This window comes from Pseudomonas sp. BF-R-19 (assembly GCF_019956445.1).
GTDB lineage: Bacteria > Pseudomonadota > Gammaproteobacteria > Pseudomonadales > Pseudomonadaceae > Aquipseudomonas > Aquipseudomonas fluorescens_BH.
Window position 1 is genome coordinate 1 of record NZ_JAHBDN010000065.1, and the last position, 46452, is coordinate 46452.

A 46452-nucleotide genomic window follows, 5' to 3' on the forward strand; every position below is an offset into this window, starting at 1 on the left:
GGCTTGCTCGCGAAAGCGGTGTGTCATTCAACGTTGATGTTGACTGATACGACGCTTTCGCGAGCAAGCCCGCTCCCACAGTGTTTTTCCCACAACTGTTTACAGCGAGTGATAAGTCGGCAGCGCAAACCGTTGCTGGCTCTGCAGCATGGAAATCTGCGGCAGTTCACTGGCTTGTTCGGCGAGGTCGCGGCGAATCGCGCTGATCACCCACGTCAGTTGGTCGCCATTGTGCAATTGCTGGTAGGAAATCGAGCGCTTGAACACTTTGCCTTCACCGCCGTTCAGGGTCAGCAGGATCCCACCGTCAGGACGGGCCTGGGTGGTGACTTCGAAGTTGGAGAACAGGGACGAAAATTTTTCCTGAATCAGGTTCATGTCTTTCAGCTCCGTTGGCTCTTGAATGGCAAGCATACGGAGAGGGTTGCAGTGATTGTGCCAGCCTCGGTTACTTATAAATAACCTTATAAAACAACAAGTTGGTATCTGTGATGATTTTTGCTTTCGTGCATTCTGCATGAATGGTCATCGTGCATCCTGCATTTTGCGAGGTCGCTCGGCGATTCGATGGAACCATTGCGTGTGCGGGGGTTCACGATTGGCCTTGTATCAATCGCAGATCAAGATCCCAGATCAAGATCGCGGATCAAGATCGCAGATACAAAACATTTCAAAAACCGCGTGTACAGCTCAAGAACCGTTGACGTATTTTCGGGCTCAGTCATCGCAGCCCGACAATAAAAAGATCGAACGGGAGCATCATGAGCCGTACGTCGAACGACACGATTACCTGGAGCATGATGCTCCGCAAGCTGCCTTCCATCGCCAAGGCCATCCCCCGGGTGGTGAAAGGCATGAAGGCCGCCAACGTCAAGGACCCGACCCAAGCGTGTGGTTTGGGCTGGAGTTTCGAGCAAGCCACGTTGCGCAACCCGGATGGCCCGGCGCTGTTGCAAGGCGACGTAACGCTCAGTTACTCCGAGGTCAACCAATGGGCCAATCGCATCGCCCATCACCTGATCGGCCAAGGCATCGGCAAGGGTGATGTGGTGGCGGTCTTCATCGAGAACCGCCCGGAACTGCTGGTGACGATTCTGGCGGTGGCCAAGGTCGGCGCGATCAGTGCGCTGCTCAATACCTCGCAGACCCGCGATACCCTGGTGCACAGTGTGAATCTGGTGGCGCCGGTGGCGATCATTGTCGGTGAGGAGTTGGTCCCGGCATACCTGGCGGTGCGTGATCGGGTGTCGATCAAGGCTGACCGAACCTGGTTCGTCGCCGATCAGGACACCTCTCGCCAACCGGGTATCGCGCCTGAAGGTTTCATCAACCTGATGACCGCCAGTCTCGACGACGCCAGCGACAACCCGGTCAGCAGCCGGCAGGTTTTCTTCGACGATCCCTGTTTTTATATCTACACCTCGGGCACCACGGGGCTGCCCAAGGCTGGCGTGTTCAAGCACGGACGCTGGATGCGCAGCTCGGCGAGCTTCGGCATGATCGCCCTGGACATGCGCCCCGACGATGTCGTCTATTGCACCCTGCCGCTGTACCACGCCACGGGCCTTTGCGTGTGCTGGGGGTCGGCCGTCAGTGGTGCCAGCGGGTTCGCCATCCGCCGCAAATTCAGCGCCAGTCAGTTCTGGAACGACGCGCGCAAGTACCGGGCGACCACCATCGGTTATGTCGGCGAACTGTGCCGCTACCTGGTCGATCAACCGCCCAGCGCCGACGACAGCCGGCACGATGTGAAGAAAATGATCGGCAACGGCTTGCGTCCCGGCGCCTGGAACGAGTTCAAGACCCGCTTTGTGGTGAATCACATCTGCGAGCTGTACGCCGCCAGCGACGGCAATATCGGTTTCACCAACATTCTCAATTTCGACAACACCATCGGTTTTTCCCTGATGTCCTGGGAGCTGGTCGCGTACGACCATGACAGCGGCGCGCCGATTCGTCAGGCCAATGGCCTGATGCGCAAGGTAGCCAAGGGCGAGCAGGGCTTGTTGCTGGCAAAAATCGACGACAAGGCACCACTGGACGGCTACACCGATCCGCAGAAAACCGCCAAGGTCGTGCTTGAGGATGTGTTCGAAAAGGGTGACCGCTACTTCAACACCGGCGACCTGTTGCGCAACATCGGCTTTGGGCATGCACAGTTTGTCGACCGCCTGGGCGATACCTACCGCTGGAAGGGCGAAAACGTCTCGACCACCGAGGTCGAAAACATCCTCCTGCAACACCCGCTTATTTCCGAAGCCGTGGCCTATGGCGTGGAAATCCGCAACACCAATGGCCGGGCCGGGATGGCGGCGATTACCCCGGCCGAATCCCTGGCGACCCTGGACTTCAGTGAGCTGCTGGCCTTCGCCCGCGAGCAAATGCCGGCCTATGCGGTGCCGCTGTTCCTGCGGGTGAAAGTGAAAATGGAAACCACCGGGACGTTCAAATATCAGAAGACCCGACTCAAGGACGAGGCCTTCGACCCGGGTAAAACCGGAGATGATCCGATCTATGCCTGGCTGCCGGGGACGCAGACTTACGTGCAGGTCACGGAACAGTTGTTGTCCGACATTCACGGCGGCAAGTATCGCTATTGAATCTGGCTATGGCGGCCCATGAGAAAAAACAAGTGACAGTGCCTGGGGCGCTCGGGAAACTGTCGGCTTTTACGAATGACAGAAAAGAGAGTGCCGAATGTCAGACAAAAGCCGCCAGATGACCCCCGAAGAAGCCGCCGAATTCACCGAACAGGTATTCAACAAGGCACGGGAGGGCGATGCGGCGATGATGGCCGCGCTGCTGACCAAGGGTTTGCCGCCGAACCTGCGTAACCACAAGGGCGATACCTTGCTGATGCTGGCCGCGTATCACGGTCATGTGGACACGGTAAAAGTCCTGCTGGAGCACAAGGCCGACCCGGAGATCCGCAACGACAACGGCCAGAGCCCGATTGCCGGCGCCGCCTTCAAGGGCGATCTTACGGTGATTAAGGCCTTGGTCGACGGCGGCGCCCAGGTTGAAGGCTCGTCCTTCGATGGCCGCACGGCGCTGATGATGGCAGCGATGTTCAACCGCGTCGAAGTGGTCGATTACCTGATCAGCAAGGGCGCCGACCCGAAAGCCAAGGACGCCAATGGCATCACTGCCCTGGAGGCGGCGAAGACCATGGGGGCTTCCGATACGGTTGCTCAGCTGGAAAAACTGCTGGGCTGACGTTGAACCCTGTGGCGAGGGGGCTTTTGTGGCGAGGGATTGCATCGCCACAGGTCCGCATTTCACTCATTAATGCGCTATCCTTCGCGGCCTCAAAATTCACCTCGCTACAGGATCCTCCCCATGAAAGCCGCACTCGTCGAACTCATCAGCAAAATCAGCTCCGGGTGCATGGGCGAAGACGAAATCCTCAAGGTCGCGGGCGAAGCGGCCCAGGCCTACGCCGATCCCGAGGCTTTCCTGACCGCCAATCCGGACATCAACTACGACGAAACCTTCCCGATCCCGCTGGGTGAGTGGGTGGTGGTCGGCAGCCTGCCGGAAACGGTGCTGTTCCAGGCTGACACCTACATGGACCTGTTCGCGCAGATCGTCGCCTCGTTCGGCCCGGGGGTGGAGTTCAATCTCAAGCCCAAGCAACTGGCCAAGACCGAAGCCCTGACCGCGCTCAACCGCATCCAGGTGCAGATGAGCAGCATGAACAAGGAAAACGGTGGCTACACGCTGATGAATTTCAGCCAGTTGCTCGATGACGAGCTGCAGGTGGTCCTGGTCTACGGCAATGACGTGCCACGGGTGCTGGAATTGTGCGCAGAAGTCGGCATCGCAGCCGCGCCATCCCTGGAAGCCCTGAAAGTGGCGATCCACGTCTGATAGCAAAATACTGTCAATAAAAGGGAACCCTTGCGACGACCGTCTATCCTGAGGGGGCATATCACTCTTTGGGAGCGTCACCATGGGTTCCACGTTCAACAGCCTGGTTGCCTTGATCATTTTTGTCCTGGACATCTGGGCCATCATCAACGTGTTCAAAAGTAGCGCCGAGACCGGGATGAAAATCCTCTGGGTATTGTTGATCGCGCTGTTGCCGGTGCTGGGACTGATCATCTGGGCCATCGCCGGGCCGCGGGGCAACGTCAAGTTCTGACGGTTTTCCCCCAGACAACACCGACCCTGTGGGAGCGGCGGTGCGGCGATCCGACTTGCTCGCGAAGAACGATTACGCGGTTCGCCGACAGACCGAGTTGCCTGCTTCGCGAGCAAGCCCGCTCCCACAGGATTGGGGCCAGTCGAACAAGTGAGGTTCGACCTGTCATGTTCCGCGACGTAGAATGCGCGCCTTTCCCGGTCAATCGAGACGCTCGATTGGCCATCATGGGCGGGTAACCGTCCGTTGCCACCCGCATTCATCGGAGCACTTCCCATGAGCAATACCCCGACCAGCGACTACCTGGAAACCCTCTACGAAGGCTACGGCCAGCGTTTTCGCATGGAAAAACTGCTGCACGAAGTGCGCACCGAACACCAGCACCTGGTGATCTTCGAGAACCCGCGCATGGGCCGGGTAATGGCGCTGGACGGCGTGATCCAGACCACCGAAGCCGACGAATTCATCTACCACGAAATGCTCACCCACGTGCCGATCCTGGCGCACGGTGCTGCCAAACGCGTGCTGATCATCGGCGGCGGTGATGGCGGCATGTTGCGTGAAGTGGCCAAGCACCGCAGTGTCGAGCACATCACCATGGTCGAGATCGACGGCACCGTGGTCGACATGTGCAAGGAATTCCTGCCGAACCACTCCAAGGGCGCGTTCGATGATCCACGCCTGAGCCTGGTGATCGACGACGGCATGCGTTTCGTCGCCACCACCACTGAAAAATTCGACGTGATCATTTCCGATTCCACCGACCCGATCGGGCCGGGCGAAGTGCTGTTCTCGGAAAACTTCTACCAGGCCTGCCACCGCTGCCTGAACGAAGGCGGCATCCTGGTGACCCAGAACGGCACGCCGTTCATGCAGATCGAAGAAGTGAAGACCACCGCCGGTCGCCTGCGCAGCCTGTTCCCGGACTGGCACTTCTACCAGGCCGCCGTGCCGACCTACATCGGCGGTTCGATGACCTTCGCCTGGGGCGCCACCAATACCGCTTATCGCAAGTTGTCCCGCGAAACCCTGCAACAGCGCTTCACGGGCAGCGGCATCGTCACCCGCTACTACAATCCTGAAATCCACATCGGCGCCTTCGCCTTGCCTCAGTACGTATTGCAGGCGGTGAACAAGCCAAGCAACGACTAATGGGTTGAAACACAAAAACTGTGGGAGCGAGCTTGCTCGCGAAAGCGGTGTATCAGTCAGCAATTCTGTCAACTGACACACCCTCTTCGCGAGCAAGTCGGATCGCCGCACCGCCGCCCCCACATTGAATTGCAGCGGAACAAGGCGGAACAATTAGCCAGCTAACAAGGTCGAGATAGAGGTAAGCCCATCCCCGGGTTTTATCGAGGAGGCACCAATGCAAAAGTGGAAAGTCACTTTCGTGGATGATCATGGCGAAACCATCGACGAAGTCTTTGAGTGCACCGAGCGCCCGGACTACGAGCGTGCCGCCAAGCTCATCAAGGCCCGGCTTCTTCCTGTTGCCGCCGAACTGGATCTGAACGATCTGGAAGGGCGGACCGCCGATGCGTGCGTCAAAGAGCTCAAGTCCCAGAACAGCATTCAAATCCTCGGCATTACTCCAGTCTGAGCAACACCTCTCGCATTCACATCCAGGCCTTGGCAGAGGCTCTATCTTGAGGCTACTCTGCAAGCGAGATCAGCGAACGGATCGCTAAGGTCTGGTCTTGTCAGCTCCATGCTTGTTTCCCGCCGGCACATCGGTTGCCGTCGCTCGCGCTGTTCGGTTGCGGGTGAGGGAGTACGGAAAGTCTATCCATCGTTTTGAGGAGGACGTTTCATGAGCACAGCCTATCAAGAAGACATCAGCAGCAGCGTTCTGCGCCGCATGAAAGAAGGCGGTTTTGACTTTTCACGGTTTCATCCCATCGAGTTCTACGCCATTTTCCCGGACGAGGAGCGGGCACGCAGGGCGGCAGGTCATTTCCACCGTGGTGAATCCCTGAATGCGCAAGTCAGTGTGCGCGACGATGGCGCCTGGGCGCTGGAGTTGTGCAAGGTCATGTATGCCACCTACGACGACATCGGCGATTTCGAACAAGGTTTCGAAGCAGTGGTCGAGCCGTTGGGCGGCATCATCGAAGGCTGGGGTGTGAAACAGGAGGTACGAGGGCGACTCGCATAACCTTATGAACAGTGACAACCAGCAATGACGGCTGACCTTCGGGTTGGCCGTTTTCATTTTCGGTCATTGAACTTCGGTAAAAAAAAGCCGCCTGGGCAGACGGCTAAAAGGGAAGTTCGGTGAGCTTTTCAGCGAATGCATGGATTATCCGCAGCCATTGCCAGGCAGTGAAATCAACTCTGACTATGCTGGTGATAGGCGATCACAGCGCCTTGCAATGAAGCGGGGGCAATCAGGTTGGGGCATTTGTCGCACAGGATTGGTGCGGTGTGTGCGTCTTGATTATCCAACCGATTGAAATCTAAGCGTTTATGCCGATGGCACGGGCCTTGCGAAGGTCTGGACGTCCGAGTGACAAGGAGTACGGCATGATCCGCACCTATTTTGATGAGATGTACGATGCCGGCGGCCAGGTCCGCCCGCATTATCGGGAGTTTGCCCGTTGGCTGGCCGAGACGCCTGACGAGCTTCTGGCACAACGGCGACGCGAGGCCGATCTGTTGTTTCATCGCGCCGGGATTACTTTCACGCTCTACGGTGATGAGCAAGGGACAGAGCGCCTGATTCCCTTCGACACCATCCCCCGCAGTATCCCCGCCAGCGAATGGCGGATAGTCGAGCGCGGCTGCATCCAGCGGGTCAAGGCGTTGAACATGTTCCTCGCCGACCTTTACCACGAGCAGCGCATCATCAGGGCCGGCATCATTCCGGCCGAGCAGGTGCTGGCCAACGAGCAGTACCAGTTGGCGATGCAGGGCCTGGATCTGCACCGCGATATCTATTCGCACATCTCCGGCGTCGACCTGGTGCGCGACGGCGACGGCACCTACTACGTGCTCGAAGACAACCTGCGTACACCGAGCGGCGTCAGCTACATGCTCGAAGACCGCAAGATGATGATGCGCCTGTTCCCCGAGTTGTTCGCGGCACAACGCATTGCCCCCATCGACCACTACCCGAACCTGCTGCTCGACACCCTGAAAAGCTCAAGCCCGATCGATAACCCGAGCGTGGTGGTGCTGACGCCGGGGCGCTTCAACAGCGCGTTCTTTGAACACGCGTTCCTGGCGCGGGAAATGGGCGTGGAGCTGGTGGAGGGCGCGGACCTGTTCGTGCGTGACGACAAGGTCTACATGCGCACCACCGACGGGCCGAAAGCGGTCGACGTGATTTATCGTCGCCTAGACGACGCCTTCCTCGATCCCCTGGCCTTCAACCCGGAATCGATGCTCGGTGTGCCGGGGCTGCTGTCGTCCTACCGTTCCGGCAACGTGGTGCTGGCCAATGCCATCGGCACGGGGGTGGCGGACGACAAATCGGTGTATCCGTTCGTTACCGACATGATCCGTTTCTATCTCGATGAAGAGCCGATCCTGAAGAACGTGCCGACCTGGCAATGCCGTAACCCGTCTGAGCTTTCCCACGTGCTGGCCAATCTTCCAGAACTGGTGGTCAAGGAAACCCAAGGCTCCGGCGGGTACGGAATGCTGGTGGGGCCGGCAGCGACGGCGGCGGAAATCGAAGCGTTCCGCGCGCGGATCATCGCCAAGCCCCATGCGTATATCGCGCAACCGACGTTGTCGCTGTCGACCTGTCCGACCTTTGTCGAAAACGGCATTGCGCCACGCCACATCGACTTGCGGCCGTTTGTTCTGTCGGGTCGTGAAACCCGGGTCGTGCCCGGCGGCTTGACCCGCGTCGCCCTGCGCGAAGGCTCCCTGGTGGTCAATTCCTCCCAGGGCGGCGGAACCAAGGACACCTGGGTGGTCGAGGATTAAAGGAAGCCTGTCATGTTAAGTAGAACTGCCTCGGATTTGTATTGGATGTCGCGTTACCTGGAGCGGGCGGAAAACCTCGCACGGATGCTCGACATCAGCTATTCGCTGTCGCTGATGCCGCAAGACGGTCGCGGCGACGGTTTGCACGAACTGGCCATGCCGCTGTTGATCACCGGCACCCTGGACGATTACCTGGAGCGCCATGGCGAACTGCATGCCGAACGGCTGCTGCATTTCTTCGCCCTGGATGCGGCCAACCCGGCGAGCATCTACAGCTGCCTCGGTGCCGCACGGGCCAGCGCCCATGCGGTGCGTGGGCGCATCACCGCCGACATGTGGGAAAACATCAACGCCACCTGGCTGGAAATTCGCGGCATCGCCGAACAGGGCCTCAGTCGCTACGGCATGAGCCGTTTCTGCGAGTGGATCAAGGAACGTTCCCATCTGTTCCGGGGCGCGTCCTACGGCACCATCATGCGTAACGATGCGTTTCGCTTCATTCGTCTGGGGACCTTTATCGAACGGGCGGACAACACCTTGCGCCTGCTCGATGCCCGCTACGAAATGGCCGGCGATCAGGCCGAAGCGGTCAGCGATGGCACCGCTCACGCGTATTACCAATGGAGCGCATTGTTGCGGGCGTTGTCGTCGTTCGAGGCCTACACGGAAATCTACCGCGACGCCCCCGGCGCCCGGCATGTCGCCGAATTGCTGTTGCTGCGGGCCGATGTACCGCGATCCCTGCGCGCCTGCACCGAAGAAATCGACCTGATCCTCGCGCAATTGCCGGGGGCCAATGGTCGTCCCGCACAACGCCTGGCGGCAGAAATGGACGCACGCCTGCGCTACACCGGCATCCATGAAATTCTCGAAGAAGGCCTGCACGCCTGGCTCACCGAGTTCATCCCGCTGGTGCGCCAGTTGGGTAACGCGATTCACAGTTCTTATCTGGAGGCCGCATGAGACTTTCCATTAGCCACGAGACCACCTATCACTACGAAGACAAGGTGCGGGCGAGCATCCAGTATCTGCGCCTGACTCCCCACGACAGCGAGCGCCAGCACGTGCTCAGTTGGCAGCTCGACTTGCCGCGTCCGGTGCGGGCGCAGCTCGATCCGTTCGGCAACATCCTGCATGTGCTGACCATGGACGAGCCCCACGAGGCGATCATCATCGGCGCCCGCGGCCAGGTCGATATCGACGAATGGCGTGAGGCCGAACACGAGAGCCAGTCGGCATTGCCGTTTCTGCGCTTCACCCGTTTGACCGAAGCCGACGCCGCCCTGCGGGCGTTCGCCGAGAAGGAATGCAAGCAACGCCGCGATCGCACGGCGCTGATCGATCTGATGCATGGCCTCAACCAGCATATGACCTACACGCCGGGATCCACGGAAGTGGACACCAGCGCGGCCCAGGCCTTTGCCGGACGCTCTGGCGTGTGTCAGGACCACACCCACGCGTTTCTCGCCTGCACCCGCAGCCTGGGCATTCCAGCGCGTTATGTGTCGGGCTACCTGTACAGCGAGAACAGCGAACATCTGGCCAGTCACGCCTGGGCGGAAGCCTGGCTGGACGATGCCTGGTACAGCTTCGACGTGACCAATGAACTGGCCCGGCCGGAACGCCATCTGAAACTGGCGGTGGGCCTGGATTACCTGGATGCCTGTCCGGTGCGCGGGATGCGCCGGGGTGGCGGGTGTGAGCAGATGCACGCCAAGGTGCTGGTTTCACCGACGCCGGCGCCGGTGATTTCGGTGCAACAGCAGTAAAATCGGGGATACCGCTTCGCGAGCAAGCCCGCTCCCACATTTGATCTGCGGCATGCGCACAATTCGCGGTGCACAGCAATTCCAATGTGGGAGCGGGCTTGCTCGCGAAGAGGCCGGTCCATGCAGCGCAAGACTTAGGGCTTCACCTTGCGCCCAACCATATGCTGCAAATACCCCACCAGCATCTGCAGGTCCCCATCCGGCAACACCTCGGCCGAGAACCCTGGCATCTTCGCCTGCGGCCACTGACGCAAACTCTGTGGATCGCGAATGTAACGCTTGAGGAAGTCCGCGCCGAAGTACTCGGTCGGGTTGTACGGAATATTCAGGTCCGGCCCGAACTGCGCGTCCCCGGCGCCATTGAGTCGGTGGCAGGCCAGGCAATTCTTCTGGAACAACGCCAAACCCTTGTTCACCGGATCATCAGCCTTCAACGCCGGATCGGGCAGCAGGGCAGGGAAGCGATCGGCTACGGGCGCCAGGCGTTTGATGCTCGCCACCTGGAACGGCCATTGTTCGGGGCTGATATTGCCGGCCTGCGGATTGCTCCAGACCAGATAGAACGGCCCGGCGCCTGGCTTGCCTTCCGATAGCGGTGGCCAGGGTTTGGCCGGATCTTCAATCGCCAGCCACGCCTGTGCCCCTTGGGTATTGAGCAACGGCGCCGCGGTCATTTCGGCGGCAAAACCATCCAGGGCCACGGCTTGCAGGTGGTCCTCAGGCTTGATGCCGGTCAGCAGCGCGGACAGCGGCACGGCGCGGTAACTCATGTCCCGCTTGTAGGAAACGTCGTTGCTGATGTCGATGGTTTGAACCTGAGGATGCTTGAGCAATTGCTCGGTCTGCCAGGTGCGATTGTTCGCGCCCAGCTCCAGGTTCAGCTGTGCGGCATACAGGGGCGAGCCGAACAGCATGGCCCCGAGCAGAATGAGCATTTTCAAGTGATCGCCGTCCATGTCGTGCAAGTGCCGCAAAGATTGGCACAGCCACGCTGGCCCGGGTAGCGGGCCAGTCACATTTTGAGAGTGGCAATTCAAAAACTGTGACGCCGTATCTTTTAGACGCGACTAGCCGATGACCTTGGTCAGGTTCGGCAATATCAACAACAGCGTGGTGGCGAAAAGGATGAGCCCGGCTTGACGTACTTTCGATTGTTTGAACATGGCTTGACCGCCTTTTTTGTTATTTCCTGATGCCTGCCCGCATAGCTCCATGATGGCAGCGCGTTGCACTTCCTGTAGTGACGAGTGCCTCGGCAAAACCCGACGACAACTTCGTACAAGTTCACCTTAGAGCCCGCGTTAAGCTTGGCTTAGATCCATTTCGTATGGAGATCTTACGATTTGCTTTAAAAAAGGCATGAGGCCTATTGCCAGCTTCTTTGGCGCCCGTTGGCTAGACAGCTTGGTGTCCTGAACGGTAGCTGACTACCGTCCGTCTGAGCGTGAGCGTCAACGTCTGTGAGCGCTGCGGTCATTGAATCAAACGCGGCTCGGGCCAAGAGTGGGCACTCGGTATTTACCCACCTGCACTGCGGTTCGAGGATGTCATGACCCAAGCATTGATTTTCGACGCGTTACGCACGCCCCGTGGCAAAGGCAAGGCCGATGGCGCCTTGCACAGCGTCAAACCGGTGAACCTGGTTGCCGGTTTGCTCACCGCGCTGCAACAGCGCACGGCGCTGGACACCAGCCAGGTCGATGATGTGGTGCTCGGCTGCGTGACACCGATTGGCGATCAAGGTTCCGACATCGCCAAGACCGCCGCTCAGGTGGCCGATTGGGATGTCAGCGTGGCGGGAGTACAGATCAACCGGTTCTGTGCTTCGGGGCTGGAGGCCGTGAACCTCGGCGCGATGAAAGTGCGTTCCGGTTTCGAAGACCTGGTGGTAGTCGGTGGTGTCGAGTCGATGTCCCGGGTGCCGATGGGCAGCGATGGCGGGGCCTGGGCGCTGGACCCGGCGACCAACCTGCACAGTCAATTCACGCCACAGGGTGTGGGTGCCGACCTGATCGCCACCCTTGAAGGCTTCAGCCGTCAGGACGTCGATGCCTATGCGCTGCACTCCCAGCAAAAGGCTGCGAGGGCGCGAGCCGACGGTTCGTTCAACAAGTCGCTGGTGCCGGTGCAGGACCAGAACGGCATCATCCTGCTCAATCACGATGAGTTCATCCGTGCCGATTCGACCCTGGAAGGCCTGGGCAAGCTCAAGCCGAGTTTTGAGATGATGGGGCAGATGGGCTTCGATGCCACCGCGCTGCGGGTCTACAGCCATGTCGAGCGGATCAACCATGTGCACACCCCCGGCAACAGTTCCGGGATAGTCGATGGCGCGGCGCTGATGCTCATCGGCTCCGAAGCCAAGGGCCGGGCACTGGGCTTGCAACCACGGGCGCGGATTGTCGCCACGGCAGTCACCAGCACCGATCCGACCATCATGCTCACCGGCCCCGCGCCGGCGACCCGCAAGGCGCTGGCCAAGGCCGGGCTGCGGGTCGAAGACATCGATCTGTTCGAGGTCAACGAGGCGTTCGCGTCGGTGGTGTTGAAATTCATCAAGGACATGGCCGTCGATCCGGACAAGGTCAATGTCAACGGCGGCTCAATCGCCATGGGCCACCCGCTGGGCGCCACCGGTTGCGCCATTCTCGGCACGCTGCTCGATGAACTGGAGGCCCGACGCCTGCGTTATGGCCTCGCGACCCTGTGTGTCGGCGGCGGCATGGGCATTGCCACCATCATCGAACGCCTCTGAGCCCGGACTTCAAGGAACCCCGTTATGAACGAAGCCATTCGTTACGAAAAAGGCCAGGACCAGATCGTCGTCCTGACCATCGACATGCCCGGCCAGAGCGCCAACACCATGAACGCGGTGTACCGCGAAGCCATGGCTGACTGCGTTGCGCGCCTGGTGGCCGACAAGGACAGCATCGCCGGTGTGATCATCACCTCGGCCAAGAAGACTTTCTTCGCGGGCGGCGACCTCAATGAACTGATCAAGGTCGACAAACCCCAGGCCAAGGCCTTCTACGACATGGTGCTGAGCCTCAAGGGCCAGTTGCGCACCCTGGAAACCCTCGGTAAGCCAGTGGTCGCGGCGATCAATGGCGCTGCATTGGGCGGCGGCTGGGAAATCTGCCTGGCCTGCCATCACCGTGTGGCGCTGGACAACCCGTCGGTGCAACTCGGCCTGCCGGAAGTCACCCTCGGCCTGCTGCCGGGCGGCGGAGGCGTGGTGCGCATGGTGCGCATGCTCGGCCTGGAAAAAGCCCTGCCTTATTTGCTTGAAGGCAAGAAGGTGCGGCCACAACAGGCGTTGCAGGCAGGATTGATCGACGCGCTGGCGAGCGATCACGAAGACCTGTTGGCCAAGGCGCGGGCGTGGATTCTGGCCAATCCGGCGGCGGTGCAGCGCTGGGACGTGAAGGGCTACCAGATACCGGGCGGCACACCGTCTAACCCGAAAGTTGCGCAGATGCTGGCGATTGCACCGTCGATCCTGCGCAGCAAAACCCAGGGCACGATGCCCGCGCCGGAGAAAATCCTCTGCGCGGCGGTCGAAGGCGCCCAAGTGGATTTCGATACGGCGCACCTGATCGAAACCCGCTACTTCACTGAACTGACCACCGGCCAGGTCTCGAAAAACCTGATCGGCACGTTCTGGTTCCAGCTCAACGAAATCAATGCCGGCGGCTCGCGGCCTCAAGGTTTTTCGCCTTATGTCACCCGCAAGGTCGGCGTGCTCGGCGCCGGGATGATGGGCGCCGGTATCGCGTTTGTCAGCGCGTCGGCGGGTATCGAGGTGGTGCTCAAGGACATCAGCCTTGCGGCAGCGGAGAAGGGCAAGGCGCATTCGGCAGCGCTGCTGGACAAGAAAGTCGCTCGCGGACAAATGAGCATCGAGCAACGCGACACCGTTCTGTCACGCATTCAAACCAGCGAAAGCGATGCCGACCTGGCCGGTTGCGACCTGATCATCGAGGCCGTGTTCGAGGATCGGGATTTGAAGGCCAAAGTCTCATTGGCGGCGCAGAAGGTTGTCGGCACGGACGCGGTGATCGCCTCCAACACCTCGACCTTGCCAATCAGCGGCCTGGCGTGCGCCGTGCCCGATCAGAGCAAGTTCATCGGCCTGCATTTTTTCAGCCCCGTGGAAAAAATGCCGCTGGTGGAAATCATCAAGGGCGCCAACACAAGCGACGAAACCCTGGCCCGCGGCTTCGATTACGTCCTGCAAATCAGGAAAACCCCGATTGTGGTCAACGACAGCCGCGGTTTCTTCACGTCGCGGGTGTTCGGCACCTTCACCAACGAAGGCATCGCCATGCTGGGCGAAGGCGTGAGCGCGGCGATGATCGAGACTGAAGCGCGCAAGGCCGGCATGCCGGTAGGACCGCTGGCGATCTCTGACGAAGTGTCCCTCAGCCTGATGAACCATATCCGTCTGCAAACCGCCAAGGACCTGCAAGCAGAAGGCAAACCGCTGACAGAACACCCGGCATTTACCGTGATTGACTTGCTGCTCAATGAGTTCAAGCGTCCGGGCAAGGCTGCCGGTGGAGGTTTCTACGAGTATCCGGCGGGGGGCCAGAAACACCTGTGGCCTGAGTTGAAAACCCGCTTCGAGAAAGCCGACGGGCAGATCTCGCCGAAGGACGTGCGTGATCGCCTGCTGTTCGTGCAAGCCATCGAAACCGTGCGCTGTGTGGAGGAGGGCGTGTTGACCTCGACGGCGGATGCCAACGTTGGCTCGATCTTCGGCATCGGTTTCGCCGCCTGGACCGGCGGTGCACTGCAGTTCATCAACCAGTACGGCGTGCAGGACTTTGTGGCCCGCGCCCAGTATCTGGCCAAGCAGTATGGCGAGCGGTTCGCGCCACCCGCCTTGCTGCTGGAAAAAGCAGCCAAAGGGGAGGCGTTCTAAGGGAGAGATGATGCATTTCGGGGCTTGCCTTGTCACAGCGTTTCAAGGCAGGCTCTGGGGTGTGCATTATTCCCATCACGTGTCAGGTATTTTTTATGTCGTTACGCATCTGCATTCTGGAAACCGACCACCTGCGTCCGGAATTGGTTGACCAATATCAGGGCTACGGGCAGATGTTCAAACACCTGTTTTCGCAGCAACCGATTGCCGCCGAGTTCACCGTCTACAACGTGGTGCAGGGTGAATACCCAAGCGACAACCTGACGTTCGACGCCTACCTGGTGACGGGCAGCAAGGCCGATTCCTTCGGCACCGACCCGTGGATCGAAACCCTCAAGACCTATCTGCTGACCCGCTACGAGCGCGGCGACAAGTTGCTGGGCGTTTGCTTCGGCCATCAGTTGCTGGCACTGCTGCTCGGTGGCAAGAGCGAGCGTGCGACCCAGGGCTGGGGCGTCGGCACCCACAACTACAAATTGGCCGCCAAGGCGCCCTGGATGAACCCGGTGCGCGAAGAACTGACGTTGCTGATCAGTCACCAGGATCAGGTCACGTCGCTGCCGGAGAACGCCACGGTCATCGCTTCCAGCGATTTCTGCCCCTATGCCGCCTACCACATCAACGATCAGGTGCTGTGCTTCCAGGGGCATCCGGAATTCATCCACGACTACTCCCGTGCTCTGCTTGAGATTCGCCAGCAGGCACTGGGTGAGCAGGTCTACTCCAAAGGTATCGCGAGCCTGGAACAGGAACACCACGGCACTACGGTGGCCGAGTGGATGATGCGGTTTGTGGCGCACAAGCCAGCAGCCAAAGCGGTTTAAAAGCTAGAAGCTTCGCGAGCAAGTCGGATCGCCGCACCGCCGCTCCCACATTGAAATGCAATCAACATGTGGGAGCGGGCTTGCTCGCGAATGGGGCAACCGGTTTTCACTGTGGGTACACGTCCTACAGCCAACCGGACTTCTTGAAACTCGCCCACAACCCCACACATCCCACCGTAATAAACCCCAGCACTCCGAAATACCCGTAGTGCCAGCTCAACTCCGGCATGTTCTGGAAGTTCATCCCGTAAATTCCCGCCACTGCCGTCGGGAAGGCCAGGATCGCCGCCCAGGCCGCAAACTTGCGTTGCACCACGCTCTGGCGTGAGGCCTCCAACAGTACCCCGACCTCAATCGTCTGGCTGGCAATATCCGCCAGCGTCGTCAGGTCTTCCATCTGCCGCGTTACATGAATCTGCACATCGCGAAAGTACGGGCGCATGTTCTTGTCGATGAACGGGAAGCTCAGCCTCTGCAATTCCTCTCCTATCTCGATCATTGGGGCCACGTAACGACGCAAGCGCAAAACATCACGACGCAGGCCATGCAGTTTCTGGATGTCGTAGTCATTCAACGAGCCACATAACACATTGCCCTCCAGCTCATCGATTTCCGCGTGAATGGCTTCGCCCATCGGCTGGTAGTTTTCGATCACGAAATCGAGGATGGCATAGAGTACGAAATCTTCCCCGTGCTCAAGCAATAGCGGACGCGCCTCACAGCGTTGTCGGACAAGGGCGTAGGACGCGGAATGACCGTTGCGCGCAGTAATGATGTAGCCATTGCCGGCAAAGATATGCGTCTCGATGAACTTGAGTTTGCCTTCATCCCGGATGGGCGAATACGTCACGATGAACAGCGCATCGCCGAAGGTTTCCAGCTTTGGTCGGCTGTGCTTTTCCAGGGCGTCTTCAATCGCCAGTTCGTGCAGGTTGAACTGGCGTTGCAGGTTGTAGAGTTCCTCGGCGTTCGGCTCCTCAAGGCCGATCCAGACAAAGTGCCCGGGCTTGGCAGCCCAGGCAGCGCCTTCGTCGAGGGTGATATTGGTGACTCTCTTACCAGCGCTATAAACCGCAGCAGCAACAACTCTACCCATGATGGTGGTTCACTTCTTTTGGCAGCTTTCAATTGGCAACAAATGCAATGGCAGTGTGGATCAGCTTAGCCTCGCAGTGTTTGAGAGTCAGTTAAATCTGCCGAGTTCTGGGCAAAGACGCGCAGGCAAAAGAAAACCCGCACCAGGCGGGTTTAGTTTTTCAGGCGGCTTGCAGTTGCCGGTCCATTGATTCGATGCATTCACGCATCTGCTCGCGGCACTGGGCGATCAACATGGGCAAGTCGTCCAGGCTCAATCCGGCGGTGGGAATCGCCGGCAACGAACGAATCAGAATTTTCCCACTGCGCCAGCGGTTCAATCGCATGTGTTTGACGTAACTGCTGACACACACCGGCACGATAGGCACCCCGGCGGCAATGGCCATCTGAAAGGCGCCTTTCTTGAAGGGCAGCAAGTCCTCGCCCAGGTTGCGTGTACCTTCCGGAAAAACCCAGATCGAGGTGTCTTTGTTTTGCAGGGTGTGGGTGGTGGTCAACATCGACTTTCGCGCCTTTTGCGCATTGCCACGGTCGATCAGCACATTGCCGGCCAGCCAGAACAACTGCCCGAACAGCGGTACCCACTTCAGGCTCTTTTTGCCGATGCACACGGTACGACGGGGCACCACGTTGCCAAACACAAACAGGTCATAGTTGGACTGGTGATTGGCGATGATCACGCAGCTGTCGGGTTTATCCATCAACGGCCCGACTTCGGCCTTCACTCGCAAACGCAAAATGCACATGGCCGGCCATGCGTACAGGCGTGCGCACAGGCGGCTGTTGTCCGGATTGAATGGCCGGCACAGGCCGAGAATCACCCCCAGCACACCCGCCACGATAAAGTGCAGGCCCATCAATGACATACGGAACACAAACAGCATTTACAGGCCCCACCGGGACAAAAGGTGGCGCAGTGTACGGATGTACACTGTTTTCGGCAATTGCTGCCAGGGAGGTGGGAGATGGCTGATGTTTGAGCTGATGTTTCCGACTAATGGGTCAGATGCGGTCTAGAGCGATTACAGACGTTTAACACAGACATGTATGAAAAAGCCCGACACGACGGTCGGGCTTTTCGTTGCAGCAGATCCGGGCTTAGCCCAAATGTTCCTGATCCTGGATGATCGCGTTGTCCAGGGCCTCCAGCAGCGCTTTGCGTACTTTCAGTTTGGTGTTCTTGTGCGCGGTCATGTTGATCTTCTTCAACTGACGAGCCGCCGCCAGTGCCGCGCCTTGCAGTTCTTCAGGCGAGACCACGACATCAAGGAAACCGGCCGCCACGGCGCCTTGTGGATTGAACATCTCGCCGTTGACCACCGAACGCTGCAACGCCACTTTGTTCAAGCGGTCACGGGCAATCTCGATACCCGCGTGGTGCATGGTCATGCCGATCTGCACTTCGTTCAGGCCAATGCTGAACGCACCGTCTACGCCGATGCGATAGTCGGCCGACAACAGCAGGAACGCGCCCTTGGCCACCGCGTGTCCCGGGCACGCGACGATCACCGGGAAGGGGTGCGACAGCAGGCGGCGGGCCAGGGTCGAACCGGAGGTCACCAGTGCCACGGCTTCTCTAGGGCCGGCCGTCATCACCTTCAGGTCATAACCACCAGAGAGAATGCCCGGCTGGCCGGTAATGATCACCACCGCACGATCAGTCACGGCCTGATCCAGCGCAGCGTTGAACGCGGCAATTACATCCGGGGAGATGGCATTGACCTTGCCATTGCTCAAGGTCAGGGTCGCGATACCGTCTTCGAGATGGTAGGAAATCAACTCACTCATGACGCTATTCCTTTCAATAAAGTTGGGCAGACGTTACCCACCGCCGCAGGCCAGGTAAAGCGCCGTGACTGACCCGCCAGTCACCCTTTACCCGCCCGCCACGTGTAGCCCGCCGTGCCTGCCGCGCATTCCCCTCTATATAGAGGCGGGCACGAAGCCGGAGATTGGCCGGTTTGCCATGGCCCGGAGCGACCGCAAACGCTGAACCGCGTTAACCGCATGAAAATTCTGAAAAAAATGTTTGCCATCGGAAATGCTTTCGACTACATTAGCGCGCCTCGACAGACAGAACTTGTTTGAAGAGATACGGTGAAGTGTCCGAGTGGCTTAAGGAGCACGCCTGGAAAGTGTGTATACAGGAAACTGTATCGAGAGTTCGAATCTCTCCTTCACCGCCACATTTAAACGTTAGAGCCCCGATTATTCGGGGCTTTTTCGTTTCTGCGGTTCTGAAAAAATTCAGCCCATACTTTGGCCTATACCCTGGACGGCTCAGTGCTTTGCGGCCAAAGGCTGATTTTCAACAGTTTCTAAGCGGTGTCCATCATTCGACGCACTGTAATTCAGTGATGATCCCCGCATCGCGAAAGCCCAAGGCATAGCCCTCTGCACGACTGGTTGATTCCAACACCAGGTGCATGAGGCTGCCTTCGATGATCTTGAGAGTGGAGTATCAGGCGGATCACCGGTAGCGATCCGCGAGAATGCTTACTCTGGCATTGTCCAGGATTGTAGCTTGTAGCCCTCCTGGCTCAACTCGGCGCGCACCTCTTCCAGCAGGCTTTCCAGCTGCGCCGGGTCGGAATAGGCACTGGTTGGAACCTGTTTGCGACAAATATGAGTGTTGGCCCGGTCCATGACGGTCAGGCTCAGTTCGCCATTACCGTCTTGCGGAGCCCAGGCGACGCATTGAAAAGGTTCGAATGCGTGGCCGGCAATCAAAAGTGCTTCGTTGATGCGCAACGGAGTGCTCATGGGTCGTCTCTCCTTGTACCCAAACAAATGATGTGCCGTCGGTTGGGCTTGCCGGTCGGCTAATTATTAGTAGGGGGACGGGTCACAAGTAGTAATAAGTATGTTTAAACAGTATTTCATTCACAGAAATTAACCCGCGATTGTGAAAGTTGAATGGACGGTAGTAATTCATTAGGGAAACTCTGGAAATGACTCCAGATTCGGTGAAATTGTTGGCGCTGATTGAAAACTCACACACTCTGCCGATTGAAATTTGAGCCAAGGCTGATTGCTGATTTCGCAGCAGCAAATTCGAATAAACTTAGTAGCGTGCCGATCACATGGGCCGCGAAAGACCTGCTGCATGCAGTCATGCAGCAAGGCATTTCCACAACAACTGTCAAAATGGCTCGTCTTCCTCCGTACCAACCTCGTCCTTGCGCTTACGTTTGCGTGATTTGATTTTCGTCTGTGCAATCAAGCTGCTGGGTTGCAGGCGGTACGACTCGTTGCCCGTATCCGATCAATCCTGCTTCGGCACAACCCACAATATCTCGACGCTGCCGTCATCCAGGACGATGAGCGTCACGTACTGGAAATTGTTGCGCTCTGGCCCATAGCAGTTTTTCATTGCTTTACATAACTGCCTGGCGCCGGCTCCAGAGGCGGGAATTTGTCATTCCCTATGTGCGCAACCGCTGGTTGGCGCTCGCCGGAGTGTCCCGCCAGCCAGTTGAACCAATCATTCCACCAGCTACCGGGTTGCTGCTCAGCATTCTTGAACCAGGTCTCCGGGTTTTTCGTGACCCGATTATTGGTCCAGTAATGGCGCTTCTGCTTGGCCGGTGGATTGATGACGCCTGCGATATGCCCTGAAGCTCCTAATACAAAACGCTTGGCCCCGGAGAGCAGGTTGGTGCTGGCGTAGGCGCTTTTCCAGGGCACGATGTGATCGTCATGGGTGGCGAGGATGTAAGCGGGAGCGTCAATTGCACGCAAATCAAGCTTGACCCCACAGCACTCCAGCTCGCCAGATTTCAAATCGTTCTGCAGATAGGTGTGGCGCAGATACCAGCAGTACATCGGCCCCGGAAGGTTGGTGCTGTCGTTGTTCCAGAACAGCAGATCAAGCGGGATCGGCTTCTGCCCCTTGAGGTATTTGTCGACGTTGTAGTTCCACCACAGTTCGTTGGGGCGCAGTAGGGAAAAGGTATTGCCCATGTCCTCACCACGAAACAGACCGATGGGACCCTTCATGCCGCCGATGGTGCGTTCTCGATAGGCCACCAGTTCTTCGTCGACGAATATGTCGATGGGGCCGGTATCCAGGTAGTCAAGGAACGTGGTGAACAGGCTCACGCTGGCGATCTCCCTGTCGCCGCGTGCAGCAAGTACTGCCAGCGCCGTGCTCAGCAGGGTGCCGCCGATGCAGAAGCCCACGCAATTGAGTCGCTGCTCGCCACTGATATTGCGGGTCACCTGCAGGGCGTCGATTACCCCGTGCTCAATCAGGTCATCCCAGGTGGTGCCAGCGTGTTCCTCGTCAAAGTTGCGCCAGGACATCAGGAATACGGGATGTCCCTGTTCCAGCAGGTGGCGGACCATCGAGTTGTCCGGGCGCAGATCAAGGATGTAGTACTTGTTGATCGACGGAGGTACGACGAATACCGGGTGTCGGTACTGGGTTTCGCTTTGCGGGTAGTACTGAATTAGCTGGAATAGGTGATTCTCAAAGACGATTTCGCCGGGGGTGTTGGCCAGATCGACGCCAACCTTGAAGGCGTCGCTATCACACTGGCGCATTTTGCCTTCGTTCATGTCGCTGACCAGATGCTGCATACCTGTGAGCAGGCTGGCACCTTGAGTCTCAACCACACGCTGGAGCGCGTCAGGGTTACTGACCAGGAAATTGCTTGGCGCACTGGCGGCAATGGCTTGCTCCACCAGATAGCGCAGGCGTTGGCGCGGTTTTTTTTCGTCGATCAGCAGCTTGTCGAGCAGTTTCAGGAGAAAGCTTGCGTTGAGCAGGTAAAACGCAGCGAGGGAGCCGAACAGTGGCTCGCTCCAGTTGCCGCTGGAGAAGCGTCGATCATCGAAGCTGAAGGGTTGGCCGGTCAGCAGTTTTTGGCCGAGTTGGCCCCATTGAACCTGGTAGTCCGCTTGAAGGCTGTCCAGGGTTTCGCGAGGCAGCTCGAACCAGGCGCCGTGCTCATGCCCGGAAAACCACGGATTAGTGCTGACCCATAGACGTAATTGTTGCACTGCAAAGGAAGCGATGAACGGAACCTGGCCTGACCAATAGGTTTTGAATGTATGCGCGTTGTTGTCCATAAAGTTCCTTGCCCATACAGATGAGCCGGGCAGAAAAAAACCGCGCTTTGCCGGACTCCGGCGTAGCGACGGCAGGCATGCGGTAGCGTTGTCTGACGCCAGTCTGATGCGCGGAACAAGGATCCCAAGTCCGCGCATGGGCTACTCAGATGCTGTGGGTTAGCGCTCGATAGCCAGGCCGACGCCTTGTCCGCCACCGATGCACAAAGTGGCCAGTCCCTTCTTGCCGTCGCGACGGATCAGCTCGTGCACCAGCGACACCAAAATCCGTGCCCCTGACGCGCCGATCGGATGGCCAAGGGCGATCGCGCCGCCGTTGACGTTGACTTTGCTGGTGTCCCAACCCAACTCTTTGCCAACCGCCAGTGCCTGGGCGGCGAAGGCTTCGTTGGCTTCGATCAGGTCCAGGTCCTCGACGCTCCAGCCGGCCTTTTGCAGGGTCAGGCGTGTAGCCGGGACAGGGCCGATGCCCATGATCGACGGGTCTACACCGGCGCTGGCATAGGCTTTGATCCGTGCCAGTACCGGAAGGCCGAGCGCTTGTGCTTTAGCGGCGCTGGCCAGCAACAGTACGGCAGCACCATCGTTGAGGGTCGAAGCGTTACCGGCGGTCACGCTGCCGTCTTTCTGGAATGCCGGTTTGAGTTTCGCCAAGGCTTGGGTAGTACTGTCGACACGCGGCTGTTCGTCGGTGTCGAAGACCAGTGGGTCGCCCTTGCGCTGAGGAATCAGGATCGGGGTGATTTCGCTCTGGAAGCGCCCGCCCTCAATGGCTGCTGCGGCTTTCTGTTGCGAGGCGGCAGCGAAGGTATCCTGTGCTTCACGAGAGATCTCGTACTTCTGCGCCAGATTCTCAGCGGTGATACCCATGTGGTAGTCGTTGAAGGCGTCCCACAGGCCATCCTGGATCATGCTGTCTTGCAGTTGCGCATGGCCCATACGCAAGCCGGTGCGTGCCTTGGGCAGAACGTAGGGGGCCAGACTCATATTTTCCTGACCGCCAGCGATTACCAGTTCCGCGTCGCCGCAACGGATTGCCTGGACGGCAAGATGGACCGCCTTGAGACCGGAGCCGCAGACCTTGTTCAAGGTCAGGGCAGGGGTGGTGTGTGGCAAGCCAGCCTTGATCGCTGTCTGGCGTGCCGGGTTCTGCCCAGCGCCGGCAGTGAGTACCTGGCCGAGGATCACTTCATCAATTTGAGCAGCATCGATACCCGTCTGCTCCAGCAAGCGGCGAATCACTGCGGCACCCAGTTCGGTCGCGGGAATTGCAGACAAAGCACCCTGGAAACTGCCAATGGCGGTACGAGTAGCGGCAACGATTACGACTTCGTTCATGCGTGACCTCATGGAAAAGACAAAATTCGTCGAGCAAACCAGGGCATTCATGCCCTGGTCAGGGTTACTGCATGTTCATGCCGCCGTTTACCGAGAAATCGGCACCGGTGCTGTAGGCGGACTCATCGGATGCCAGCCAGGCCACGATTGAGGCGATCTCTTCGGGTTGGCCAAGGCGACCAACCGGAGTTGCTGCGATCATGCCTTCGAGAATGTCCGGGCGAATTGCCGCGGTCATGGAGGTCTGGATGTAGCCTGGGGATACGGTATTGACGGTCACGCCCTTGCCGGAGACTTCCCGGGCCAGTGCCATGGTGAAACCATGGATGCCAGCCTTGGCGGCGGAGTAGTTGGTCTGGCCGAACTGGCCACGCTGACCGTTGATCGAGGAGATATTGATGATCCGCCCCCAGCCTTTGGACAACATGCCTTCAATGACCTGCTTGGTGGTGTTGAACAAGCCCGTCAGGTTGGTCCCGATCACGCTGTTCCAGTCTTCCGGGGTGAGCTTGCGAAAAGACGCGTCGCGGGTGATGCCGGCGTTGTTGACCAGCACATCGATCGGGCCGAATTGTTCACGAGCCATCTCGAAAGCCTTGCGGGTTGACTCCCAATCGGTGACGTCGCCATAGATGAATTCGAACTCGTAACCCGCCTCCAGTTGGCTGGCGCGCCAGTCGTTCTTGCGGCTGGAATCGGAGCTGCAGCCTACGATTACCTTGAATCCTTCCTTGTATAGACGTTGGCTGATTGCCGTACCGATACCGCCCATACCACCCGTTACCAAAGCAATGCGACTACGCGATTCCATACATCTACTCCATTTTTTTGCGCTGCAGGAGAGAAGATTGTTCGATATCGACGGGCCGTGCGGAAGTGTTTGAAGGTGACGTTCTCCTGTCCATCGGTGCCACGCGGGTGTTTTGGCCTGCTGGCAAAAAAATGAGAAGTACCCATACTTGGATCAACTCTTAAAACTCAATGGATAGTTAATATTCCTGAAACACTGTTGAAATATGTTCAGTGCATGTCAGTATCGGCTCCGGACAGGACGTTCGGTTCCATTGGTCAATGAGGACGCCATGTATAGAATGAGTTCGGGTTATGCCAGCATGCTGGCGAATACGTTTTTGGCCCAAGGACTGGATCTTGCCGGTCTGTGCCAGGAGGCGGGACTGGATGTCGGGTTCGTGGGTAGACCAGGAGCATTCTGCGAGCGAAGCATTATCTATCGTCTTTGGGACTTGGCTGCTCAGGCTTCGGATGATCTGAATATCGGTTTGAAAGCCTACGGGGAATTCCATCCCAGTAGTTTTCAGATCGTGGGCTACACGATGATGTCCAGTTCGAATCTGAAAAGAGCGCTTGAACGACTGGTTCGTTTCAGCCCGTTGATTGGTACCGGATTCAGCCTTTTCCTTGTCAAGGAGCAGCAGCATTACCGATTGGCCAGTCTCGATCATCAGCAACCTGGCTCGGTCAAACCCCGGCAATACACGGATGCAGCCTTGGCTTCGCTGCTGGGTTTCTGCCATTGGCTGGCAGGTGGCAAGTCACCGCAACCGTTGAGTGTGGAGTTCACTTATCCCGAACCTGAAGACACGTCGGAGCATCAGCGGCTTTTTGGCTGTCCGCTGAGTTTCGGGGCGGCTTATGACAGCATCTTGTTCGATGGCCAGGAGCTTCTGAGTCCGTTGAGCATGGCCAACGAGGCGTTGGCCACACTCCATGACAGTTTTGCCGAGGCTCAATTGGACCTGTTGTCCGGTTACTCTATGGTTGGCAGGATTCGCGCGCTGATTACCGAGCGCTTGAGCCAGGGGCAAGGCCAAGGGCAATGTGATATGGAATCGATTGCGGCGGCACTGAATATCAGCAAGCGAACGCTTCAACGAGGCCTTGAGAAGGATGGCACGCAATTCAAGGACGTCCTGAACGATGTGCGCCGGCAGATGGCTGACTTCTATTTGCGCCATTCTCATTTCAACTTGAAGCATGTGACTTGCCTGCTCGGCTTCCATGATCACAGCAGCTTCCATAAGGCATGCATCCGTTGGTTCGGTATGACCCCCGGTCAGTATCGAACCGACGAGTTGTCGCCTGTGGTCGAAAAAGTCGCGCGGGTCCGATCCATGAACCTCATCGGTCTGTCCAGAGATCATAAGGTCGCAGGCTTCGCCGAACGGATTCACCGCTAATCCCTTGTGAAGTGTCATTGTGGCTTGGGGCCTGTTGTCCCTTTGCTCGCTTTGCGCTTCGGGGCTTTAACTACGTTGGCAGGAGCGGGCGGCGGTGTGATCTGCGGCGACGGAGATGGCTGCGAAGGGGTCTCCTGCGGGATGAGAACTGTTTCACCGGGTGGTTGGGTCAGGCTGAAGCCCGGCAGGGGGACTTCGAGCAACGCGTGCAGTTCACGCCAGAATTCGCCTTCAGCTCCAACGGTCGCTAGCAGTTCAGGCATCAATTGCCCAACGGCTGTCAGGACCTGTTGGCGTTCCTTTGCCTCAGGTAGCAACAAGGGCAAGCTGCGCAAGCTTTCTTGCGGGTGGGCGAAAACCAGCAGGTTCTGCAATCGGATGGCTTCGCGCAGGGCCGTGGGCTCATTGCTGTAGTCCTGGACCAGCAGGTGCACCTGCTGGATCAGCCTCTCGATGCTTTCCTTGCCCGCCTTGTCGCTGTCGCGGCCCAGCAAAAACAGAATCCGCACCAATGCTTCCAGGGGGCCGCCATGAGGCAGCGCATCCTGCAGGCGTTCGATCAGGGCCTGGTCCAGCTGGTCGGCATGTGCCTGGAGATTTCGCACAGGCTTGTTGCTGGTGAGGGCACTCAGTGCGCCGTAAATACCGTAAAAACACAGCTCCTGAGTGGCGTCACGCACATCGCGATAAGCATTCAGGGCGTCTTGCATCTGGTTGGAAAACAACGCTTGCCAGGCCAGCAACGGGTTGTCTTTGCGTGCAGGATGACGATCACTGCTCACTTGGGAGGCGGTCCCGGCTAACCACCACAGCGCCGGATTCAGGCTGCTCCATAGCACTTGTTGCTGATGGAAGGGGTGCGTCCTGCGCAACAGTTCGGCAATTGGCTCGTTGACGATCTGACGCAGCCACGGACGTATGAACCCGTCGTAAAACGCGCTGTTGATTTCAGAAGCGCGCTCCACCAGAGAGAATTCGCGATCGTCATCACGGGCCGGCTCGACGTCATCATGGATATCGGCGATTCGCCTTGATTCGAAACGCACTCGGTATTGCATGTCATCGCTGCCTGAGGAGGTTGGCAGATCGTCAATCAGCATTTCATACAGTCCCGCTGGCAGCGCCTTGATGGTTTCGACCGCGCCGAGCATCCCACGGTGTTCGCGCCGCGCCACTTTGCCGGAAACAAAAATCCCCAAATGGCCGATGCTGGCGTGCCGCAGGTAGACGATGGTGCGTCCTGCGTCATGCAAAGCGAGATCGCTGGGATAAACATCGGCGATCCAGTTCAATGCCTGCTGGGGAGGGGTGATGTTGTCTCCGTAGGAACAGAACACCACCACCGGTACTTCGATCCGTTTCAGGTCAATGCCACTGTTCTTGCGGCCGAGACCGCCGGACAATTGGTTGCCGATGAAAAGGTCATCGACAATCCTCTCAATCTCTTCGCCATTGAGCAGGGTCGGGCTGCCCCACCAGCGTTCGAAGTCGAGGAAGCGCGTAGCCTCGCTGTCGACCTGGCTGAACAACTGGTAGTACTTGGCCCAATAGGTGTTGGCCGGGTCCAGGTTTTCGAAATTGCTGACCAGCCAGGTACCGTCAAAGCGGCCATTGCCCAAGTCGCTGCCCAGGCGAGCCATCCAGCCGCCACCCAGCAGGCCTCCGGTATAGCGCATCGGATTGCGTCCATTGACACCGGCCCAGTACGACAAGGGGGCACCATTGATAATTATCAATCCCGGCAGTTCCGGTCGTGTTGCAGCCAGTCCCATCAACGCCCAGCCCGCCTGGCAGTTACCGATGATGATCGGCTCGCTGTTGGTCGGGTGAAGGGCGCTGATGACTTCGATGAACCGGGCCTGGGCTTCGACGATATCGGCCAGGGTTTGCCCCGGCTGTGGCGAGTGACTGAAAGAGATGAAATAGGTGGGGTGGCCGGCTCTGAGGCTTTCACCTAATACCGAATCCTGTTTGAAGCCGCCGATTCCCGAGCCGTGGCCGCCGCGTGGGTCAATGATGATCACCGGCTGGCCATTGCTGTCGATTCTTTGCTCTGGTCCGGGGAGGATTCGCAACAGTGAATAGTTGACCGGGCGTGGGAGATCGGAGCCAGCGACCAGGGTTTCATGATCGAACTTGAGCAGCAGAGGATACCCGGCGCGTTCATGGGCCAGCGTATTGTCGCCGCGCTGGCGCAGGGTGTCCCAGAACAGCAGGCTGCGTTGGCCGAGGTCGGTGAAGTATTCCTGCCAGTCAGTAGGCGTGGGTTGTCTGAGTTGACCCCGCTTCAGGGGCGCGAAGGTTTTTTCCTGGCGCTGGCGCAAAGCATCAAGGACGTTCAGGGTGTTGAGGTGCTGCAGATGACTCAGGTGTTCGAACAGGCCGCGTTGAGAGGAGGGTTTTTCATATTGCGATGCAATAATATCTTCCTGGCCCATGGTGATCTCCTGGCGTTATGCATGAGAAGCAGCTGCTTGCGCCTCTTTAGTAAAGAGGGCTTGGCTGGCTGTTCGATGTTAGGAGTCTATAGCGAATGGAGGCAGGAGAAGAAATATTTTTGTGCGCCGCACAAAAAGTCATTGCCAAACGAATTTGTGCGCTGCAATATTAAGGCTAGCGCGATGACCAGCAGGATCGCTATCGCGTCCTCAGGCCCATGTCGGCTTTTCAGAATCAGGAGATTCAAGCATGTCTTTTTTCAACTCGGAAAAATTGCAAGACGCTCAGAAAGCCAACCTCGACCTCCTGCAGCAAATCAGTGGCAAAGTCTTCGCCAGCGTTGAACAGCTCACCCAATTGCAGTTCAAGACTCTGCAGGCCTCCACCGAGGAGCAGTTCGACGGCATTCGCAAGCTGCTGGCAGTCCGTGATCTACAAGGGCTCGCTGAGCTCCAGACTTCTTTCACCCAGCCAAATGTGCAAGCCGAACGCCTGGCTGAGTTCAATCGCCAAGTGCAAGCGTTGATTGTCGGCACTCACTCGGAAATCGCCAAACTGACCTCGCGTCAGGTCGAAGTGGGCACCCAGCAGGTGCAAGAGTTCGTTGAAGTGATCAGCAAGAATGCACCGGCTGGCTCCGAGCCTGTTGTGGCCGCGTTCAAGTCGTCGCTGGCGAATGCCGGTACCGTTTTTGAAAGCGCACAGAACGCCGTAAAACAGGCTGCTGACGTTGCCCAGAGCGGTTTTGACGCAGCGACCGCCGCAGCCGGCAAAACCGCTCCTGGTGCCAAGGCTACAAGCGGTAACAAGTAAGTCACATTAGAGCGGTTACACTGATGGCGATGGGTTTACTCCCCATCGCCATTTTTTTTCGGCCCGCCACCGGCACCTGGCTTGCCTGGTGGCATGCCGCCGAACAGGCCGAAGAGGTTCTGAGTGTTCAGGTAGAGGTTTTTTGACTGGTCGACATACTGGCGCATCAAATCCTGCATGACCGGTGCTTGCTGGTGCATGAACTTGCTCCAGGCTTCAGAGGACTGAGCGCCGGTCTGGGACTGGATGTCGATGACCGTCTGGATGCTTTTATCCAGGTAGCTGCCGAGGACGCTCTGGTAGGGACCGTAGAACTGGATAATCCCCATGAGCATCTCGCTGGAGAATATCGGCTCACCGCCACTTTCGGCTTCCAGAATGACCTGCAGCAAAATACTTCGGGTCAGATCCTCGCCAGTCTTGGCGTCGACCACCTCGAACGGAATTTTATCGACGACCAATTGGCGTATATCCGCAAGGGTCAAATGACTGCTGGTGTGCGTGTCATACAGACGGCGATTCGGGTACTTCTTGATCAGACGGGTGGTGTTCCGACTGTTATCTGTCATGCGGGGCTACTCACAGCAAATCTGATTTGCAGGCATCTTATCTTACTCTGACCACTGCCACTCCAATGCGTCGCCTCACGCGGCACGCGCTGGGTGGTCAGCGTAAGAGCTTTCTCCATCTTTTGAGTGCTGAGCTTGCGAGGCTGGCCACTTCGAGGCAGGGTCGCTCAATCCCTCAAGACCCGCCTCCGGATAGCGCTTTCGCCATTTGAACGCCACAGGTTCTGAGATCTGGGCTGATTGCTGATGTCTCTGGGCGTTAATCCAACACCCTGTGCACCTGTTCCTACGTTGGCGAAGCAAAACTGAGCAAACAGGGCACGCTTCTGTGATCGCCACATAGGTTAGCGTGGGGGGAGGGACCAGCTAAAAACGCAGCAAGCGTAACGCTTTACGCAACTCTCGGAAATTGCCTACAACCCTGGCGAGAGTCACCTCGATATCCTGCTTGCCGTGCAAAACAAACCCTTCCACACGAAAACGCCGCTTTCCTGTTCTGGATAAGCGGCGTTTTTTTAAGCGCGCGTTAGAGGTTTCTCCCAGGCATCAGCGATGTCATTCGCGGTTGCTAAACCCTGAACGGTATCATGATATAATACCATGAATAATAAACAGCTCAGCACCCTCAAAGCCGTCTTTTCAAGACCCGCCCCAGCAACCATGGAGTGGTCCCGAATCGAATCCTTGTTCGGTGCTACAGGGGCCAGAACTATCGAAGGCAATGGATCGCGAGTACGTTTTGAACTGAATGGCGTGGTGGCCACTTTTCACCGTCCCCACCCCGACAAAGAAGCCAAGCCCTATCAGGTGCGTGACGCCCGGGCTTTCCTTGAACAAGCAGGAGTTACCCCGTGAACGTAATGAACTACAACGGCTACTCAGCCCGGATCGAGTACAGCGACGAAGACGGCCTGTTCGTCGGCCACATTGCGGGCATCAAGGATGTTGTCGGGTTTCACGGCGAGTCAGTCAAAGAACTTCGCAGCGCATTCGAAGAGGCCGTCACCGATTATCTGGAGACTTGCGCCAAACTCGGCCGCACCCCACAGAAACCCTATTCAGGCCATCTCAGTCTGCGCCTGGCCCCAGCCCTTCACGCGACGGTTGCTGTGAAAGCTCAGTTAGCCCACAAAAGTATCAATCAGTGGGTTGCGGATGTTCTTGATCGCGAGGCGCATGCTTAAGCAGTGAATAAGCCGATCCGGCTGTAGACTGCTCAAACTCTTCGAACGGAATCGACATCATGCTCCATCCTCGCGCCAGTTTTCGCGGCGCAGCCAAGCTCATCGCGGCTGTGTCGATAGTTGCCATGTCATCACCGGCCCTCGCATCTGCCCCTGCAACTTTTCCCGACGCTGAAGCCAGTAACCCCGCCAAACTCGGCTGGATGGTCGGTTCGCCACCCCCCGCTGATCGCACCGTGCGATTTGAAGACGGCAGCTATTTCCAGTTCCCGGCAATGCGCTGGAGTGTTGCGAATTTCCGGCAATTGATGCCGACGATCAACGTTTCACGCGGCCTGGGTGCTCCGGTTCCTCTGGAGATAGCACTACGCAAGGATATCGACGGGATCAGTTTCGTCCCCCTTGGCGCCAGGGCGCCGATGACCTGGGAGCAATCCCTCGCGGCCACTTACACCGATGGCATTGTGGTGATGCACCGCGGGAAAGTTGTCTACGAACGTTACTTCGGCGTGTTGAAGCCGGACGGCCAGCACGCTGCGATGTCCGTGACCAAGTCTGTGATCGGCACGCTGGGCGCCATGTTGGTGGCGCAGGGGCGCATCGATGCTGGCAAGCGGGTTACCGAATATGTGCCGGAGCTGACGGATTCTGCGTTTGGCAGCGCCACGGTACGGCAGGTGCTCGACATGACCACGGGGCTTAAATACAGCGAGGATTACGCGGACCCGGATGCCGAGGTCTGGGCCCATGCCAGGGCAGGCAACCCGCTGCCCAAGCCCAAGGGTTATGAGGGCCCTCGAAGTTACTACGAATTTTTGCAGACGGTGCAACCGCAAGGTGAGCACGGCAAGGCGTTCGCCTACAAAACCGTCAACACCGACGTGTTGGGCTGGGTCATTGCCCGCGCCACCGGTCGCAATGTTGCACAACTACTGTCGGAGAACATCTGGAGCCGGTTGGGTGCCGAACAGGACGGCTATTTCACCGTGGACTCCATCGGCACGCCGTTCGCCGGTGGTGGCCTGAATACGGGGTTGCGGGATCTGGCGCGTTTTGGCGAGATGCTGCGTAACGGCGGTCGGTTCAACGGTCAGCAGATCGTGCCAGAGGCAGTGATCGACGATATCCGTGGCGGCGGTGATAGGCAGGCCTTCGCCAAGGCGGGGTACACATTGCTCAAAGACTGGAGTTACCGGTCGATGTGGTGGGTGACGGACAAGGAGGGCGGGGCATTCATGGCGCGTGGGGTCCATGGGCAGCGCATCTATGTCGACCCGAAGGCCGAGATGGTCATCGTCCGCTACGCATCCCATCCGGTGGCCAGCAACTCGGCCAATGATCCCGTCACTTTGCCGGCGTTCGATGCGTTGGCTGAATATCTGAACAGGAAGGAACACCCATGATCATCACCACGACCCACTCTATCGAAGGCCGGCAAATTACCGCCTATCTGGACATCATCAGCGCCGAGTCGGTGCAAGGGATCAACGTTGTTCGAGACGTATTTGCCGGCATGCGCGACTTTTTCGGTGGGCGCTCCCAGACACTGGAACGAGCGTTGAAAGAAGCACGCATTCAGGCCACCGATGAGATCAAGGAGCGGGCGCAGGCGCTTCAGGCGGACGCGGTGGTCGGGCTTGATTATGAGATCAGCATGCCGGCCGGCAGGGGCGGGATGGTCGTGGTGTTTGTGACCGGGACTGCGGTGAAGTTGAGGTGAAAGCTGAGAAGCCATTCGTCGGTCACGGAGAAAGCCGAACGGCAGGTCTGTTAGTGACCGGCTAGTCTCAAAAACCTTGGCGATCGATATTACTTCAGGCAAAGGGCTTGCCGATGTCGATCGCGCTTTTTGAAAGGGGTGAAGAGATGGCTGATCCGTATATCGAGGACGATGGCGCAGAATTTCCGATCAACAATTCCGTGCGGTGTGGTCAGACCCAGTATGTGGCCAGTTTCGGCGAGGACCAGACTGAGGTCGACAAGATCAAGACCAGGGCGTGCCGGGTATTGAAGGGCAAATTTTTACCCAAGGTGACAGCGCCGGTCAGGAAGTAACCGAACGTCAGGCAGACCCCGTTATAGAGCGGGGTTTTTCATGCCTGAAAAGTTTTATGACAATTTTTTTGAAAAGGGTGATTTTTCACAAACTTTTCACAGCTCCCTCCTTAATCTCGACTCATCCGTTAGAAAGCAACACCTGGCCCGTTTCCCCAGCGGGCTTTTTTTTGTCCTCGATAAAACCTTTTCGGTAAACGCTGTCCAACCGTCGCCAATCGCGAAGTTGGACCGGCGTGCTGGACTTTATCCGCGCAAAAGCATTCAATCTCGCCCCCTTTTTGTGTACCCCTATTTTTTGAGGTTTTTGTCATGCGTTTAACACTGCCTGCTCTGGTTCTGGGGCTTCTGGTTGCTCAAGGTGCAATGGCTGGTGACGGCACTGCCGCGCTGGGCGGTGGCTTGGGCGGCGCGTTGGGTAACGTGGTCGGCCAGAAAATGGGTGGCAGCACTGGCGCAGCGATTGGTGCGGGCGTGGCTGGCGCGGCGGGCAGTGCGGTTGCCGCCAAAAAAGGTCATCGCACCAGCGCTGCTATCGGTGGCGGTGTTGGCGCGGCCGGTGGTTCGGTGATCGGCAATAGCCTTGGCGGCAAGTCCGGTGCCACCATCGGTGCAGGCCTGGGCGGTGCGTTGGGCGGCGGCGTAGGCAGCAACCTGGCCAATGGTCACAAGCGTCACTGATCCTGATTCGGATTTGAAAAAAGCCCGGCTTGATGCCGGGCTTTTTCATTTATGAACGTTTCACGCCGCAGCAACTCAAATCTTCCATACCCTGGAAGAATGTGAGGCGTGCCATGAACCCGAAAGCCAACGGCAAAAAAAAAGGAAGCCTGAATGCTCGACTATTGATGGTGCCTGCGATTGTTTTTGGATTGCTGGTCTCTCAGGTGGCGCTGGCGGGAGGTAATGGAGATGCCGCGGTAGGCGGTGGTCTTGGTGGGGTGCTGGGCAACGTTGTCGGTGGCCAGGTGGGAGGCAGTACGGGCGCAGCGATTGGTGCAGGTGTCGGCGGAGCGGCCGGTAGTGCCATTGCCGCGCCCAAGCGCAGTCGCACCGAGGCGGCGGTAGGCGGTGGTTTGGGCGCGGCGGGTGGATCGGTGGTCGGCAACAGTCTTGGCGGTTCGACCGGATCGGCCATCGGTGCAGGCCTGGGTGGTGCAGCCGGCGGTGCGGTCGGCAATGATCTGGGGAGTGACAGCGGTCATTCCCATTCCGGTAACGGTCATAAACACTCGAACAAGCACCACAAAAAGCATCACTAGTTGAGCGAGGCATCCCATGACTGCAAAAAGTGAAGGCAAGGAAGAAAAGGGCCTGAGCGGACTGCCATCTATCAACGATCCCGGCAATGAAGATCCGGGATCGCTGATGGATGATGCGACGGTGCCGCTTAACGATGCTGATGATTTGGGCGATGTGGGGAATATCGAGTTTGACGATGAGGAAGAGGACGAAGATTGATCGAGCCGTGCTGGCGGATTGACCGATTGTCCAATCCTCGCCAGGTCGTGGCCTGCAATTCAGGTCACACGAGAGGTGCGATATGAACACTGATCGGAACGTCCCCGACGTTGATGAAACACCAGAGTATCCGCTGCCGTCGCCTACCGACTCCTTGAGCCGCGACCAACGACCGCCGGACGATGATGATGCAGGTGTGGAGCTGGTTCCGGGCGACGAGGATATTGAGGCCGATCCAGAAGAACGGGACGATGGCGCGGGTGAGTCAGCCATTACGAAGCGACAGTGAGCAAGCCCGGGTCCCGATGACTTCTTCAAGGAGTCGATCCGAGGGATTCAAAACCGGTTCAAAATTTCCCGGGGCTCCCGTGAGTTTCCGCGATACACGTATTTATTTGAAGGTTTTGGGGAGGGCACATCAGGCTCCCCCTCATCAACCGTTGCCCCTCCCTCTCCATACGGCGCCGAGCATCCCGGCTGGTTCGCGTGCGGGCAATTCCCGCTCGACCCCAACGGATCCACCCACCTCGTCGGGTTTCGGGTGTACCGATACGGGTTCAACCCTCCGGCCAACTTGACCGGATCCGGCGTCAGATAACGACCGATGCCCGGATGGTAGTAGCGATGCCGGTTGTAGTGCAGGCCGCTCTCCGCGTCGAAGTATTGCCCCTGAAACCGTAGCGGCTGTTCGAGTCGTTCGCCGTCGCCGTGGCTCACTTCGCGGAGTTTGCCGTGGGCGGTGTACTTGGCCGACCAGACGATAGCGCCGCCGTAGCTGGTCAGGTCCTGCGGGGTGCCGAGGTGGTCGAGTTGGAAGTAGAACGGGCAGGCGTCTGCCCGGCCTTTGCCGTCGAGCAGCGCCAGCGGGCGGAAGCAGCCGGGTTCGTAAACGTAACTGCGGTAGTGCCGGGGAGCGCTTTCGGCGATGAGCTGGTCGCCTTGCCAGAAGAATTGCGTGGTCTGGCCGTCGACGGTTTTGCCGATGCGTCGGCCGAAGGCGTCGTAGCGGTAGCTGACACTTTTACCGTCCGGGTTGCGGACGCCGATCAGGCGGTGCTGGCTGTCGTAGGAGTATTCGGTGACCTGGGTCGGCGTACCTCGGCGTTCGCGGACCAGGTTGCCGAAGGCGTCGTAGTCATAGTGGCTTTCGTAGCGGCAGCGCAGTCGGTTGCCCTGGAGCACGCACGGGCCCGGGCGGTCGTGAATCAGCAGGTTGCCGGCCGGGTCGTGGGTGAAGTTCTCCGCGAACTGGTCGCGGGGGTGGCGTACGCCGGTCAGGCGGTCGAGCGCATCGTATTGATAGTGACGTTGGCCGTGACGGCTGTCGGCAATCTGCAGGAGATTGCCCTTGGCGCTGTAGGCATACTTGCGGCGGTACAGCGGTCGTTGCTTTTGGCTGACGGTATGGGCTTGCAAACGGCCCTGCTCGTCGTAGGCATAATCGCTGAGCAGCAGGCCCTGTTGGCGTTGCTGTTCGCGCCCGCCGACAAAACGATGGCTGGTCAGACGCGTACCGTTGAGATCGATGGCAGTCAGGGCGCCGCCCCGGGCACGGTGGTAATCGAGCACACAGCCGTCCGGCAGGCGCAGGCGCTTGAGCCGACCGCAGGTGTCGTAGCCATAACGCAGGGTGCTCCAGCCCTGATGCTCGGTGATCAGCCGGTCCAGGCGGTCGTATTCGAACTCCAGCGGATGGTCCTGGCCGTCGTCGACGCTGACCAGCCGCCCGAGGCTGTCGTAGCGGTACTCGACCTTGATCCCGTCGGGCAGGGTCTTGAGCAATAAACGTCCGGCGCTGTCGCGTTGGTACTGCGTGACGAGTTGCGCACCGTCGTCGCCGAACTCGGTTTTCTCCAGCAACTGGCCATTGCGGTCATAGGCATACGCGGTACGACGGCCATCGAAGCCGGTTTCCTGTCGGATCAATCCGCCCTGCGTGTAGTCCAGCCGATAGGTGTCGCCGACCTCGTTTTCGATCTCGGTGAGCAACAATTGCGCATGGTCGTAGCGGTACTTCAGCGCGCTGCCTTCGGGGTTGATCCGGCGGCTGACCAAGTGCAGGTCGTCGGCGTATTCGTAACGGGTCACCCGTCCCAGTTCGTCGGTTTCGGCGGTGACCTGGCCGTAGGCGTTGTAGCGATAGGCGCGGCGGGCGCCGGTGGGCAGCGTGATCCGGGTCAGTCGGCCCACCGCGTCCCACTCATAGCCGGTGACGGCACCGTGTTCGTCTTGCCGGGTAATCCGCCGGCCCAAGGCATCGTAGGAAAAAGTGCGCTGAGCACCGTCCGGCAGGATCTCCTCCAGCAATAGCCCCAAGGCATTCCAGACAAACCGGTGACCGCTCTGGTCGGGGAAGCGGATCGTCAGCAAGCGCCCCTGCGGGTCGTAGATATAGCGGGTGATTTGCCCGTCTGGACCGGTGATGGCAGTGATGCCTCCTTGGGCATTGCGCTGGCAGGTCCACGTCGCCTGACCCTGGGTGCGGGTGTGCAGCAAACCGTGGCGATACTCGTAGGACGTGGGCGGCGCATCCGTTGCAAGCAGCGCGATCGGCCGACCGACTTCGTCATAATGGTATTCGGTGACGGCGCCGAGGGCGTCCTGCTCGGCGATCAGATGGCCCTTATCGTCATAGGCCTTGTGCTGCTCACCGCCGTCCAGTCCAACCTGGCGCACCAGTCGCGCGCGGTCGTCATGAACGTAAACCTCTTCGCTACCGTCGGCGTTGTTCACCGTCACGCAGCCTTGATCGTCCCAGACGTAATGCGCCTCCATCTGCGCAATCGAAGCCCAGTGACGAATGCAGCGGGCGGCTTTGCCGGAGCGTTCCCACGCCCAGAAAAAACTCGCGCCGCCGGCCAGTTGCCGTTGCAGGAGGACGTGTTGCTCGTCGTAGTCGTAGCGCTCGCTTTCACCCGCCGCGTTGGTTGCCTCGATCAAACGCTGGCGGGCGTCGAAGCGGTAGCTGGCCAGTGTCTGCTCGGTGCGCCAGGTGGACGCCTCGGGGTCACTGCGCTGAAACACCTGATAGTCGATGGCCACCAGGTGCTTGAGGTCGTAACGCAGCAACAAGGCGCGGTCGGCGCCATTGTCCAGGCGCTGGATCCGGTCAAAGCGGTCCCGCTGCACCGTCAGGCGGTTGCCGTAGGCGTCGCTGATCGCGCTGAGCCGGCCGTCATGAAAGTGGTAGAACCGCGCGCGGTCGCCGGCCAGGGCGAGGATCAGTTCGTCCGGCTCCTCGCCGAGGTAAATCGCCGCCCGCGACAGGTTGTTGTGGATCATCGGGCGCTCCGCCGTCGGCCGTGGAAACGGCGTGCGGCGGTTTTCGGGGTCGATCCACAGCACCCGCTCGCCGTGGAGTTCCAGGTGCTGGGACAGCGAATGGCTCCAGCCAAAACCGAGGCCGCTGTCGAACTCGACGGCACTGGTGCGATAGACGCGGCTGAAGTCGAACGGCAAGATCCCGTCGAGGCTGCCGTCGGTGAGGGTCAGCAGTTCTTCGCCGGTTACCATCGACACCGAGCAGTTGTGGGTGGCAGTGCGCTCGACGGTGTCGGCGCTGTCGCCGTTGGGGTTTTTCGCCTGTCTGAAGGCGTCGTCGTGGTGTTCATGCTTGCCGGAGCGAAGTGTCAGAGGGCCGCTCGCGGAGCATGCCAATACCTTTTGGGGATCGAACATCTGCAGTCTTTCGCTTGGCGGAATGTGGAGCGCGAAACTCTGCTGGGGATCGGCAAGGAAAGAAGTCGGGAAAGGTGGCGCTTACTGTAGGGCGATTCGCTAAATCACGGAGGGCCATTCGGCGTCGATCGGGATTTCCTCGTTGCTCTAAGCCAGCGGCGCTCGCTATGCTGCTGAACCCTTTAATCCATTCGGGCATCGGTCGTACCTGCGCTGCCCGGGATGCCTTGGAAAACGGATCAGATGCGATGAATGCACCACTGAAAGCATTCGGCCCGATCAAGGCCGTGATTTTCGATATGGACGGCTTGTTGCTGGATACAGAGGGCATCTACACCGAAGTCACGTCCATCATTGCCGCGCGTTACGGCCGGACGTTCGACTGGAGCATCAAACAGAACATCATTGGCCGGGGCGCGGGCGATCTGGCGAGCTATGTGGTTCAAGCGCTGGACTTGCCGATCACGGCGCAAGAGTTTCTGGTGATCCGCGAGCCGCTGATGCGCGAACGTTTTCCTACAGCGCAGGCAATGCCCGGCGCACAAGAGCTGGTACGGCATCTGAAGGCCAACAACATTCCCATTGCCGTGGGCACCAGTTCTTCGAGCCAGTCGTTCGGCCAGAAAACCACCTTGCACCGCGACTGGTTCGCCTTGTTCGACTTCATCGTCACCGCCGATGACCCCGAGGTGGGCGCGGCCAAACCGGCACCGGATATTTTCCTGACGGCGGCGCGACGTCTGGGTGTTGCACCGGAAGATTGCCTGGTGTTCGAGGATTCGCCCTTCGGTGTGACCGCGGCGAAAGCGGCGGGGATGACGGCGATTGCGATCCCGGATGCGGCAATGGCCGACGCCAGGTACGCACACGCCGATGGCATTCTTCGTACGTTGAAGGCGTTCGAGCCGAGTGCGTTTGGTTTGCCGACGCTTGAGTGGGCCTAGTTAAAAAGACGGGGTGACTCTGGCAAATGTGGGAGCGAGCCTGCTCGCGAAAGCGGTGTTTCAGACAACATCAACGTGTCTGATACTCCCTCTTCGCGAGCAGGCTCGCTCCCACAGTTATTGCAGTTGGCAGATACGCATCAGGCGCCGAAACCACCGTCGATGGTCAGGCTGGCCCCGGTGATATAGCCCGCTTCAGGGCTGACGAGGTAGGCGACGAAGCTGGCGATCTCTTCGGCCTTGCCGTAACGGCCCACGGCCATCAACGGGATCAGGCTTTCCGCAAAGTCACCCTCGGCCGGGTTCATGTCGGTGTCGACCGGGCCTGGTTGCACGTTATTGATGGTGATGCCTTGCGGGCCGAGATCACGGGCCAGGCCTTTGGTCAGGCCGACCAGCGCCGACTTGCTCATGGCGTAGGGGCCGCCACCGGCGAAGGGCATGCGATCGGCGTTGGTGCTGCCGATGTTGATGATGCGACCGCCTTCGGTCATGTGCCGGGCGGCGGCCTGGGTGGCGATGAACACGCTGCGTACGTTGATGGCCAGGGTCTGGTCGAAGTCTTCGAGTTTGAACTCGGCCAGCGGTGCGACGGCCAGTACGCCAGCGTTGTTGACCAGGATATCCAGGCGACCGAAGGCTTCTACCGTGGCGGACACGGCACCGCGGATGGCGTCGGCGTCGGCGCTGTCGGCCTTGATGGCCAAGGCCTTGCCGCCCTTGGCGGTGATGCTGTCTTGCAGTTCTTCTGCTTTCGCCGTGGAGCTGACGTAAGTGAAGGCAACGGTCGCGCCTTCAGCAGCCAGGCGCTTGACGATGGCGGCGCCGATACCGCGGGAACCACCTTGAATCAATGCCACTTTGCCGCTGAGGTTCTGAGTAGTCATGTCGATCTCCAAGTCCCGAGGCGAGATGTCCCGGTTGATGGAGCCTAGTATCGATTCAGGATTACCTGCTGTGTAGACCATAATTGCGATAGTCTGTGTAAACCAAAAGTTTATAGTGGCGCCTATGGAAACCTTCAGCAGTATCGAATGTTTTGTGCGCAGCGCCGAGGTCGGCAGCTTTGCCGAAGCCGCGCGGCGCCTGAGCCTGACACCGGCGGCGGTGGGCAAGAGCGTTGCCAAGCTCGAGGCGCGCCTGGGTGTCAGATTGTTCCAGCGCAGCACTCGCAGCCTGACGCTGACGGAGGCCGGTCAGTTGTTTCTCGGCGAAGTCAGCGCCAGCCTGCACACGATCCAGAATGCCGTGGCCAATCTTGCCAGCGCCGGAGGGCAGCCTGCGGGCACCCTGAAAGTCAGCATGGGGACGGTATTCGGCTGCCTGTACATTGTGCCGATGCTCGGCGAGTTTCTGCGGCGATTCCCGGCGATCAACCCGGACTGGCACTTCGACAACCGCCAGGTCGATCTGATCGGGCAGGGCTTCGACGCGGCAATCGGCGGTGGCTTCGAATTACCCCAGGGCGTGGTTGCACGCCGGCTGAGTCCGGCGCATCGGGTGTTGGTGGCTACGCAGGACTACCTGGAGACACATGCGGCGATCAGCGAGCCGGATGACCTCAAGCACCATGACGGGATTCTGATCCGTTCGCCGCAGACCGGTCGGGTACGCTCCTGGCAGTTGACTCATCGCAATCAGCAACACAGCCCGTTGACGCTCAAGGCGCGGATGACCATGAGCGACTCCGAGGCCGCCTGCGCCACGGCCGCGCAGGGTCTGGGCATTGCGCTGGTGAGCATGCCGTTTGCCGCGGGCTATCTGGAGTCGGGCAGGCTGCAACGGGTGTTGCCGGACTGGTACATCGACGACGGCTACACCTCCATCTATTACGCCGAACACAAACTGCTGCCGGGCAAGACCCGGGCGTTTGTCGAGTTCGTCATTGAGCAGTTTGCCGAGCGGGGGTTGGGGCAGAGGTTCAGTGCGGTTTGAGTCTTGCTCAGGACCGAGGTGCTGCATTCGCGAGCAAGTCGGATCGCCGCACCGCCGCTCCCACACTGGATCTCCGTTGAATACAGATATTGTGTTCACAACAGATCCATTGTGGGAGCGGGCTTGCTCGCGAAGGGGGCAACTCGGTCAACAGTTGCGAACTTAACGGGCAAACCGCGCCGGCCAGCCAATGATGTTTTTCGGCCGCGGCATCGCATACGTCCGTACCTTTGATGTCGACAGTCTCAACCGCACCAGCGACTCGGCAATGGTCACCGCCGCCGTCACGCCATCCACCACCGGTACCCCGGTACGCCGGCGAATCTGCTCGTCCAGCCCGGCCATGCCGCCGCAGCCCAGGCAAATCACTTCGGCCTTGTCCTGGGTCACCGCCAGTTCGGCCTGATGCACGATGGCCTCCAGTGCGCGCTGCGGTTCGTGCTCCAGTTCCAGCACTGCCAAACCACTGGCCCGGACCGAGGCGCAACGGTCCCAGAGGCCGGAGAGCTTGAGGCGATCTTCGATCAGCGGCACGGTGCGGTCGAGGGTGGTGACCACGGAATAGGCGTGACCGAGAAACATCGCCGTGCTGGCGGCGGCATCGGTGATGTCCACCACCGGGACATTGAGCAGTTCCTGCAAGCCTTCACGGCCGTGCTCGCCGTAGCCGGCCTGGATCACGGCGTCGAATGGCTGGTCGTAGGACATCACCCGGTCCATGACCGCGATGGCCGCCAGGTAACTTTCGAAGTTGCCTTCGATGGAGTCGGCGCCGAAGTGCGGGGTGAGGCCGACGATTTCCGTGTCGGGCGATGCGACGGCCTGCGCCGAGCGGGCGATGGCCTGGGTGATGGATTCGGTGGTGTTGACGTTGACCACGAGAATGCGCATGGAGAGTCCTTATTGCGGATGGTTCTGCGGCCCGACATTGCCGGGCCGCCATGGAGTTAATGGCTGACGTTGTCGACCGCGATGGCTTCGCCGCTGACATCGGCGTAGTGCGGTTGGCGCTTGGCGATGATCAGGTAGAGCATCCCGGCGATGCCGGCACCAATCAGCCAGGAGAACGGCGACACGCTGTGGAACCCCGGCACCAGGGCCAGGACGATGGCGATCAGGGCGGCGGGAATGAACGCCGCCACGGCGCGCAAATTGACCCCGCGGCTGTAGTAATAAGGGCCGTTCGGGTCTTCGCTGTACAACTGCGGCACATTGACCTGGCCTTTTCGAACCAGCCAGTAGTCGACCATGATCACCCCGTACAACGGGCCGAGCAGGGCACCGAGGCCGGACAGGAAATACACGATCACCAGCGGACTGTTGTAGAGGTTCCACGGCAGGATCAGCACGGCGATGGTCGCGCTGATCAGGCCGGCGCGGCGGAAGGTCAGGTACTTGGGCGCCAGGTTGCTGAGCACGAACGCCGGGGCGACGAAGTTGGCCATGATGTTCACCGCCACGGTGACGATCAGGAACGCCAGGCAGCCGAGCACCAGGAAGAAGGTGTTGGGGATCGAGGCGATGATTTCGGTCGGGCTTTCGATGATCCGTCCATTGATCTGAAATTGCGCGCCGCACAGCAGGACCGTGATGCTGGCGAACACCAGGATATTCACCGGCAAGCCCCAGAAATTTCCGACCTTGATGGTTTTACGGCACGGTGAAGAGCGGGCGAAGTCGCAGAAGTTGAGGATCAAGGTGCCGTAGATCGCCAGCCACAGTGCGCCACCGGCAAAGATGTTGCGCCACATCTCACCGCCAGTCAGCGGCTCACGGATCGACCAGGCGATGGTCGCATCGGCCTGGGTGTACATCCACGCGGCAAGGGCGGCGACGGTCAACAGAATCACCGGGCCGGCAAACGCCTCGTAGCGCCGCACCATCTCCATGCCATAGGCAAGGATCGCCAGTTGCACGAACCAGATCGCGACGAAACACACCCAACCCAGGGTCGACAGGCCGAGGATCGAGTCGTGGTCGTAGTCGGCGAACCCGGGATGGACCGCCGTCAACAGCACGCGAAAGACCACGGACGCAAGGTATGTCTGAATACCGAACCAGGCGATGGCGATCACGGCGCGGATCAACGCAGGAATCTGCGCACCGTGAATGCCGAAGCTGATCCGGCTGATGACCGGGAAGGGCACCCCGGTTTTCTGGCCCATGTAGCCAGACAGGTTCATGAAGAAGTAAACCAGCGCCGCACCGATCCCCAGGGACAGCAGGATCTGCCAGCCACCCAGGCCCAGGGCATACAGGCCGATGGCAAACGAGTAGTTGGCAATGTTGTGAACGTCGTTGGTCCACAGGGCAAAGATACTGTAGCGGCCCCAGCGCCTGCCTTCGGACTTGGTCGGTGCCAGGTCCTTGTTGTGCAGTCGGGGGCTGAGCACCACGGGGGCTTGATGCGCCTGATTGTCGGCGGTGTGGGTGGAATGGGAGGAGGGTAGATCCAGCGCGATGTTGTTATTGGAGAGACTAGTACGCATTCCGGCAGGCTCCTGATGCTCGACGCCGCGATGACTGTGCATGAGCCTTGGCTCGACAAATCTTCGTCGCGGGTGGCGAATATCATTGGTTACGGGGCATCTGCAGCCTGTACGGGATAGGGCGCTTCAGGCTTGCGGATCTAAAGTGTGTGTATGTTTTGATTTGATTGTATACAAAACATGTATGCACTTAAGCGAGATCCATGCCAGTCGCGATTCTATAAAAACCAGTGCTCATTTCGTTTTGTTATCGATAACGGATAACTGACTGAAAAATAGAAAATTTAAATTGACCGATTGAACAGGTATTTATTTTTTGAGTGGGGATGCAGGCGAGGTGGTGAGAAAGGAGATGTAACTTTTTGGGGCGCTGAAACTAAAAGTGCACACACAAATGGCACCGATGGTGACAATCGTGTGTACACATTTTTTGAGGGCTGACACATGACCAATGTGGGAGCGGGCTTGCTCGCGAAGGCGGTGTATCAGTCAGTAAATGCATCGACTGACACGACGCCTTCGCGAGCAAGCCCGCTCCCACAGGGGGGATTTCACAAGGCTGGGATCAGGCCTTCGACTTGCTGATGATATTCCCCGCATGCAGCCCGCATTCCTTCTGCGTCGCTTCTTCCCACCACCAACGGCCTTCACGCTCATGCTGGTTCGGCAGAACCGGGCGGGTGCAGGGTTCGCAGCCGATGCTGATGAAGCCGCGTTCGTGCAGGCTGTTGTACGGCAGTTCCAGCATGCGGATGTAGCCCCAGATCTCTTCGCTGGTCATTTGTGCCAGCGGGTTGAACTTGTACAAGGTGCGTTCCGGGGTGGAGAACGCGGTGTCGATTTCCATCACCGCGACGGCGCTGCGGGTGCCGGGGCTCTGGTCCCGGCGCTGGCCGGTGGCCCAGGCCGTCACGCCGGACAGCTTGCGGCGCAGCGGTTCGATCTTGCGGATGCCGCAGCATTCGCCATGGCCGTCCTTGTAGAAGCTGAACAGGCCTTTTTCCTTAACGAACGGTTCGAGTTTGGTGTGGTCCGGTGACACCAGTTCGATGTCGATCTTGTAGTGCTCGCGCACCTGATCGATGAAGCGATACGTCTCGGGGTGCAGGCGGCCGGTGTCGAGGCTGAACACCTTGACGTTCTTGTTCAGCTTCCAGGCCATGTCCACCAGCACCACGTCCTCGGCGCCGCTGAAAGATATCCACAGGTCATCGCCGAACTCGGCAAAAGCGAGTTTCAGAATGTCCTGGGCGGATTTGTTGGCATAGGTCGTGGCGAGTTCCACGACGTCGAACGTTGGGCTCATCAGGGCGGCTTCCTACAGGTCGGTGGCGCTGGGCGCTCTATATGGGGTCGATGGTAACAAAAAGCTGCACGGGCCGGGGCATCCTCTGCGTTGCGCAGGCAGGCCCGAGTCGCTAGAGTTCGGCAGTCTTTTTGCTCGCTCGACTCAATAATCAATACAAATGGGAGTGTCTTGTGGAAATTGCCTGTCTGGATCTTGAAGGTGTGCTGGTTCCGGAAATCTGGATCGCCTTCGCCGAAAAAACCGGGATCGAATCCCTCAGGGCCACCACCCGGGACATTCCCGACTACGACGTGCTGATGAAGCAGCGCCTGCGAATTCTCGACGAGCACGGCCTGAAGCTCTCCGACATTCAGGAAGTGATCGCCACGCTCAAGCCGCTGGACGGCGCCATCGAGTTCGTCGACTGGCTGCGCGAGCGCTTCCAGGTGGTGATCCTGTCGGACACCTTCTATGAGTTCTCCCAGCCGCTGATGCGCCAGCTGGGCTTCCCGACCTTGCTCTGCCATCGTCTGATTACTGACGACAGCGGGCGAGTCACTGACTATCAACTGCGTCAGAAAGATCCCAAGCGTCAGTCGGTCCTGGCCTTCAAGAGCCTCTACTACCGGGTGATCGCGGCGGGGGATTCCTATAACGACACCACGATGCTGGGCGAGGCCGATGCCGGGATTCTGTTCCATGCGCCGGATAACGTGATTGCGCAGTTCCCGCAGTTCCCGGCGGTGCATACGTTTGAAGAGCTGAAGCAGGAGTTCATCAAGGCTTCGAATCGCACTTTGAGCCTGTAAGTACATTTCCTGTAGGAGCAGCCGGTCGACGCTCGATTGCTCGCGATGGTCGTCAACGATAACGCGGCAAGCCTGACACCCCGCTGCGTTTTCAGGTTCATCGCGAGCAAGCTCGCTCCTACAGGGATAGGTGTGGTTTCAGAGGTTTTGCAGGGTATCGAGCAACACCTTCACCTTGGTAATCGATTCCTGATACTCAGCCTGCCACTCCGAGTCCGCAACAATCCCGCCACCGCCCCAGCAACACACCTGCCCGTCCTTGACCAGCAAACTACGGATGGCGATGGAGCTGTCCATCTCGCCGCGCACGTCCAGGTAGACCAACGAACCGCAATACAGTCCGCGCCGGGTCGGTTCCAGCTCATCGATGATCTGCATGGCGCGAATCTTTGGCGCGCCGGTAATCGAGCCGCCGGGGAAGCTACCGGCGATCAGGTCCAGGGCATCGCGGTCATCCGCCAGTTCACCGGTGACGCTGCTCACCAGGTGGTGCACGTTCGGATAGCTTTCCAGGCTGAACAATTCCGGCACCCGTACCGAACCGGTGCGGCAGGTACGACCGAGGTCATTGCGCAGCAGGTCGACGATCATCAGGTTTTCCGCACGGTCCTTGGGGCTGGCCAGCAGTTCGGCGGCGTTCGCGGCGTCTTGCTCAGGCGTCAGGCCCCGCGGGCGGGTGCCCTTGATCGGGCGGGTTTCCACATGGCCCTGGCTGACTTTGACGAAGCGTTCCGGCGACAGGCTGAGTACGGCATCGCCGTCAGGCAAACTCTGGAAGCCGGAAAAAGGCGTCGGGCATGCTGCGCGCAGTGCGCAGTAAGCGGCCCACGGATCGCCCTGGCAGGGTGCGCGAAACCGTTGGGCGAAATTGACCTGGTAACAGTCGCCGGCCTGAATGTACTGCTGGATGCGCTCGATGGCCTGTTGATACTCGTCTGCGCTCAACTCGGCAGTCATCGGGGTGAGCAGTTTGAAGGGCGCGACCACTTCTGGCGCTGACTGGCTGAACAGCTCGATCAGGCGCTGACGCTCGCTGTCGGGCAGAGTCGGGTGGAACACCAATTGACTGGTCTGCGAAAAGTGATCGCTGATCAATGCCCAGCCGTACAAGCCGAAACGCGCGTCCGGCAGATACAGGTCGTCACGGGCCTGGCTCGGCAGGCGCTCCAGATGTCGGCCGAAGTCGTAACTCAGGTAGCCGATCAATCCACCGGCAAACGGCAACTCATAAGGTGCCGGCAGAATGGCTTCACCCAGGCGTGTCAGGTTATCGCGCAGGCGTTGCAGGAAAGCGTCGCCACTTTCGTCGGGCGATACCGTCAGTTGCTCCAATGGCCAGGCGCTGAGCAGGTCATAGCGACCGCGGTCGGCGCTGGGGCGCCCACTGTCGAGCAGGACGGCGCCGGGGGCATGGCGAATCGCCGCGAAGTATTCGGCGGGGTTGGCGCGATAGGGCAACGGGTGTACGGAACAGGTCAACATGGGCG

At 59.1% G+C, this 46452-nt stretch carries 44 protein-coding genes, 1 tRNA gene and 2 pseudogenes; 28 read left to right on the forward strand and 19 right to left on the reverse strand.

Annotated features, from left to right (window positions below; translation table 11 throughout):
* Positions 1-99: 99 nt before the first annotated feature.
* Positions 100-378 (reverse strand): DUF3509 domain-containing protein, encoded by a 279-nt coding sequence (locus KGB28_RS18855; RefSeq protein WP_150724607.1) that lies wholly within the window; start codon positions 376-378, stop codon positions 100-102.
* A 383-nt stretch (positions 379-761) separates the two neighbouring features.
* Between KGB28_RS18855 and KGB28_RS18860 the strand changes: the two genes are divergently transcribed.
* The 10 genes from KGB28_RS18860 (at position 762) to KGB28_RS18905 (ending at position 9849) form a co-directional block, all read left to right on the forward strand.
* Positions 762-2600, forward strand: a complete 1839-nt coding sequence (locus KGB28_RS18860; protein ID WP_223447020.1) for a long-chain-acyl-CoA synthetase — start codon at positions 762-764, stop codon at positions 2598-2600.
* Between the two features lie 97 nt (positions 2601-2697).
* Complete coding sequence (locus KGB28_RS18865) at positions 2698-3216, forward strand: ankyrin repeat domain-containing protein (RefSeq protein ID WP_223447021.1); 519 nt, start codon at positions 2698-2700, stop codon at positions 3214-3216.
* A gap of 123 nt (positions 3217-3339) precedes the next feature.
* On the forward strand, positions 3340-3870 hold the full coding sequence (locus tag KGB28_RS18870) for a hypothetical protein (RefSeq protein WP_223447029.1): 531 nt from the start codon (positions 3340-3342) through the stop codon (positions 3868-3870).
* Between the two features lie 82 nt (positions 3871-3952).
* Complete coding sequence (locus tag KGB28_RS18875) at positions 3953-4144, forward strand: PLD nuclease N-terminal domain-containing protein (protein WP_085716868.1); 192 nt, start codon at positions 3953-3955, stop codon at positions 4142-4144.
* Positions 4145-4420: 276 nt separating this feature from the next.
* A complete protein-coding gene (speE, locus tag KGB28_RS18880; RefSeq protein ID WP_223447030.1) occupies positions 4421-5296 on the forward strand; it encodes a polyamine aminopropyltransferase in 876 nt (291 codons plus the stop codon).
* A 217-nt stretch (positions 5297-5513) separates the two neighbouring features.
* Positions 5514-5747: a hypothetical protein gene (locus KGB28_RS18885; protein WP_223447031.1), complete on the forward strand. Its 234-nt coding sequence runs from the start codon at positions 5514-5516 to the stop codon at positions 5745-5747.
* Between the two features lie 210 nt (positions 5748-5957).
* Positions 5958-6302, forward strand: a complete 345-nt coding sequence (locus KGB28_RS18890; RefSeq protein ID WP_108218961.1) for a ribonuclease E inhibitor RraB — start codon at positions 5958-5960, stop codon at positions 6300-6302.
* 368 nt (positions 6303-6670) lie between these two features.
* Complete coding sequence (locus KGB28_RS18895; RefSeq protein ID WP_056721849.1) at positions 6671-8080, forward strand: circularly permuted type 2 ATP-grasp protein; 1410 nt, start codon at positions 6671-6673, stop codon at positions 8078-8080.
* A 12-nt stretch (positions 8081-8092) separates the two neighbouring features.
* Positions 8093-9043 (forward strand): alpha-E domain-containing protein, encoded by a 951-nt coding sequence (locus KGB28_RS18900; protein ID WP_150724614.1) that lies wholly within the window; start codon positions 8093-8095, stop codon positions 9041-9043.
* The gene (locus tag KGB28_RS18905) at positions 9040-9849 is read left to right on the forward strand and encodes a transglutaminase domain-containing protein (protein ID WP_150758897.1); all 810 of its coding nucleotides are present in this window, start codon (positions 9040-9042) and stop codon (positions 9847-9849) included. Before KGB28_RS18900 ends, KGB28_RS18905 begins: the two co-directional genes overlap by 4 nt.
* 134 nt (positions 9850-9983) lie before the next feature.
* On the opposite strand, the gene KGB28_RS18910 is transcribed toward KGB28_RS18905, so the two are convergent.
* Positions 9984-10805 (reverse strand): c-type cytochrome, encoded by an 822-nt coding sequence (locus tag KGB28_RS18910; RefSeq protein ID WP_223447032.1) that lies wholly within the window; start codon positions 10803-10805, stop codon positions 9984-9986.
* A gap of 593 nt (positions 10806-11398) precedes the next feature.
* Between KGB28_RS18910 and KGB28_RS18915 the strand changes: the two genes are divergently transcribed.
* The 3 genes from KGB28_RS18915 (at position 11399) to KGB28_RS18925 (ending at position 15597) form a co-directional block, all read left to right on the forward strand.
* On the forward strand, positions 11399-12604 hold the full coding sequence (locus KGB28_RS18915; RefSeq protein ID WP_223447033.1) for an acetyl-CoA C-acetyltransferase: 1206 nt from the start codon (positions 11399-11401) through the stop codon (positions 12602-12604).
* Positions 12605-12628: 24 nt separating this feature from the next.
* Entirely contained in the window at positions 12629-14773 is a 2145-nt protein-coding gene (locus KGB28_RS18920; protein WP_223447034.1) for a 3-hydroxyacyl-CoA dehydrogenase NAD-binding domain-containing protein, read from the forward strand.
* Positions 14774-14868: 95 nt separating this feature from the next.
* Positions 14869-15597 (forward strand): amidotransferase, encoded by a 729-nt coding sequence (locus tag KGB28_RS18925; RefSeq protein ID WP_223447035.1) that lies wholly within the window; start codon positions 14869-14871, stop codon positions 15595-15597.
* Positions 15598-15721: 124 nt separating this feature from the next.
* On the opposite strand, the gene KGB28_RS18930 is transcribed toward KGB28_RS18925, so the two are convergent.
* From KGB28_RS18930 to KGB28_RS18940, 3 genes are all read right to left on the reverse strand, one after another.
* Positions 15722-16693 carry a magnesium and cobalt transport protein CorA gene (locus tag KGB28_RS18930; RefSeq protein WP_223447036.1) on the reverse strand — a complete coding sequence of 324 codons (972 nt, stop codon included), beginning with the start codon at positions 16691-16693 and terminating at the stop codon, positions 15722-15724.
* Between the two features lie 160 nt (positions 16694-16853).
* Positions 16854-17576 (reverse strand): lysophospholipid acyltransferase family protein, encoded by a 723-nt coding sequence (locus tag KGB28_RS18935; protein ID WP_223447037.1) that lies wholly within the window; start codon positions 17574-17576, stop codon positions 16854-16856.
* 214 nt (positions 17577-17790) lie between these two features.
* A complete protein-coding gene (locus KGB28_RS18940) occupies positions 17791-18480 on the reverse strand; it encodes a crotonase/enoyl-CoA hydratase family protein (RefSeq protein ID WP_223447038.1) in 690 nt (229 codons plus the stop codon).
* Positions 18481-18788: 308 nt separating this feature from the next.
* Here KGB28_RS18940 and KGB28_RS18945 point away from each other — a divergent pair.
* A tRNA-Ser gene (locus KGB28_RS18945) sits at positions 18789-18878 on the forward strand.
* 310 nt (positions 18879-19188) lie between these two features.
* On the opposite strand, the gene KGB28_RS18950 is transcribed toward KGB28_RS18945, so the two are convergent.
* The 5 genes and pseudogenes from KGB28_RS18950 to phbB form a co-directional block, all read right to left on the reverse strand.
* Entirely contained in the window at positions 19189-19455 is a 267-nt protein-coding gene (locus tag KGB28_RS18950; RefSeq protein WP_223447039.1) for a hypothetical protein, read from the reverse strand.
* A 379-nt stretch (positions 19456-19834) separates the two neighbouring features.
* A pseudogene (locus tag KGB28_RS18955) lies at positions 19835-19954 on the reverse strand (AAA family ATPase); the annotation flags it as partial.
* Positions 19955-20061: 107 nt separating this feature from the next.
* Entirely contained in the window at positions 20062-21765 is a 1704-nt protein-coding gene (phaC, locus tag KGB28_RS18960; protein ID WP_223447040.1) for a class I poly(R)-hydroxyalkanoic acid synthase, read from the reverse strand.
* A 159-nt stretch (positions 21766-21924) separates the two neighbouring features.
* Positions 21925-23103, reverse strand: a complete 1179-nt coding sequence (locus KGB28_RS18965) for an acetyl-CoA C-acetyltransferase (protein ID WP_223447041.1) — start codon at positions 23101-23103, stop codon at positions 21925-21927.
* A gap of 64 nt (positions 23104-23167) precedes the next feature.
* Positions 23168-23914 carry an acetoacetyl-CoA reductase gene (phbB, locus tag KGB28_RS18970; protein WP_007988010.1) on the reverse strand — a complete coding sequence of 249 codons (747 nt, stop codon included), beginning with the start codon at positions 23912-23914 and terminating at the stop codon, positions 23168-23170.
* A gap of 271 nt (positions 23915-24185) precedes the next feature.
* Here phbB and KGB28_RS18975 point away from each other — a divergent pair, with 271 nt between their 5' ends.
* The gene (locus tag KGB28_RS18975) at positions 24186-25301 is read left to right on the forward strand and encodes an AraC family transcriptional regulator (protein ID WP_223447042.1); all 1116 of its coding nucleotides are present in this window, start codon (positions 24186-24188) and stop codon (positions 25299-25301) included.
* 14 nt (positions 25302-25315) lie between these two features.
* Here the strand turns inward: KGB28_RS18975 and KGB28_RS18980 are convergent, their stop codons facing one another.
* Positions 25316-27739, reverse strand: coding sequence for a DUF3141 domain-containing protein (locus KGB28_RS18980; RefSeq protein WP_223447043.1), 2424 nt, complete (start codon positions 27737-27739; stop codon positions 25316-25318).
* 250 nt (positions 27740-27989) lie between these two features.
* On the opposite strand from KGB28_RS18980, the gene phaP reads away from it, so the two are divergent.
* The gene (gene phaP / locus KGB28_RS18985) at positions 27990-28553 is read left to right on the forward strand and encodes a TIGR01841 family phasin (RefSeq protein WP_007988015.1); all 564 of its coding nucleotides are present in this window, start codon (positions 27990-27992) and stop codon (positions 28551-28553) included.
* Between the two features lie 35 nt (positions 28554-28588).
* On the opposite strand, the gene phaR is transcribed toward phaP, so the two are convergent.
* Positions 28589-29122 (reverse strand): polyhydroxyalkanoate synthesis repressor PhaR, encoded by a 534-nt coding sequence (gene phaR, locus KGB28_RS18990; RefSeq protein ID WP_116265289.1) that lies wholly within the window; start codon positions 29120-29122, stop codon positions 28589-28591.
* A 59-nt stretch (positions 29123-29181) separates the two neighbouring features.
* A pseudogene (locus KGB28_RS18995) lies at positions 29182-29388 on the reverse strand (helix-turn-helix domain-containing protein); the annotation flags it as partial.
* Between the two features lie 334 nt (positions 29389-29722).
* On the opposite strand from KGB28_RS18995, the gene KGB28_RS19000 reads away from it, so the two are divergent.
* From KGB28_RS19000 to KGB28_RS19040, 9 genes are all read left to right on the forward strand, one after another.
* The gene (locus KGB28_RS19000) at positions 29723-29977 is read left to right on the forward strand and encodes a type II toxin-antitoxin system HicA family toxin (RefSeq protein WP_223447045.1); all 255 of its coding nucleotides are present in this window, start codon (positions 29723-29725) and stop codon (positions 29975-29977) included.
* Positions 29974-30306, forward strand: coding sequence for a type II toxin-antitoxin system HicB family antitoxin (locus KGB28_RS19005; RefSeq protein ID WP_150724629.1), 333 nt, complete (start codon positions 29974-29976; stop codon positions 30304-30306). The genes KGB28_RS19000 and KGB28_RS19005 overlap by 4 nt, the downstream gene beginning before the upstream one ends.
* A 59-nt stretch (positions 30307-30365) precedes the next feature.
* On the forward strand, positions 30366-31709 hold the full coding sequence (locus KGB28_RS19010) for a serine hydrolase domain-containing protein (protein ID WP_223447047.1): 1344 nt from the start codon (positions 30366-30368) through the stop codon (positions 31707-31709).
* Positions 31706-32026 carry a YbjQ family protein gene (locus KGB28_RS19015; RefSeq protein ID WP_223447049.1) on the forward strand — a complete coding sequence of 107 codons (321 nt, stop codon included), beginning with the start codon at positions 31706-31708 and terminating at the stop codon, positions 32024-32026. Before KGB28_RS19010 ends, KGB28_RS19015 begins: the two co-directional genes overlap by 4 nt.
* 146 nt (positions 32027-32172) lie before the next feature.
* Positions 32173-32361: a hypothetical protein gene (locus tag KGB28_RS19020; RefSeq protein ID WP_032829518.1), complete on the forward strand. Its 189-nt coding sequence runs from the start codon at positions 32173-32175 to the stop codon at positions 32359-32361.
* A 312-nt stretch (positions 32362-32673) separates the two neighbouring features.
* Positions 32674-33042, forward strand: coding sequence for a hypothetical protein (locus KGB28_RS19025; RefSeq protein WP_007988063.1), 369 nt, complete (start codon positions 32674-32676; stop codon positions 33040-33042).
* Between the two features lie 113 nt (positions 33043-33155).
* On the forward strand, positions 33156-33623 hold the full coding sequence (locus KGB28_RS19030) for a YMGG-like glycine zipper-containing protein (protein WP_223447051.1): 468 nt from the start codon (positions 33156-33158) through the stop codon (positions 33621-33623).
* 16 nt (positions 33624-33639) lie between these two features.
* Positions 33640-33822, forward strand: coding sequence for a hypothetical protein (locus tag KGB28_RS19035; protein WP_223447061.1), 183 nt, complete (start codon positions 33640-33642; stop codon positions 33820-33822).
* Between the two features lie 82 nt (positions 33823-33904).
* Complete coding sequence (locus tag KGB28_RS19040; RefSeq protein ID WP_223447063.1) at positions 33905-34111, forward strand: hypothetical protein; 207 nt, start codon at positions 33905-33907, stop codon at positions 34109-34111.
* Positions 34112-34158: 47 nt separating this feature from the next.
* On the opposite strand, the gene KGB28_RS19045 is transcribed toward KGB28_RS19040, so the two are convergent.
* Entirely contained in the window at positions 34159-37335 is a 3177-nt protein-coding gene (locus KGB28_RS19045; protein ID WP_411740590.1) for an RHS repeat-associated core domain-containing protein, read from the reverse strand.
* Positions 37336-37748: 413 nt separating this feature from the next.
* Here KGB28_RS19045 and KGB28_RS19050 point away from each other — a divergent pair, with 413 nt between their 5' ends.
* Positions 37749-38444 carry an HAD-IA family hydrolase gene (locus KGB28_RS19050; protein WP_223447067.1) on the forward strand — a complete coding sequence of 232 codons (696 nt, stop codon included), beginning with the start codon at positions 37749-37751 and terminating at the stop codon, positions 38442-38444.
* Between the two features lie 140 nt (positions 38445-38584).
* On the opposite strand, the gene KGB28_RS19055 is transcribed toward KGB28_RS19050, so the two are convergent.
* Positions 38585-39331, reverse strand: coding sequence for a 3-oxoacyl-ACP reductase family protein (locus tag KGB28_RS19055; protein ID WP_151213299.1), 747 nt, complete (start codon positions 39329-39331; stop codon positions 38585-38587).
* 124 nt (positions 39332-39455) lie between these two features.
* Here KGB28_RS19055 and KGB28_RS19060 point away from each other — a divergent pair, with 124 nt between their 5' ends.
* A complete protein-coding gene (locus tag KGB28_RS19060; RefSeq protein WP_150753459.1) occupies positions 39456-40379 on the forward strand; it encodes a LysR family transcriptional regulator in 924 nt (307 codons plus the stop codon).
* Positions 40380-40541: 162 nt separating this feature from the next.
* On the opposite strand, the gene KGB28_RS19065 is transcribed toward KGB28_RS19060, so the two are convergent.
* The 3 genes from KGB28_RS19065 to KGB28_RS19075 form a co-directional block, all read right to left on the reverse strand.
* On the reverse strand, positions 40542-41270 hold the full coding sequence (locus KGB28_RS19065; protein ID WP_223447069.1) for an aspartate/glutamate racemase family protein: 729 nt from the start codon (positions 41268-41270) through the stop codon (positions 40542-40544).
* A 56-nt stretch (positions 41271-41326) separates the two neighbouring features.
* Positions 41327-42868, reverse strand: coding sequence for an NCS1 family nucleobase:cation symporter-1 (locus KGB28_RS19070; protein WP_223447071.1), 1542 nt, complete (start codon positions 42866-42868; stop codon positions 41327-41329).
* A gap of 565 nt (positions 42869-43433) precedes the next feature.
* Positions 43434-44174, reverse strand: coding sequence for a phosphoadenylyl-sulfate reductase (locus KGB28_RS19075; protein WP_223447073.1), 741 nt, complete (start codon positions 44172-44174; stop codon positions 43434-43436).
* 173 nt (positions 44175-44347) lie between these two features.
* Here KGB28_RS19075 and thrH point away from each other — a divergent pair, with 173 nt between their 5' ends.
* Entirely contained in the window at positions 44348-44965 is a 618-nt protein-coding gene (thrH, locus tag KGB28_RS19080) for a bifunctional phosphoserine phosphatase/homoserine phosphotransferase ThrH (RefSeq protein ID WP_151213296.1), read from the forward strand.
* 138 nt (positions 44966-45103) lie between these two features.
* Here the strand turns inward: thrH and pabB are convergent, their stop codons facing one another.
* A complete protein-coding gene (gene pabB, locus KGB28_RS19090; RefSeq protein ID WP_223447075.1) occupies positions 45104-46447 on the reverse strand; it encodes an aminodeoxychorismate synthase component I in 1344 nt (447 codons plus the stop codon).
* Positions 46448-46452: the final 5 nt, after the last annotated feature.

Excerpts from the sequence above, each read along its gene's own strand:
- KGB28_RS18875 (WP_085716868.1), top strand. The coding sequence starts at position 3,953 with ATGGGTTCCACGTTCAACAGCCTGGTTGCCTTGATCATTTTTGTCCTG.
- KGB28_RS19050 (WP_223447067.1), top strand. The coding sequence starts at position 37,749 with ATGAATGCACCACTGAAAGCATTCGGCCCGATCAAGGCCGTGATTTTC.
- KGB28_RS19060 (WP_150753459.1), top strand. The coding sequence starts at position 39,456 with ATGGAAACCTTCAGCAGTATCGAATGTTTTGTGCGCAGCGCCGAGGTC.
- KGB28_RS18935 (WP_223447037.1), bottom strand. The coding sequence starts at position 17,576 with ATGCTGTTTGTGTTCCGTATGTCATTGATGGGCCTGCACTTTATCGTG.
- KGB28_RS18865 (WP_223447021.1), top strand. The coding sequence starts at position 2,698 with ATGTCAGACAAAAGCCGCCAGATGACCCCCGAAGAAGCCGCCGAATTC.
- KGB28_RS19045 (WP_411740590.1), bottom strand. The coding sequence starts at position 37,335 with ATGGTAACCGGCGAAGAACTGCTGACCCTCACCGACGGCAGCCTCGAC.
- phaC (WP_223447040.1), bottom strand. The coding sequence starts at position 21,765 with ATGGACAACAACGCGCATACATTCAAAACCTATTGGTCAGGCCAGGTT.
- KGB28_RS19025 (WP_007988063.1), top strand. The coding sequence starts at position 32,674 with ATGCGTTTAACACTGCCTGCTCTGGTTCTGGGGCTTCTGGTTGCTCAA.
- KGB28_RS18910 (WP_223447032.1), bottom strand. The coding sequence starts at position 10,805 with ATGGACGGCGATCACTTGAAAATGCTCATTCTGCTCGGGGCCATGCTG.
- KGB28_RS19035 (WP_223447061.1), top strand. The coding sequence starts at position 33,640 with ATGACTGCAAAAAGTGAAGGCAAGGAAGAAAAGGGCCTGAGCGGACTG.
- KGB28_RS18940 (WP_223447038.1), bottom strand. The coding sequence starts at position 18,480 with ATGAGTGAGTTGATTTCCTACCATCTCGAAGACGGTATCGCGACCCTG.
- KGB28_RS19010 (WP_223447047.1), top strand. The coding sequence starts at position 30,366 with ATGCTCCATCCTCGCGCCAGTTTTCGCGGCGCAGCCAAGCTCATCGCG.
- KGB28_RS18905 (WP_150758897.1), top strand. The coding sequence starts at position 9,040 with ATGAGACTTTCCATTAGCCACGAGACCACCTATCACTACGAAGACAAG.
- KGB28_RS18870 (WP_223447029.1), top strand. The coding sequence starts at position 3,340 with ATGAAAGCCGCACTCGTCGAACTCATCAGCAAAATCAGCTCCGGGTGC.
- phbB (WP_007988010.1), bottom strand. The coding sequence starts at position 23,914 with ATGGAATCGCGTAGTCGCATTGCTTTGGTAACGGGTGGTATGGGCGGT.
- phaR (WP_116265289.1), bottom strand. The coding sequence starts at position 29,122 with ATGACAGATAACAGTCGGAACACCACCCGTCTGATCAAGAAGTACCCG.
- KGB28_RS18860 (WP_223447020.1), top strand. The coding sequence starts at position 762 with ATGAGCCGTACGTCGAACGACACGATTACCTGGAGCATGATGCTCCGC.
- KGB28_RS18965 (WP_223447041.1), bottom strand. The coding sequence starts at position 23,103 with ATGAACGAAGTCGTAATCGTTGCCGCTACTCGTACCGCCATTGGCAGT.
- KGB28_RS19030 (WP_223447051.1), top strand. The coding sequence starts at position 33,156 with ATGAACCCGAAAGCCAACGGCAAAAAAAAAGGAAGCCTGAATGCTCGA.
- KGB28_RS18895 (WP_056721849.1), top strand. The coding sequence starts at position 6,671 with ATGATCCGCACCTATTTTGATGAGATGTACGATGCCGGCGGCCAGGTC.
- KGB28_RS18915 (WP_223447033.1), top strand. The coding sequence starts at position 11,399 with ATGACCCAAGCATTGATTTTCGACGCGTTACGCACGCCCCGTGGCAAA.
- KGB28_RS19070 (WP_223447071.1), bottom strand. The coding sequence starts at position 42,868 with ATGCGTACTAGTCTCTCCAATAACAACATCGCGCTGGATCTACCCTCC.
- phaP (WP_007988015.1), top strand. The coding sequence starts at position 27,990 with ATGTCTTTTTTCAACTCGGAAAAATTGCAAGACGCTCAGAAAGCCAAC.
- KGB28_RS18950 (WP_223447039.1), bottom strand. The coding sequence starts at position 19,455 with ATGAGCACTCCGTTGCGCATCAACGAAGCACTTTTGATTGCCGGCCAC.
- speE (WP_223447030.1), top strand. The coding sequence starts at position 4,421 with ATGAGCAATACCCCGACCAGCGACTACCTGGAAACCCTCTACGAAGGC.
- KGB28_RS18920 (WP_223447034.1), top strand. The coding sequence starts at position 12,629 with ATGAACGAAGCCATTCGTTACGAAAAAGGCCAGGACCAGATCGTCGTC.
- KGB28_RS19020 (WP_032829518.1), top strand. The coding sequence starts at position 32,173 with ATGGCTGATCCGTATATCGAGGACGATGGCGCAGAATTTCCGATCAAC.
- KGB28_RS18855 (WP_150724607.1), bottom strand. The coding sequence starts at position 378 with ATGAACCTGATTCAGGAAAAATTTTCGTCCCTGTTCTCCAACTTCGAA.
- KGB28_RS19000 (WP_223447045.1), top strand. The coding sequence starts at position 29,723 with ATGAATAATAAACAGCTCAGCACCCTCAAAGCCGTCTTTTCAAGACCC.
- KGB28_RS18900 (WP_150724614.1), top strand. The coding sequence starts at position 8,093 with ATGTTAAGTAGAACTGCCTCGGATTTGTATTGGATGTCGCGTTACCTG.
- KGB28_RS18885 (WP_223447031.1), top strand. The coding sequence starts at position 5,514 with ATGCAAAAGTGGAAAGTCACTTTCGTGGATGATCATGGCGAAACCATC.
- KGB28_RS18980 (WP_223447043.1), bottom strand. The coding sequence starts at position 27,739 with ATGGGCCAGGAAGATATTATTGCATCGCAATATGAAAAACCCTCCTCT.
- KGB28_RS19055 (WP_151213299.1), bottom strand. The coding sequence starts at position 39,331 with ATGACTACTCAGAACCTCAGCGGCAAAGTGGCATTGATTCAAGGTGGT.
- KGB28_RS19075 (WP_223447073.1), bottom strand. The coding sequence starts at position 44,174 with ATGAGCCCAACGTTCGACGTCGTGGAACTCGCCACGACCTATGCCAAC.
- KGB28_RS18890 (WP_108218961.1), top strand. The coding sequence starts at position 5,958 with ATGAGCACAGCCTATCAAGAAGACATCAGCAGCAGCGTTCTGCGCCGC.
- KGB28_RS19065 (WP_223447069.1), bottom strand. The coding sequence starts at position 41,270 with ATGCGCATTCTCGTGGTCAACGTCAACACCACCGAATCCATCACCCAG.
- KGB28_RS18930 (WP_223447036.1), bottom strand. The coding sequence starts at position 16,693 with ATGGGTAGAGTTGTTGCTGCTGCGGTTTATAGCGCTGGTAAGAGAGTC.
- pabB (WP_223447075.1), bottom strand. The coding sequence starts at position 46,447 with ATGTTGACCTGTTCCGTACACCCGTTGCCCTATCGCGCCAACCCCGCC.
- KGB28_RS19015 (WP_223447049.1), top strand. The coding sequence starts at position 31,706 with ATGATCATCACCACGACCCACTCTATCGAAGGCCGGCAAATTACCGCC.
- KGB28_RS18975 (WP_223447042.1), top strand. The coding sequence starts at position 24,186 with ATGTATAGAATGAGTTCGGGTTATGCCAGCATGCTGGCGAATACGTTT.
- KGB28_RS18925 (WP_223447035.1), top strand. The coding sequence starts at position 14,869 with ATGTCGTTACGCATCTGCATTCTGGAAACCGACCACCTGCGTCCGGAA.
- KGB28_RS19040 (WP_223447063.1), top strand. The coding sequence starts at position 33,905 with ATGAACACTGATCGGAACGTCCCCGACGTTGATGAAACACCAGAGTAT.